This is a genomic window from Aquiflexum lacus, from assembly GCF_015476655.1.
Classification (GTDB): Bacteria; Bacteroidota; Bacteroidia; order Cytophagales; family Cyclobacteriaceae; genus Aquiflexum; species Aquiflexum lacus.
In genome coordinates, this window is record NZ_JABFHF010000013.1 from 115343 (window position 1) to 157678 (window position 42336).

37 protein-coding genes (1 of these 37 running past the window's edge) are annotated in these 42336 nt (G+C 38.6%); 18 read left to right on the forward strand and 19 right to left on the reverse strand.

The window, feature by feature from the left end; translation table 11 throughout:
• The 3 genes from HMJ38_RS13360 to HMJ38_RS13370 form a co-directional block, all read left to right on the forward strand.
• On the forward strand, nucleotides 1-595 hold the 3' portion of the coding sequence (locus tag HMJ38_RS13360; protein ID WP_194974904.1) for a Gfo/Idh/MocA family protein. 755 nt of this gene lie to the left of the window's left edge; only the last 595 of its 1350 coding nucleotides appear in the window; the start codon falls outside the window, past its left edge; it ends in the stop codon at nucleotides 593-595.
• A gap of 317 nt (nucleotides 596-912) precedes the next feature.
• Nucleotides 913-3933: a SusC/RagA family TonB-linked outer membrane protein gene (locus tag HMJ38_RS13365; protein ID WP_194974905.1), complete on the forward strand. Its 3021-nt coding sequence runs from the start codon at nucleotides 913-915 to the stop codon at nucleotides 3931-3933.
• A gap of 20 nt (nucleotides 3934-3953) precedes the next feature.
• Entirely contained in the window at nucleotides 3954-5630 is a 1677-nt protein-coding gene (locus HMJ38_RS13370; RefSeq protein WP_228780047.1) for a RagB/SusD family nutrient uptake outer membrane protein, read from the forward strand.
• Between the two features lie 48 nt (nucleotides 5631-5678).
• On the opposite strand, the gene HMJ38_RS13375 is transcribed toward HMJ38_RS13370, so the two are convergent.
• The gene (locus tag HMJ38_RS13375; protein WP_194974947.1) at nucleotides 5679-6695 is read right to left on the reverse strand and encodes a LacI family DNA-binding transcriptional regulator; all 1017 of its coding nucleotides are present in this window, start codon (nucleotides 6693-6695) and stop codon (nucleotides 5679-5681) included.
• A gap of 191 nt (nucleotides 6696-6886) precedes the next feature.
• On the opposite strand from HMJ38_RS13375, the gene uxaC reads away from it, so the two are divergent.
• From uxaC to uxuA, 3 genes are all read left to right on the forward strand, one after another.
• Nucleotides 6887-8320 (forward strand): glucuronate isomerase, encoded by a 1434-nt coding sequence (gene uxaC / locus HMJ38_RS13380; protein WP_194974906.1) that lies wholly within the window; start codon nucleotides 6887-6889, stop codon nucleotides 8318-8320.
• Nucleotides 8321-8390: 70 nt separating this feature from the next.
• A complete protein-coding gene (locus tag HMJ38_RS13385; RefSeq protein WP_194974907.1) occupies nucleotides 8391-9203 on the forward strand; it encodes an SDR family oxidoreductase in 813 nt (270 codons plus the stop codon).
• 211 nt (nucleotides 9204-9414) lie between these two features.
• Nucleotides 9415-10596: a mannonate dehydratase gene (gene uxuA / locus HMJ38_RS13390; protein ID WP_194974908.1), complete on the forward strand. Its 1182-nt coding sequence runs from the start codon at nucleotides 9415-9417 to the stop codon at nucleotides 10594-10596.
• A 3-nt stretch (nucleotides 10597-10599) separates the two neighbouring features.
• Here the strand turns inward: uxuA and HMJ38_RS13395 are convergent, their stop codons facing one another.
• Together HMJ38_RS13395 and HMJ38_RS13400 are read right to left on the reverse strand one after the other, a co-directional pair.
• Nucleotides 10600-11301, reverse strand: coding sequence for a LytR/AlgR family response regulator transcription factor (locus HMJ38_RS13395; RefSeq protein WP_194974909.1), 702 nt, complete (start codon nucleotides 11299-11301; stop codon nucleotides 10600-10602).
• A complete protein-coding gene (locus HMJ38_RS13400; protein ID WP_194974910.1) occupies nucleotides 11291-12379 on the reverse strand; it encodes a sensor histidine kinase in 1089 nt (362 codons plus the stop codon). The genes HMJ38_RS13395 and HMJ38_RS13400 overlap by 11 nt, the downstream gene beginning before the upstream one ends.
• Nucleotides 12380-12757: 378 nt before the next feature.
• On the opposite strand from HMJ38_RS13400, the gene HMJ38_RS13405 reads away from it, so the two are divergent.
• Entirely contained in the window at nucleotides 12758-13636 is an 879-nt protein-coding gene (locus HMJ38_RS13405) for an alpha/beta fold hydrolase (protein WP_194974911.1), read from the forward strand.
• A 33-nt stretch (nucleotides 13637-13669) separates the two neighbouring features.
• On the opposite strand, the gene HMJ38_RS13410 is transcribed toward HMJ38_RS13405, so the two are convergent.
• From HMJ38_RS13410 to HMJ38_RS13440, 7 genes are all read right to left on the reverse strand, one after another.
• Nucleotides 13670-15679 carry an alpha-amylase family glycosyl hydrolase gene (locus HMJ38_RS13410; protein ID WP_194974912.1) on the reverse strand — a complete coding sequence of 670 codons (2010 nt, stop codon included), beginning with the start codon at nucleotides 15677-15679 and terminating at the stop codon, nucleotides 13670-13672.
• A 490-nt stretch (nucleotides 15680-16169) separates the two neighbouring features.
• Nucleotides 16170-17852: an OmpA family protein gene (locus tag HMJ38_RS13415; RefSeq protein WP_194974913.1), complete on the reverse strand. Its 1683-nt coding sequence runs from the start codon at nucleotides 17850-17852 to the stop codon at nucleotides 16170-16172.
• 1 nt (nucleotide 17853) lies between these two features.
• Nucleotides 17854-18825, reverse strand: coding sequence for a deoxyhypusine synthase family protein (locus tag HMJ38_RS13420; protein ID WP_194974914.1), 972 nt, complete (start codon nucleotides 18823-18825; stop codon nucleotides 17854-17856).
• A 101-nt stretch (nucleotides 18826-18926) separates the two neighbouring features.
• Entirely contained in the window at nucleotides 18927-19532 is a 606-nt protein-coding gene (locus HMJ38_RS13425) for an OmpH family outer membrane protein (protein ID WP_194974915.1), read from the reverse strand.
• A gap of 56 nt (nucleotides 19533-19588) precedes the next feature.
• On the reverse strand, nucleotides 19589-19858 hold the full coding sequence (locus HMJ38_RS13430; RefSeq protein ID WP_194974916.1) for a hypothetical protein: 270 nt from the start codon (nucleotides 19856-19858) through the stop codon (nucleotides 19589-19591).
• Between the two features lie 3 nt (nucleotides 19859-19861).
• Nucleotides 19862-20764, reverse strand: a complete 903-nt coding sequence (locus tag HMJ38_RS13435; protein WP_194974917.1) for a histone deacetylase family protein — start codon at nucleotides 20762-20764, stop codon at nucleotides 19862-19864.
• Nucleotides 20765-20829: 65 nt separating this feature from the next.
• Entirely contained in the window at nucleotides 20830-21393 is a 564-nt protein-coding gene (locus HMJ38_RS13440) for a hypothetical protein (protein WP_194974918.1), read from the reverse strand.
• 131 nt (nucleotides 21394-21524) lie between these two features.
• On the opposite strand from HMJ38_RS13440, the gene HMJ38_RS13445 reads away from it, so the two are divergent.
• A complete protein-coding gene (locus HMJ38_RS13445; RefSeq protein ID WP_194974919.1) occupies nucleotides 21525-21953 on the forward strand; it encodes an AlbA family DNA-binding domain-containing protein in 429 nt (142 codons plus the stop codon).
• Nucleotide 21954: 1 nt separating this feature from the next.
• Here the strand turns inward: HMJ38_RS13445 and HMJ38_RS13450 are convergent, their stop codons facing one another.
• The gene (locus tag HMJ38_RS13450; protein ID WP_194974920.1) at nucleotides 21955-22323 is read right to left on the reverse strand and encodes a phage holin family protein; all 369 of its coding nucleotides are present in this window, start codon (nucleotides 22321-22323) and stop codon (nucleotides 21955-21957) included.
• A gap of 200 nt (nucleotides 22324-22523) precedes the next feature.
• Here HMJ38_RS13450 and HMJ38_RS13455 point away from each other — a divergent pair, with 200 nt between their 5' ends.
• From HMJ38_RS13455 to HMJ38_RS13465, 3 genes are all read left to right on the forward strand, one after another.
• Nucleotides 22524-23273, forward strand: coding sequence for an acyl-CoA desaturase (locus HMJ38_RS13455; protein ID WP_194974921.1), 750 nt, complete (start codon nucleotides 22524-22526; stop codon nucleotides 23271-23273).
• A gap of 359 nt (nucleotides 23274-23632) precedes the next feature.
• Complete coding sequence (locus HMJ38_RS13460) at nucleotides 23633-23998, forward strand: BlaI/MecI/CopY family transcriptional regulator (protein WP_194974922.1); 366 nt, start codon at nucleotides 23633-23635, stop codon at nucleotides 23996-23998.
• 3 nt (nucleotides 23999-24001) lie between these two features.
• The gene (locus HMJ38_RS13465; protein WP_194974923.1) at nucleotides 24002-26566 is read left to right on the forward strand and encodes a TonB family protein; all 2565 of its coding nucleotides are present in this window, start codon (nucleotides 24002-24004) and stop codon (nucleotides 26564-26566) included.
• Nucleotides 26567-26651: 85 nt separating this feature from the next.
• Here HMJ38_RS13465 and HMJ38_RS13470 read toward each other — a convergent pair whose 3' ends face one another.
• Nucleotides 26652-27716: an agmatinase family protein gene (locus tag HMJ38_RS13470; RefSeq protein WP_194974924.1), complete on the reverse strand. Its 1065-nt coding sequence runs from the start codon at nucleotides 27714-27716 to the stop codon at nucleotides 26652-26654.
• Between the two features lie 284 nt (nucleotides 27717-28000).
• Nucleotides 28001-28486: a SixA phosphatase family protein gene (locus tag HMJ38_RS13475; RefSeq protein WP_194974925.1), complete on the reverse strand. Its 486-nt coding sequence runs from the start codon at nucleotides 28484-28486 to the stop codon at nucleotides 28001-28003.
• A gap of 154 nt (nucleotides 28487-28640) precedes the next feature.
• Here HMJ38_RS13475 and topA point away from each other — a divergent pair, with 154 nt between their 5' ends.
• The 3 genes from topA to HMJ38_RS13490 all read left to right on the forward strand — a co-directional run bounded on the left by topA (nucleotide 28641) and on the right by HMJ38_RS13490 (nucleotide 33081).
• Nucleotides 28641-30962 carry a type I DNA topoisomerase gene (gene topA / locus HMJ38_RS13480; protein ID WP_194974926.1) on the forward strand — a complete coding sequence of 774 codons (2322 nt, stop codon included), beginning with the start codon at nucleotides 28641-28643 and terminating at the stop codon, nucleotides 30960-30962.
• A gap of 102 nt (nucleotides 30963-31064) precedes the next feature.
• Nucleotides 31065-31757 carry an SIR2 family NAD-dependent protein deacylase gene (locus tag HMJ38_RS13485; RefSeq protein WP_194974927.1) on the forward strand — a complete coding sequence of 231 codons (693 nt, stop codon included), beginning with the start codon at nucleotides 31065-31067 and terminating at the stop codon, nucleotides 31755-31757.
• A complete protein-coding gene (locus HMJ38_RS13490) occupies nucleotides 31750-33081 on the forward strand; it encodes a flavin-containing monooxygenase (RefSeq protein WP_194974928.1) in 1332 nt (443 codons plus the stop codon). The genes HMJ38_RS13485 and HMJ38_RS13490 overlap by 8 nt, the downstream gene beginning before the upstream one ends.
• A gap of 1 nt (nucleotide 33082) precedes the next feature.
• On the opposite strand, the gene HMJ38_RS13495 is transcribed toward HMJ38_RS13490, so the two are convergent.
• The 3 genes from HMJ38_RS13495 to HMJ38_RS13505 form a co-directional block, all read right to left on the reverse strand.
• The gene (locus tag HMJ38_RS13495; protein ID WP_194974929.1) at nucleotides 33083-33574 is read right to left on the reverse strand and encodes a hypothetical protein; all 492 of its coding nucleotides are present in this window, start codon (nucleotides 33572-33574) and stop codon (nucleotides 33083-33085) included.
• A 10-nt stretch (nucleotides 33575-33584) separates the two neighbouring features.
• Entirely contained in the window at nucleotides 33585-34685 is a 1101-nt protein-coding gene (locus tag HMJ38_RS13500; protein WP_194974930.1) for a 6-bladed beta-propeller, read from the reverse strand.
• Nucleotides 34686-34997: 312 nt separating this feature from the next.
• Nucleotides 34998-35180, reverse strand: coding sequence for a hypothetical protein (locus HMJ38_RS13505; protein ID WP_194974931.1), 183 nt, complete (start codon nucleotides 35178-35180; stop codon nucleotides 34998-35000).
• A 220-nt stretch (nucleotides 35181-35400) separates the two neighbouring features.
• Here HMJ38_RS13505 and HMJ38_RS13510 point away from each other — a divergent pair, with 220 nt between their 5' ends.
• On the forward strand, nucleotides 35401-35886 hold the full coding sequence (locus HMJ38_RS13510; RefSeq protein ID WP_194974932.1) for a nuclear transport factor 2 family protein: 486 nt from the start codon (nucleotides 35401-35403) through the stop codon (nucleotides 35884-35886).
• A 4-nt stretch (nucleotides 35887-35890) separates the two neighbouring features.
• On the opposite strand, the gene HMJ38_RS13515 is transcribed toward HMJ38_RS13510, so the two are convergent.
• Nucleotides 35891-36169 (reverse strand): ATP-binding protein, encoded by a 279-nt coding sequence (locus tag HMJ38_RS13515; RefSeq protein ID WP_194974933.1) that lies wholly within the window; start codon nucleotides 36167-36169, stop codon nucleotides 35891-35893.
• Nucleotides 36170-36312: 143 nt separating this feature from the next.
• On the opposite strand from HMJ38_RS13515, the gene HMJ38_RS13520 reads away from it, so the two are divergent.
• The 3 genes from HMJ38_RS13520 (at nucleotide 36313) to HMJ38_RS13530 (ending at nucleotide 40797) form a co-directional block, all read left to right on the forward strand.
• A complete protein-coding gene (locus HMJ38_RS13520; protein ID WP_194974934.1) occupies nucleotides 36313-37305 on the forward strand; it encodes an SDR family oxidoreductase in 993 nt (330 codons plus the stop codon).
• An 86-nt stretch (nucleotides 37306-37391) separates the two neighbouring features.
• Nucleotides 37392-40628 (forward strand): adenylate/guanylate cyclase domain-containing protein, encoded by a 3237-nt coding sequence (locus HMJ38_RS13525; RefSeq protein ID WP_194974935.1) that lies wholly within the window; start codon nucleotides 37392-37394, stop codon nucleotides 40626-40628.
• The gene (locus HMJ38_RS13530; RefSeq protein WP_194974936.1) at nucleotides 40621-40797 is read left to right on the forward strand and encodes a hypothetical protein; all 177 of its coding nucleotides are present in this window, start codon (nucleotides 40621-40623) and stop codon (nucleotides 40795-40797) included. The genes HMJ38_RS13525 and HMJ38_RS13530 overlap by 8 nt, the downstream gene beginning before the upstream one ends.
• Nucleotides 40798-40971: 174 nt before the next feature.
• Here the strand turns inward: HMJ38_RS13530 and HMJ38_RS13535 are convergent, their stop codons facing one another.
• Both HMJ38_RS13535 and HMJ38_RS13540 read right to left on the reverse strand, forming a co-directional pair.
• Nucleotides 40972-41613 (reverse strand): response regulator, encoded by a 642-nt coding sequence (locus HMJ38_RS13535; RefSeq protein WP_194974937.1) that lies wholly within the window; start codon nucleotides 41611-41613, stop codon nucleotides 40972-40974.
• Nucleotides 41614-42052: 439 nt separating this feature from the next.
• A partial coding sequence (locus HMJ38_RS13540; protein ID WP_228780048.1) for a T9SS type A sorting domain-containing protein occupies nucleotides 42053-42336 on the reverse strand: 284 nt, incomplete at its 5' end.

Here is a 42336-nt window from a genome sequence, read left to right on the forward strand (position 1 = left end):
CGAAACAGGAAATAATGCCACCCATGAATTGGACGTCGCCAGATGGGCGCTTCAGGTAGAATACCCTAAGCATGTCCATGTAGATGCCGAAAAATACCACTTTGTAGATGATGGTTGGACCATGTATGACACTATGTTGGCTACCTTTAAATTTGATGGTGATAAAACGATACAATGGGATGGGAAAAGCAGGAACGGCCACAATACTTATGGCATGGACCGTGGCACCATTATTTATGGCACAGAAGGTTCCGTGATTGTAGATAGGGGTCACTACAAATTATTTGACCGTGGAGGCAAATTAATAAAAGAAGTCAAATCAGGAAGTGTAGAAGGAAGTACCAACCTTGGTGGAGGCGGTGATATGACCACTGTACATGTGAGCAATTTCTTTGCTGCGATCAGGGGTAAAGAAAAGCAAAATTCCACTATTGATGACGGGGCAGTCAGCACATTGCTGTGCCATTTGGCCAATATCTCCTACCGTATCGGTGAGAATTTTGATTGTAATCCTGCCAATGGTCATATCTATAATAGAAAAGGAATGGAATTGTGGTCAAAAGCCTATGAAAAAGGTTGGGAACCTAAAGTCTAAGTAAAAACTTCCTTAACATTTATCAAGCCTTTGGGGACAAAATACCCAAAGGCTTTTTTATTTTTTTTTATCAATATTTAATACAATAAGCTTAGCATTATCTTTTAAAAGTCAAGATTAAAATAGTTAGAATCATTTTTCGCAATCGATTCCGTAACTTAAACAACCTCCCTTAAATTCTTCACCACAATACAGTTAAATTTAATTTCAATCGGCTGGAAATAATACCCAAAGATGCTAAGGGATTTACACCTAGTATTAAATAGTAGAAATAAATAAACTTATTTTCTTTATAATTAACCATAACCCAATCAAACATGAAACAAAAGTTTTACTTGAAATCAGGAATATTTTTATTCCTGCTTGCACTGTCCCTCAATGTATATGGACAGTCAAGAGTAGTGAAAGGACTGGTAACAGACGAATCCAATGAACCCGTTCCAGGAACTACCGTCATTGTCAAAGGGACAACCTCCGGTACAACTACAGATTTGGACGGAAACTACAGTATATCTGTTTCCGACAACGCCGTGCTGGTATTTTCCTTTATAGGTTTTATTTCCAAAGAAATAACTGTAGGGAATAATTCAATTATTAATGTAACCTTAAATACAGATTTATCTGACCTTGAAGAAGTCATTGTAGTGGGTTACGGTACACAAAGAAAAAGTCAATTGACCGGAGCAATCTCATCTGTTGGTGCAAAAGAAATCCAGGAACTCCCCATTTCCAATGCAAGACAGGCTTTGCAGGGTCGTGCTGCAGGGGTGGATGTGACAATTGCAGGAAGTAAACCCGGAGCTGGCCCACAGGTAAGAATTAGAGGCCGCCGCTCATTCAGCGCGGGAAACGATCCGCTCTATGTAGTGGATGGTATACCCTTAGCTGGAAATATTGATGATATCAATCCTCAGGACATCACCTCAATGGAAATCCTGAAAGATGCCTCATCCACTGCCATATATGGTTCTAGGGGCGCAAATGGTGTGGTACTGATCACCACCAACAGAGGAAAAACCGGAAAGACAATTGTTTCTTTTGATATGTTTACCGGAATAAACGAATCTTTGGGAAGAATTGAGGTTTTTGATGGGCCACAATTTGCGGAGTATAAAAGAGAATCCAGAAGAGCGACAGGAAACTATCCAGCTGGACCAGCTACACCAGAAGCGGATGCAGCATTATTTGAGCCTGTTGAATTGGAAGGCATTGCTTTGGGAAGAACCACTGACTATGTGGGTGCATTACTTAGAACTGGGGTTATCCAAAATTACCAGGTTGGGGTTCAGGGAGGAAATGACAAAACTACTTTTTTCATTTCCGGTAACTACTTCAATGAAACCGGGGTGGTAAAAAATCAGGATTTTTCGAGGTATACATTCAGAATCAATCTCGATCATAAAATCACGGACAGAATAACTATTGGAACTTCAACCCTATTGGTCAACAGTCTCAGAAATGGGGAGTTTTTTAACCCTATTGGAGGAGCAATGCAGGAAAACCCTCTCGGTAAACCATTCGACGATGAGGGTAATCTGATATTTCTTCCTACAAACGATGGACTGAGAACGAATCCCTTTGCCGAAATTGTTCCAGGTGCCCAACTTGACGAAATTAGCCGTTACAGGATGTTCAATAGTATCTATGCAAGCATTAAACTGCATAAAAACCTGACTTTTAGAACCAACTTTGGCCCAGATTTCAGTTTCCAGAGAGCTGGCAGATTTATAGGTTCTCAGACCAATAACCGAAGAGGTGCCCCTCCAACGGGAAGTGTTGGAGAAAGATGGGATTTCAACTATACACTGGAAAATTTTCTGACTTATGAAAAAGTGTTTGGCGAAAAACACAGGCTGAATGTAACGGCCCTTCAGGCCATTCAACAAGACAGGTCAGAAAGGACCAACATCTCGGTATTGGGGATTCCTGCACCAAGCCAATTGTACCATCGATTGGGAGATGCCAGTCAAATCACAGGTGTCAATACTGACCTGATTGAATGGGGACTACTTTCCTATATGGGCAGAATTAACTATGGATATATGGACAAGTACTTGCTCACCGCAACCCTTAGGGCGGATGGTTCTTCCCGTTTTGGTTCCAATACCAAATGGGGTTATTTCCCTTCTGTAGCATTTGCATGGAATATCACCAATGAGGCTTTTATGGCCAATGCTAACATTGACCTGTTAAAATTGAGGGTAAGTTACGGTTCTATTGGTAACCAAGGTATCGACCCGTACCAAACTCAGCCTTTATTGGGCAGGACTGTTTATGCATTTGGAAATACAGCCGCCTTTGGCTTTAGACCCAACACCATAGGGAACCCTGACCTCAGATGGGAGTCTTCTGCAACTTTCAATGTGGGACTGGATTTTGGTCTGATCAAGGGCAGGTTGAATGGTTCCATTGAAGTCTATGATACCCGTACGAGTAGCTTATTGGCTCCTCAACCACTTCCCAACTCAACTGGATTTGGCGGATTTACAACCAATATCGGTGAAACGCAAAACACTGGTTTTGAATTGACCGTGACTTCCATCAATATGGACAGGTCCAATTTCAGGTGGTCAACGGACCTGATATTCAACACCAACCGGGAGCAGATAATCAGTCTTGCCGGCGGCAAAGTGGATGACATTGCAGCTGCGAGATTTATCGGGCAGCCGATTACTGTATTCTATGACTTGAAAAAAGTTGGTATTTGGCAGACCAATGAAGCTGACGTTGCCCAATCGTTTGGTGACAGAGTCGGAGAGATCAAAATTGATGACTTCAACGGGGACGGAAGAATCAATGCCGAAGATCGACAAATATTGGGTACAGCAGTGCCCGATTTTATTGCGGGTCTGACCAATAGGTTCAACTACAAAGCCTTCGACTTCTCCTTCTTCATATTCGCAAGGGTAGGTCAGATGGTGAGAAGCCGCTTCCATGATTCCAATAATTCCCTCTTTGGAAGGTATAACAACCTTGCCATTGATTATTGGACACCAAACAATCCAACCAATGATTTTCCAAGACCAAATCAGAATCAGGAAAGTCCTAAATACGCATCTTCCATGTCTTATTTTGATGGCTCATTTCTTAAGATCCGTAACATCAATTTTGGATATACCCTTCCTGCACCATTGGCTTCAAAAATGAAAATGCAGAGCCTTAGGATATATTCCAGCATACAGCAGCCATTTATATTTTCGGAATACAGGTCCCGATATAAGGGAATTGACCCTGAAACATTCATTGACGGTGAACAGGGTGTAGAAGGGGGAAGCGTGAGTGCCAATGTGGCCCCTGCTATTACCACATACACACTTGGTCTTAATGTAAGGTTCTGATACAATCAAAAAATATAGTTATGAAAACAATACAAATGATTTATAAAGACGCTTCACGGATTTTGAAAGGTCTGCTGTTGTCAGTCGTGATAATCTTGGCCTCATGCCAGTCGGTTTTGGAGGAAGATGTCATTTCCAGGATTGGAAATGATTATATGAATACGGCAAGTGGCTTCAATGATGGTGTCAATGCAGCCTACAGTACCTTGAGAATGTGGTACGGTACGGAAAGGGGTAACAATTTTACAGTATTTGGTACTGATACCTATAGACAAGGTTCAGATGGTAGTTGGAAATTCATGAATGAATATACCAATCAATTTGATTCCAGAAACGGTCATGCAAGAGAAGTGTGGGATGAAGCTTATCGGGGCATCAATACCTGCAATGCATTGATAGAGAGGGCTCCTAATGTGATCGGTATTCCCGAGGCCACCAAAAACACCCGATTGGCGGAAGTCAAATTTCTCCGTGCCCACTATTATTTCCTTCTTGTACAGTTGTTCGGAGGTGTGGATCTTAGGTTGACAGAAACTTTGGTACCAACAACTGAAATTACAAGAGCAACAGAAGCGCAGGTATATGAAGCCATTGTCAGAGATTTGACTGAAGCAATTCCAGATTTACCCGCTATGATGAGGTCCAATGATTACGGACGTGCAACCCGGCCTGCAGCAGAGCATCTTCTTGGAAAAGTCTATTTGACCAAAGCCACTTCGACTGCCCAGGCAGGAGATGATTACAGCAAGGCGGAAGTTTTATTGAAAAAAGTCATCAGTGATTATGGTTTTATCCTCCTGCCGGATTATGCCGATGTACATGGATTCGGTAATGAAATCAATAACGAAGTGATCTTTGCGGTTCAATATACTCGGGACCCCTTGACCAATGGTGGAGGAAATAATGGCCACGTATTTTTCCTAATGGAATATGATAATCAACCGGGAATGAGGAGAGATACCCAGAATGGTAGACCATTCAAACGGTATAGACCTACCGATTATACACTAAATGTGATATTTGCCGACAGAGAAAATGATGCCCGATATGATAAATCATTCGTCCATCTTTTTCGAAGCAACAGACCGGGAACCTATAATACCTCCTTTGACCTTTCCAAACCCACTGTAACCTTTGCAGCAGGAGATACTGCTATTTTTCTGCCAGGATTTGAGATGCCGGCCGCCGAAAGGGCTACGAGGCCTTATCAGGTGCTAACCCCCAGTCTCTACACTGACAAGCTTTATCCCGCTTTGAACAAGTTTCTTGACCCAGGAAGAGTTGACTTGACCCAATTTCAAGGAGGAAGGGATTATATCGCTTTTAGATTGGCAGATACTTACCTGATGTTGGGCGAAGCACTCTTTAGACAAGGGAAAAACGCTGAAGCGGCTACTTTTGTTAACAATGTCAGGAGAAGGGCTGCATTTCCAGGAAAAGAAGCAGCCATGGAAGTGACTGCTGCCGATATTAATCTTGAGTTTTTTGTTGAAGAGAGAGCGAGGGAATTATTGGGAGAACAGATGCGCTGGTTTGACCTTAAAAGATGGGGATTGTTGCTCGAAAGGGTCAGACTCCATAATCCTGACGGGTCTGCCAATATTCAAGATTATCATGTACTTAGACCTATTCCACAAAACCAGATTGATAGGGTTTTAGGTGGTGAAGCTAGTTTCCCACAAAATCCGGGATATTAAACAATCCCACCGATTATTAGAAAGGACCTCTCATTTGGGAGGTCTTTTTTATTTTCCGGTAGATTCTCTCATACTGATCTGTGATGGCAGAACGATGATTTTATCTTCCAAAGGAGGCTGATTGGGCTTGGTGAGTTTCTTCATCAGCAGTTGGGCACATTCCATTCCCAACTTCAAAGCAGGCTGAGAAATTGTGGTCAACGTAGGTTGCAATAATCCTGCAATCCGCATATTGGAAAAGCTGATCATTTTAAAATCTTTTGGCATATTCAATTTAGTTTCTCTAGCAGCATAATAGGTCGCTATGGCTAATTTCTCTACGGATGCTACAATACCATCAGGCCTGTCCATACCATACAGAAATTTGGAAATCAGACTGATATTTTCCTCTTCTTTTTGGGAACATTGGATCACCCAACTTTCCTCAAAAGGTAGAGATGATTCTTTCATCGCATCTAGATATCCTCTCAATCTTTCTTTTCCAATAGAAATTTCCTTAGACAATAATAGAAAGTATATTTTTTTGCAATCTTTTTCTATAAGAAGGTTGGTCGCCTTATAACCATTTTCATAATCGTTGGTAATAAATTTTGTGGTCGGGATTTCTTTACATATTCGATCAAAAAATATAATGGGAACTCCTTTGTTATAAACTGTTTCCAAATGATCAATATTTTTTGTTTGGCTAGACACTGACATGACTATGGCATCTACCCTACCATTAAGGAGATAAGAAATGATTTTTCTTTCAGTCTCTACATTTTCATGGGTACTGTAAACCAACAAATGGTATCCGTATTCTTGGGTAATTTCCTCTATTCCATCAATAACCTGGCTAAAATAGTTGTTGATTCTTTCTGGAATAATCACTGCTATGGTTTTGCTTTTTTGCTCCCTTAGACTTCTTGCAAATGGGTTGGGTTGATAATTAAGTGCTTTAGCTAAAGCAACAACCCTATCCTTGGTAGGCTGACTGATTTCATAACTGTCATTCAAGGCCCTGGACACCGTTGATGGCGCTAGACCAAGTTTTTCCGCTAGATATTTGATATTGACCTCTGACATACCCATTATTCCATTTGTAAACAAGCCATTAATTTTAAACCAGTTTATTCAAAAATCAAATTAATTGTTTAAATCTTTGATATATATTCGGTTAAATAAATTACACGAAATCGATTGCACTGATTGTTAGAATTGCCTTACTCTTCTTTGTGCTGAATTACTAAATTACATCAAACAAACCTAAAATAACCATGAATATTCTACCCAAGCGCAGTATTCAAACCTATATCACAGAAGACTTTTTGCTATCAAATGAATTTTCCAAAAAACTGTATCACGGATATGCCAAAAACCAGCCTATCATAGATTATCACAATCATTTATCTCCAGAACAAATTTCCAATAACAAGATATTCGACAATATTACTGAAATATGGCTTAAAGGTGATCATTATAAATGGCGTGCCATGCGGACTTTGGGTATTGACGAACATTTCATTACCGGAGATTCCAATGATTGGGAGAAATTTGAAAAATGGTCTTATACAGTCCCCTATACTTTAAGGAATCCACTATACCATTGGACACAGTTGGAACTGCAAAGATATTTTGATATCCATGAATTGTTGGACCAAAACAATGCAATGGAGATCTATAAAATCACAAATGAAAAAGTCGTGAGTGATGATTTCAGCTCACAAAGCTTGTTGTCGAAAATGAACGTTGAGGTAGTCTGCACCACAGATGATCCAATTGATTCCTTGGAACATCACCGGAATTTCAGAAACTCAGGTACTTCTCTTAAGATGTTTCCCGCTTTTAGACCTGATAGGTCCTATACCATTAATTCTCCAAATGAATATCGGATATACCTCAATAAATTAGGAGAAGCTTCAGGGATCAACATACAGAATTATGATGATTTACTTTTAGCTCTTCAAAATAGGGTTAACTTTTTTCATGAAAATGGAGGGCGATTATCAGACCATGGACTTGAAAATCTCTACCATTTCAAAAGTAGTCTTTTTGACAAGCACAAAATATTCAAAAGTGTTATGGATGGTAAAATCCCCTCCGATAAGGAGGTTGCTTTTTTTAAATTTAAAACTTTACAGGAGTTGTGTAAAATGTACCATGCCAAAGGCTGGACACAGCAGTTTCATTTAGGCGCTTTAAGAAATAATAACAGTAGGATGTTCAGTAAACTTGGAGCTGACACAGGATTTGATTCAATAGGTGATTTCAGTCAAGCCTCTGCCCTATCGGGCTTCCTCAATGAATTGGACAAAACCGATCAATTGACCAAGACTGTCATTTATAACCTAAATCCCAGTGACAATGAGGTCATGGCAACGATGACCGGAAATTTCAATGATGGCAGTGTAAAAGGGAAAATCCAATTTGGATCAGGCTGGTGGTTTTTGGATCAGAAAAATGGAATGGAAGCACAAATGAACACGCTTTCCAACATGGGACTGATTTCCTGTTTTGTTGGTATGTTGACTGACAGTCGGAGTTTTCTTTCATTTCCAAGGCACGAATATTTCAGAAGAATATTGTGTGACCTTTTTGGCAAAGACATGCAAAACGGTGAACTACCTCATGATGAAAAATGGATTGGAAAAATCATTCAGGATATTTGCTACAACAATGCCAAGGCTTTTTTCCAATTCCCCAATAAATAGCTGATTTTAGTTCATTTTCAGCATATGTTGAATTAAATTCAGCATGTGAATTTTAATTAAATCTTAAGTCATGAAATTATTCTCAGTAAAAAATAAAAAAATCATTATTACAGGTGCCACAGGTGTATTGGGTGAAAGTATGGCAAGGCACTTGGCTAAAGAAGGTGCACAGGTCATCATTATAGGGAGAACACCTTCCAAAGTTGAGAAGCTCATTGAACATTTAAGAAAAGAAGGTGGAAAAGCAGATGGTTTTTTGGCAGATGTCACAAATGAAAGTCAAGTTGAAACGGTGGCGCAAAAAATCAAAGATAGATACAAAAGCGTAGACATATTGATCAATCTGGCCGGTGGAAATATGCCTGAGGCACTAGTTAGACCTGATCAGACCTTGTCTGACCTTTCGGCAGATGCTGTTAAAAAAGTGATGGACCTCAATTATCAGGGGACCTTAATCCCTATCCAATATTTTTTCCCTTTAATGCTTTCCAACAAATCAGGTAACATCATCAATATTTCATCCATGGCGGCAAGTAGACCAATGACCCGGGTGGTTGGCTATGCCTCAGCGAAAGCCGCTATTGATAATTTAACCAAATGGCTTGCTGTGGAATTCAATCAAAAACATGGTCCAGGCTATAGGGTAAATGCCATAGCTCCTGGTTTTTTTCTAACAGAACAGAACCGCTCTTTACTCACAGAATCAGATGGAAGCTTGACTCAAAGGGGAAATCAAATTATCGACCACACACCTATGGCAAGGTTTGGCGATCCCAAAGATCTCTTAGGTACTTTGCAATGGCTTTGCTCAGATGCATCAAAGTTCGTAACAGGAATCATTATTCCGGTTGATGGGGGATTTTCAGCCTATTCTGGGGTTTAAAGAGTACGAAGTACGATGTACCAAGTACAAAGTACCGAGACGTTAGGAACCTCGAAGTGATTTCCATAGACCAACAAAATAAAGTGTCAATCGAATTTATATTACCCAAATCGATTTTCAGAATGCCTTGTCCTGTTCGTATGGAGTCACAAGCCTGCCGGAAGTCAGGTCTCTAATCTAAAATCTTAAATCTAAAATCTAATATTTAATAATGGCATATAAAATGGAACAGACCATGCGCTGGTATGGTCCCAAGGACCCGGTAAGTTTAGCAGACATTCGGCAGGCAGGTGCCACCGGTATCGTGTCTGCACTACATCATATTCCCAACGGAGAAGTATGGACAAGGGAGGAAATCCAAAAAAGAAAGGACATCATTGAAGCAGCAGGCCTTACTTGGTCTGTGGTGGAATCCGTTCCTGTCCATGAAAACATCAAAACAAGGAAAGGGAATTATCTTGATCTGATTGAGAATTACAAACAAACCATAAAGAATCTTGCTTCAGAAAGCATCCATATCATTTGCTATAATTTTATGCCGATATTGGATTGGACCAGGACTGTATTGGCATGGCCCTTACCCAATGGTGCCAAAGCATTGCGGTTTGAAAAAAAAGAAGTTGTGGCTTTTGATCTATTTATACTCAAAAGAAAGAATGCCGAAAAGGAATATAGTGATTTCGAAATTAAGAAAGCGAAAGAGTTTTTTGAAAATGCTTCTGAAGAAACCCTCAAAAGGGTAAATGACAATGTTCTTAAAGGACTCCCCGGATCTGAAGAAGGCTATACCATGGAGCAGTTTCAAGCTGCCTTGGATACTTATATCGGCATCGGACACAAGGAACTGGAAACACATCTTCAACTTTTTTTGGATGAAATTATTCCAATTGCTGAAAAGAATGGGGTAAAAATGGCTATCCATCCTGACGATCCACCATTTGATGTTTTCGGGCTACCAAGGGTAATGAGTACTGCCAAGGATATGAAAAGATTGGTTTCTGATAATCCAAGTCCCAACAATGGCTTTACGTTCTGCACGGGTTCTTATGGTGTCAGGGCTGATAATGACCTGCCTGCTATGGTAAAGGAATTTGGAAATCATATACATTTTATCCACCTCAGGGCGACTAGAAGAGATGCCGAGGGCAACTTCTACGAAGATGACCATTTGACGGGAGATGTACCTATGGAAGCTGTTATCCATGAGATATTAAAGGTCCAGCAAAAGCGACAAATCTCTATTCCTATGCGTCCTGACCATGGTCATCAGATGCTGGATGATATTGCCAAACCAATTATCAATCCTGGCTACACAGCAATTGGAAGGCTAAAAGGGTTAGCAGAGATCAGGGGTGTGGAAGCGGGTTTGGTTTGGGCATTGAAAATGGATTGAACCTCAGCCCCCTACCAATGCCTCAATAATCTCATTCCTTCTCGATCTTGAAAAAGGGACTTTCTTCAAACCCATATCAATTTCATTGCCTACAATTCCTTTGACTTTGGGCTTTGAAATGATATAGGTCTTGTGGACCCTCAAAAACTCTTGGCTTGGAAGATTTTCTTCCATGCTTTTCATGGTCATGAGGGTGATGTATCGTCCTTCATTGGTATGTACAGCAACATAATTTTCCATGCCTTCTATATAGAGGATATCTTCAAAATTGATCCTTTTGAGGACATTATCTACTTTCAAAAATATGTGGTCTTTAATGTTTTCCTGATGATGTTTTTGGCCTTTTAATTGGTGGATTTCTCTAGCTTTATTCACCGCTTTCAAAAAACGGTCAAAAGGGTATGGCTTGACCAAATAATCAATGACGTCCAACTCAAATCCCTGTAAGGCATAATTGGGATAAGCGGTGGTGAATATGACCAAAGGTGGCTTTTTCAATGATTTCAAAAAATCAAGCCCTGTTATTTTCGGCATCTGAATATCGAGAAACATCAAGTCCGGATTTTCTGAAGAAATTACATCATTGGCTTCCAAAGCGTTTTCGCAGGTACCTACCAAATCCAGAAAATCAATTTCTCTAATGTAGCTTTTCAGTCCTTCCCTTGCCAAAGGTTCATCTTCTACTATGATGGTTCTAATCTTCATCGATTTTGATTTCAAGTTTTACCTCAAATGAATCAAGCTGATCTGTAATTTCTAAGGTATGCCTTTTTGGATATAAAATTTCTAATCTTCTCCGGATATTTTTGAGACCGATTCCACCTTGTATTGAATCAACTACCTTTTTTTGATCGTCTTTTGTATTGAAAAAATAAGCTGATAATCTACCCTTTCGGAAAGCAATTTTAACTTTCACCATGTTTTCTTGATGAGTATGGGATGAAAGGTGTTTGAAACAATTTTCCAGAAATGGAATCAACAACAATGGAGCTATGGAAAAGTCCTCTAATCCCTCCCCTTTTTCAAAAACCACCTTTAATCGATCACCCTTCCTGATTTTTTCCAATTCAATGTAGTTTTCCAGATATTCCAATTCCTGCTGAATATCAATGCTTTCTGAAGTAAATTCGTAAAGCTGTGATCTCAGGAGGTTGGAAAGTTTGATGAGTGTTTCCGAGGCTTTATCAGGATCTATTCGGATCAAAACATATACACTGTTGATGGCATTGAACAGAAAATGGGGGTTGACTTGGGATTTGAGGAAGTTCAGTTCACTTTCTATTCTTTCTTTTTCCCTCAACTCATTTTGCCGGATGGTTTTTCTGTTTTCCAAATAACCTTTTGAGGCCAATAAAATACCTCCGGTAAATACATTGGAAGAAAAGTAAACAAATAATATCTGTAGCGTACTCGCCTTAAAAAATTCCTCAAGATTCATGGACAGCGCGAATGCAATCCCATATTTCATAAAAAGGGAAAACAATGCTGATAAAACAAAAAATCCAGGGAGGAACAAAATCGCTAATTTAGTCCCTCTGAACTGTGGAATCAGAACATACTGGGAAATGTAATAAACCCCAGCATTTGAAATGGTGTAAAATCCAGTTACCCAAAACAACTGATGGATATCCTTATACATATTTTGATAAACTGATACCCAAAAAACAAAATATGCTGTCCAGAAAAGAATATGGTGGATTTTATATCGTCCAAATACCGATCCCAACCAACTTATGATTTCAAGTGGCTTCTTTACGACCGATTTATTAGCGGGTTTTACCATTTTACGTTTTATCCTTAAATGCACCTACCAAAAATAAAGTCATAAATACTACTCCTACTCCAAATAATGTCCACCAGATCATGTGCTTTTTTTTAAATTTTGTCAATTATGCTATGATTTCAATGATTGAAATTAAGAATTTGGTTTAAACGAGGAGCATAAAGTTGACGATTTGTTCAATTTCTTTGACTAAAAGCAATTACACTTAGATCAAACTTGCCATTTACTTATTTGGGCATAAATGAATACCAATTTCCAATCAATTTTTCATTTTATAAACTTTTAGGCATTTGGTCAACTCTACTTTTCACCTTGTCAATGAAATTATTTTTATATATACCTAATCCTCAATTTTGGATAAACTAAAACAAAAACACCATGAAAACGCAAAAATTAAATTGGCTAGTTGTTTGTCTGCTGTTGGCAGCGATCAAAACTTTTGATGCATCTGCTGCACCTCAACTCATCTCCACAGAAATCATTGGAAAAGGTCAACCCATGATATTACTGCATGGCATGTCCTGTAGTTCCGAGGTTTGGGATGAATTTGTGGGAAAATACAAAGAAAATTATGAACTCCATTTGGTAACCATCAAAGGTTTTGGGAATAAAGAGAATGCTGAAGTAGATCATTATTTGAAAGAAGTAAGGGATGAATTGATTGCTTACACAAAAGACAATAAGTTAAAAGATCCTATTTTGGTCGGGCATAGCATGGGTGGATTTTTAGGTCTATGGGCAGCAGCTGAAGAACCTGACATTTTCGCCAAAGTCATATCTGTGGATGGGGTACCCTATTTTCCGGTTTTACAGATGGCAGGAATTACACCTGAAACAGCAAAGCCGATGGCAGAAAGCATGAAATCTGCCATGGCCAATATGGATGAAGCCACAGCTTTGGCAAACCAAAAAATGATTGTTTCCTCCATGATAGCAACTGAGGAAAAAAGAGAGAAGGTAATCCAGATGGGAATGAACAGCAATCCCTTGGTGGTAGGTCAGGCTTATGGGGAAATGTTTACGACAGATATCAGATCTTTGATGTCCAAGATCGAAGCACCAGTTTTGGTATTCGGTTCATGGGCAGCCTATCAAAACTTTGGTGCCACCAAAGAATCGGTTACCATTGGCTACGAAAGCCAGCTAAAGGATATTCAAAACGTAAAACTATTGCTTGCCGAAAAGGCTTTTCATTTTGTTTTCTATGATGAACCTGACTGGTTTTTCAATGAAGTTGATAAATTTCTTTTAGAATAATGGCAAAGGGGGCCTAGGCCCCCTTTTATGATTTTATGTCAATTTGAAAATCAAACAGGTCCGATTAGGTAGATAAATCTGAATTTTACCTGATTTATCTGTCGGGTGAACAGGGTCGCCCTCAATTCTACCAAATCCCCCATATTTTTTATCATCAGAATTAAGGATGATTTTATATTTTCCTTTTTCAGGGACTTTAAATTCAAAACCAAAAATTGACTCACTGATATTCCAACTGAAAATAAATATTAAACCGGCCCTTTCAAATGCAATGATTTTTTTCTCTGCATCAAGATGGAGTTGTTCTGCGGGTTTTGAAGCCAAAACTTTATAATCACTCACCAACTTGATCATGGCTTTGTCCCATTCAAATAGATCATGATATCTTAAATGGTCTGAATCAACCAATGACCATTGCCTTCTGGCATATTGGTAACTCCAATCATTTCCCAATCTCGGAAAATCAACCCATTCGGGATGGCCAAACTCATTTCCAATAAAATTAAGATAGCCTTCTCCCCCCAAAGAGATGGTTATCATCCTGATCATCTTGTGCAAAGCCACTCCCCTGTCCACAGGCAAACTGCTTTGCAGTTTTGACATACTTGAGTACATCTCTTTGTCCATTAGCCAAAAAGCAATGGATTTATCTCCCACCAATGCCTGATCGTGAGATTCAGCATAGGCTATGGTTTTTTCCAATTGAGGTCTATTGGTAAGTTCATGCCACATTTCAAACATGTCCCAATGTTCGTCGGGTTTGTGTTTGAGGGTTTTGATCCAAAAGTCAGGTATTCCCATGGCCAATCTAAAATCAAAACCAATACCACCATCTTTTGCACTTCTACACAATCCCGGCATTCCACTGACTTCCTCCGCGATGGACATGGCTGTCCGGGAAAAATCATGGATCAATTGATTGGCCAATTGCAGGTAAATGACAGCATCCCAATCCACACCCTCTTTGAAATATTTCTCAAGGTTGTCAAAGGTGATATTTCCATGATGAAGATATATAATGGATGTTACGCCGTCCCACCTATAGCCGTCAAAATGAAACTCATCAAGCCAGTACCTTACGTTGGAAAGTAGGAAGTGCTGTACTTCTCTATTTCCATAATCAAACAGCTTGGAATCCCACCCTTCGTGGTATCCTCTTTCCCCAGGATGAAAATACTGATGATCTGATCCGTCAAATTCATTCAGTCCTTCGAAAACATTTTTGACTGCATGGGAATGGACCATATCCATGATGACCGAAATTCCCATTTCATGTGCTTTATTGATAAGATATTTTAACTCTTCCGGTGTACCAAATCTTGAGGTAGGACAAAAAAAGTTAGAAACATGATAACCAAAGGAGCCATAATAGGGGTGTTCCATGATGGCCATCAACTGAATGGTATTATATCCCGCTGCCTTAATTCTGGGAAGGATATTATCTGCAAATTCAAGATAAGTACCCACACCAAGTTTTTCTTGGGCCATACCAATATGGCATTCATAAATCAAAGGCTGTTCAAGATTAGGCGTAGGATCAAATCTTTGGTCCGTCCAATTAAATGATTCCTCGGGAAACCAAAGCTGACCTGTAAAATCATGCGTTTCTGCATCCTGTATGACCCTTCGGATATATGCTGGTATTCTATCAAGGGCTCCGTTTTTGCCTTCTATATGGACTTTTATTCTACTTCCATGAAGAAATGAATTCTTGTATTCATGATAAGGCAAAAACAATTCCCAATCCCCCCGGTGGTCTTTTTTCATGGGATGGCTGTATCTATCCCACTGATTGAAATCACCCATCAAAAAAAGGTTATAAGCCTGCGGCGCCCATTCTCTGTAGACCCAACCATTTCTAAATGGATCAAAATGAATCCCGTAATATTCATGAGCACGGGCAAATTCCAAGAGGTTACCATAATCACTTTCAATAGATCTTAGTGCAGAGCTGTATCTCTCATATCTCTCATAAATATCCACTGCAAGGTCTTTTAACCAAGGTGAATCCTTCACTATCGGTAAAATATTAGGATTTTTCACAGAAAAGAATTTAAGGTTTTTCTAAATTAAAGAATAATCAAAAGCTAAACCACATCTTAGCGATCAATAAATAAAAAAAGATTGAAAGGTTGTCTTTAAAAGATAAAGAAATAGAGCATGGTGGCCGCAAGTGAATATCCGATTAGAAAGGAAAAAAATATTGGGCCACTCAGGGAAACTTTAGTGTATTCGGGGGATTCTTTGTGGTGAAAAATATGGCTTAATTTTCTGAAATATCTTGAAGGGAAAACGGAAAGAATGAAGAGACCATAAGCACTTGTCAAAAGTAAAAGAGAAAAGAAAGCCTGCATAAATGTATTATATATGGCCAAAAATAAATTATATAAATCATTTTAAAAACTTTTATTAAAAAATCTTTAACCCAAAGTTATGGTATTGTTAATCGTTTTTTAGGTACATGCGAAAAGAGACTTCTAAACAACTTTTTTTGCAATTCACCCTCAAAAAAAATTATTTTGAATAATGTATATTAATTCTCTATGAGCATTTCCACTCTTCTGTTCAACACTCTTCCTTCCTCGGTCTGATTATCAGCAATTGGCCTACTTCCACCCCATCCTGATATCCTGACCCTTTCAAAATCAACCCCATTAATGGTAAGATAAGCTCTTATCTTGGAAGCCCTTTTCATGGAAAGGTCCTTGTTCAAGGTTGGGTCTCCGGCATTATCAGTATGTCCCTCCAAACGGATTTTTATATGCTCGTTTACTTTCATAAAAATAACAAGGTTGTCCAACACCTGTATGGACTTTGAATCTGCAAAATCTGAAGTTCCGCGGTTGAACTGAATATTATCCAAAACAATAGCTGTCCCTGATATTGCAGGCTGAAGCAATAAGTCTTTGCCTTCAAGCTCGTACCAATCAGAACTGTCCAACATTTTTGGTAGAAACCCTTGAGAGATGATGTTGATGGTATTCCATTGAGGTTCCTGAAGCATTTCCCAAATTTCATCTTGAGTTTCAACTACTCTTTTCAAGCCGCGTTCATTTCCGATTTCGATCTGATAAGGGACTTCCTCTAAAGTCTGACCATTGATGATTCTGACCAACTTTCTTGCAATAGATGAAGCTGATATATTTTCCTCATCGGATAGTGTTTCTTCCTGTATGATTACCGCTTCATTTACAATGGGTACAGTTTCTTGAATGGTATTGTTTTCAGATTCGGCAATCAACATCAAGGAGTCTTCTTTTATGACTGACTTTTCTTCAGCCAATGATTCTGGAATAGTCTCTATTATCTCCAAACTTGCTAATGGCGCTTTTGGCTCGAACTGTATCATCATAAAATCACCAAAACCTTCACTATTTTGTGTGGTTGTAAAAATCGCCATTTTATCGCTTTGATCAATGAGGGTATAGCTCAATTCCGAACCAGTGGAATTGGCTAAATCTATTTTTTGTGGCGGCGTCCAATCTTCCCATGATTGTGACTGCCGTTGTGAAAAATAAATATCCTTGCCCCTACCATTGCCATGTACATTCGATGAGAAATAAATGGTCATCAAATCATTTGAAAGATATGGGGTTTGTTCCTGGGCAAAAGAATTGACTTGAGGACCTAGATTCAAGGGTGAAGTCCAAACAGATTCTGATTGTTTGAAACTAATATATATGTCCTCATTTCCAAAAGTCCCATAAGAATTCATGGACATGACGATTACATTACCTTGAGGCACCAATCTTCCACTGAAATGCATCGCATTATTTTTGAAGCTACCCATTTCAAGAGGGCGAAGGTAATTCCAAGAATTCCCAAACCGGGAATATTGATGAATTCCCTGTCTTTTATTGTTATTGCCACTATGGTATACCAATGCTGTGAGCGCATCCAAAAACCCTATAATTACATCATTACCAGAGGTTGAAAGACTTGGGACGTGTTGAGGTATTTGCCATTCTCCGGTAGGATCTTTTTTACTCATCCATATATCTCCATAATCTGTTGGTCCACCAATATTCATTGGATTGAAGCCTACCGTGAAAAACAATTCCTCGTTGGGGGAAATTACAGGGCTCTGTTCATCATAGGGTGAATTCAAAATTGATAATGGGATCAATTCCTGTGCTCTCGCGGTGAAGAAAAAGGAAAAAGCAAGCAGGAAAAGCCTGCTTGCTTTTGATAAATAGAAATACGAAGGTTTACACATTTTATTGATCTAATACTATAGCGAAAATCAATGGGGCGACAATCGTCGCATCTGATTCTATAATGAATTTAGGTGTATCAAGCCCAAGTTTGCCCCAAGTGATTTTTTCGTTGGGAACAGCACCTGAGTATGATCCATATGAAGTGGTTGAATCGGAAATCTGACAGAAATATCCCCAAAGCGGAACACCGTTTCTCTGGAGATCCTGATGCAACATGGGGACCACACAAATAGGAAAATCTCCTGCAATGCCTCCTCCAATTTGGAAGAAACCTACGGTACTGTTCTCCTGAGCATTTTGTGTATACCATTCTGCCAAAAACATCATGTATTCAATTCCGCTCCTCACCGTATGCACATCTTTGACATCTCCGGCAATGACATGTCCGGCATACATATTTCCCAAGGTAGAATCTTCCCATCCTGGAACGATGATCGGAAGGTTTTTCTTTGCAGCTTCCAATAACCAGGAGTTTTTTGGGTCTATTTGGAAACTTTTATCCAATTTACCGGAAAGTAGAATTTTGTAGAAAAACTCATGCGGGAAGTAATGTTCGCCTGCCTTGTCAGCTTTTATCCATTCTTCCAAAATGACATTCTCTATACGTCTCATTGCTTCCATTTCCGGAATACAAGTATCCGTTACTCGGTTCATGTGTCGATCAAGCAAATCCTGTTCCGCTTCAGGAGACAATTCCCTATAATTTGGAATTCTTTCGTAATAATCATGTGCAACCAAATTGAAGACATCTTCTTCAAGATTTGCTCCTGTGCAGGATATGATATGGACTTTATCCTGACGGATCATCTCTGCCAAAGAGATACCCAATTCTGCTGTGGACATCGCACCTGCAAGGGTTACCATCATTTTGCCATTATTGTCTAGGTGCGTTTTGTAACCTTCTGCGGCGTCGATCAATGCCGCAGCGTTGAAATGCCTGAAGTTATGCTTTAAAAATTCTGTTATTTTCATATGTATATTTTGGAAATTTTCAGCTGCAAAAGTACCAATTAATAAAGCATAAAAAAAGCCCGGTTGTAAAACCGGACTCCATGATAACATGAAAGTAAACCTTATTTTGTTGCCGGTATTTTCGATTCAGCATATTTCTTGTTTAATCCTTCTACCACTTTATCAGTTATATCAAAGGATTTTTTGGAATACCATACCGCACCGCCTCTCGTATATGATAAAACGAGTTCTAAGTCATTTTCTTCGGCATAACCTGCCATGAATTCCTGTACTTGATCATAAACGTCACTATATAGCTTGGATTCATCTCCAGATAACTCCTGCATCAAATTATCCCTGTATGTCACTAAGTTTCTTTCCTTTTTCATCAGGTCTTCTTGCTTAGCCCTTGCCTGGTTTTGGGTCATAGTACCCGCAGTTTGTTCAAAATTAGCAACTTCCTGTTCGAATCCTCTTGCTCTATTACTCAACTCACTTTCAAATTGTTTCCCTTTTTCGGTGATTTCAAGTGATTTTTCTTTGAAAAACTCAAACCTTGAAATTACGCTATCGGTAAGAACATAAGCTATTTTTAAATCTGTAATACTTTCTTCATGAGCGTTGTTTTCTGTGATGTCTCCTTCAGTGGTATTACCTGCTTTGTCGCATGAGGAAAATGTAATTGCTGCTATTCCCAACAAGCCGAACACTTTTGCTATTTTTTTCACGTCTATATAATTTTCTATTTGGCGCAAATATAAACAAAGTATCTTTTTTGCAAATTTTATTTACTATCCCAATTGTTAAAATCAGTTAAATCGGTATTATTTCTATCCATAAAGGATTTATAGATAACACCTTGACCAAAAATAGATAAACCTGAAAAAATAAGAACAAGCCCTCCTGTTCCTGTTAAAAACCAGTAAAAGAATGGTTCGCCTGAATATTTTGTTATGGTGGATTCACCCAACACACTCAAACCAAAGCCCATCAACAATATCCCTGACACTGAGTAAATGAGCCACTTTTTTTTCAATGATTTTTTATTTTTCATGATTCAGAAATATAGATCCTGCGCTAATCTGAAAGTATTGGCATGTGCTTCAATGATATGAGATAGTCTTTCAGAGTAACCTCCGCCCATACAGCACATCACGGGAATTCTATTGATTTTGGCAATGTCCAGGACCATCTTATCTCTTTTTTTACAGCCTTCCAAACTCAAACCCAATCTTCCTAATTTGTCTGAGGCCAAAACATCCACACCACTTTGATAAATAATAAACTCCGGCTGAAAAGTATCGATAATTTCAGGAAGATTTTCCCCTAAAAGATGTAAGTATTCCTGATCTTTGATCTTATCTGGTAAACCTATATCCAAATCAGATTTTTCTTTGTGCATAGGATAATTGGCTGCCCCATGCATACTAAAAGTAAAAACATTTTTATTGTCCTTGAAAATTTCAGCAGTGCCATTTCCCTGATGGACATCTAGATCTACGACCAAAACTTTTTGAACCAATTGATTTTCCAACAAATAATTGGCACTAATGGCTATATCATTCAATAGGCAGAATCCTTCTCCCCTATTGGAAAATGCATGATGTGTACCGCCTGCGATATTCATAGCAATCCCATATTCAAGCGCGTACAAGGCAGCTTGTACGGATCCGTGCATGATATGGACTTCTCTATTGATGAGTTCCATACTCAATGGAAATCCCGTTTTCCTGATTTCTGACTTGCTCAGTGATAGGGAAGTCAACTTTTGAAAATACTTTGGATCATGCGTATTTAAAATCCATTCATCATCAAGTGCCGTAGGTTCGAAAAAATTGGCTTCAGAAACTGTTCCTTCATAAATTAATTGTTCGGGCAATAGATTATATTTTTCCATTGGAAATCTATGTCCTTGCGGAAGGGAATGACAATATATCGGTGACCAGGCTATTTTTAACATATTACAAAAAAACGCTCATTAATTAACAAGCGAAAATAAAATAAGTTTAACCTTGATTTCCTGTTTCAATCATCCACATCCTCTTCCTCAGATTGGAATGCAAATAAAGTATCATCCAATACCAAGGTGTCCTCATTAAATTCCTTGACGAATTTTGAAATCGTTTTTTCACTGATGTATTCTACATTTAAGGCCACATCCAATCCAATTCCATAATCGTGATTGGTATCAATATCTACGAACTCCTGTACTTTGACAGTTTCTTCCTCTTCCATTTCCATGATGATCTCGGTAATAAACCATCCGATTTCCTCCTCTTCACTACTCAAGGGTTTTAGGTTACCATTTTCATCTTCTTCATAATGAATACCCTTGAAATTTGGAAATTTTTTGGCAGCTTCATGTTCTGCCAATTCGTACACTTCTGAAGCATGGTGAAGCCGTAAAGTATAAAGTGCGGCGTCATAGATGGTTTCTTTTCCCTCGTACATACCAATAAAGTAAAAATTAACAAATTCATCTGAATTTTCTTGTCCTTCTACCACTTTATGGTTTTTATTAGAGTCTTTTAATTCTTGCTTCAAGGATTCGATAGTTTCCGGTAAGAAGCCTTCATTTTGATAGTTCATATATTAAGTTGATATAATAAAAGACAACATACGATTCATTACGTTAACTTAAAAGAACGAATCTTAAATATTGCCTTGAGTTTTCTTTTAATTAATTAAAATACAAGCTTTTAAGTTAAAAAAAAATGTTAATGCCAAAAAAAAATGAGGAAAGAATAAAAGACCTAGTCAGGAGACCTGAAAGCCAGAATTTGGACTTTAAACTGCATGTCAATAATCCGATGAAACTGGCCAAAACCTTGACTGCTTTTGCAAACACTGAAGGTGGTACACTTGTAATCGGCGTGTCTGACAATAAAAACTTGGTGGGAATTGATCCTGAAGAAGAGGTTTTTATAGTGGAAAAGTCAGCCAAAGATTATTGTAGTCCTCCTGTAACAGTTGATTATGAAATTCTGGAACATGACATTTCAAAAGATCTGAAAATAAAAAATGAAATAATGATCCTTCTGGTCCATGTTGCCAAATCTGAAAACCTTCATTATTTAATCGATGATAATGGGGATATGAGTTTATACAAAAGGATTTATGATAGAACCTTACCGGCCAATAAACGATAAATCACCTCTTTGTTCCCCCTAGTGAAACACCGAGCAAAGAATTAATGATACTCAAGACAAAACTGAATATTAATGCCCACCAAAACCCATCTATCTCAAAACCAGGAACAATTTCCGCTGCAAGCAGTATCAAAAGCGCATTAATGGCCAAGAGAAATAGTCCCAAAGTCAAGACGGTAATAGGAATAGTTAAAATTATTAAAATTGGTTTGACCGTAATATTCAATAAAGCTATCAATGCTGCAATCACAACTGCCGTGAAAAAATCTGAAACATGTACACCTGGCAAAATATATTGAGCAATCAATACAGCAATTCCCCCAAGCAATAACTGAAGAACAATATGTAAAGCATCATTGGATTTTCCCATTTACAAAGAATTTTTGGTGTGAATTTTTCAAATTTAACTGAAAGCGCTAATCTAACCAAAACAAGTCGTTCAAGAATTTAAACCATTGATACCTTATAACATGATTTTTATCACATTCCAAACTTAAATTAATTTTTACTGTTAAATGAATTAAGATTAAGGATATATCTTTGTCCTTATAACATTAAATAATAAGTATAGTGATCTTAATAGTTTTCTTCCTGCTCCATTGGTACTTCTCATTGTTCTGCCAAAGTTTCTTCCTGCATAGGTATGCTGCCCATCAAATGTTCTCTATGAATAAGTATTGGGAAAAATTCTTTTATTTCTTCACATGGCTTTGTCAGGGAAGTTCCTACCTATCACCCAGGGCTTATGCTATATTACATAGAATGCACCACGCCTACAGTGATACCCCAAAGGACCCGCATAGTCCGCATCACACAGAAAATCTTTTCACGATGATGTGGAAAACTAAAAATATTTATAATGACTATTTCAGTTTCAAATTAAAGCCGGAAGAAAGATTTTCCAAAGATGTTCCAGATTGGAATAAGTTTGATCTTTTTGCCGATTCAATGTTGATCAGAGTAGGATGGGCTTTGTTTTATATTATGGTGTATGTATTGAGTATCTCGGTTTTTGAACTATCAGGAACACATTGGTGGATGTACTTTTTGCTTCCTATACACTTAATGATGGGGCCTGTTCATGGAGCCATTGTTAATTGGAGCGGGCACAAATATGGATATGCAAATTTTGACAATAACGACAAATCAAAAAACAGCTTGTTGCTAGACCTGTTGATGTTGGGAGAGTTGTTTCAAAACAACCACCATAAACTACCAAACAGACCGAATTTTGCGGTCAAGTGGTATGAATTTGATCCTACCTACCCTATCGTAAAATTGCTCCATGCAACTGGAATAATAAAATTGAAAACTGCATAAGAGCAAATAGGCTTTTTCTATTTTATTTTAAACTTTTAAGGTTTATTCTGAGCTATAAATAGGGACTGTTTTTGAGTTGACTTATGAGTCAATACCAACTTAAGTGAATTTATAATTTTATTAAAAAAATCTTTCGTTACGAAAGATTTTTTCTTTTACATGTAGATTTCTTCCATACCGATATTTAAAATTGTTTTACAAGAAAAAAAACTACTTAAAGTTTAATTTAAACTAATAAAATTTTTTTTTAACTAAAATTTTTTATTTAATTTTACAGTTACCAATAGAAAGATTTATTCCTTTACTTGTTTTTTAAAAACTAAATGGATAAGTTGTAATCGTATTTAAACTTAAACAATATGAGATCACTAACCCGAGCAGAAGAGCAGATCATGCAGATTCTATGGGATATCGAGAAAGGCTTCGTCAAAGATATCCTGGAAAAAATGACCGAACCAAAACCGGCCTACAACACAGTTTCCACCATTGTCCGTATCCTCGAGAGGAAAGGATTCGTCAACCACAAGGCTTATGGAAAATCACATGAGTATTTTCCTATAGTCACCAAAGACGAATATCGCAGCTTCACCATCAAAAACCTTTTATCAGGTTATTTCAGTGGATCCTTCTCCAAAATGGCTTCATTCTTTGCAAAAGACAAAAATCTAAACATCAAAGAACTGGAAAAAATTATGGATGAAGTAAAAGAAGATGTAAAGAAATAGCCAATGGCTGTTTTGATTGATTATATCTGGCAAAGCACCTTTTGTCTTTTATTTTTCTTCGGAGTCTATTTTGTATTCCTTAGAAATGAAAAAGCTTTTACAGTAACAAGGTGTTTTATTCTAATTACGCCAATTTTGGCAATGCTTTTTCCTTTGTTAAGCATTCCAGTAAGTTTTGATAAGCCAGGTATTTCATTGGAACAAACGGAGTTTTTTCGGGCGTTGACTGAACAGTCAGCGCCCGATGATTTCGTGGCCACTTTTGGACTTCCGGAAGTCACCGTTCAAAGTTCAAAATTACCAATATTGTGGGAAATACAGGATTATCTCATCTTTATCTATCTGACCACCATTTTTTTATTAAGCTTCAGACTTTTCTGGAATTTTGTTCAATTAAGAATGATTTGGGAAAGAGGATGGTATCAGACCAAATTCAACCTTAAGCAAAATTATTTTTTGATACCAACATTTGGTTTAACACCCATATTTTCCTACTTCAACAAACTCTTTTGGGATGATACCCAAGAATTGAAACCGGAGGAGGCAGAACAAATCATCAAACACGAAATTGAACACATCCAGCAAGGACATTCTTGGGATGTGATGTATTATCAAATATTATGTATCCTTTTTTGGTTTAACCCAGCCATTCATTTGATGCGGACTGCATTGATTGATGTGCATGAATATTTAGCAGATGAAAACGTAATCAAGAAGTCACAAAACAGCGAAAACTATCCAAAACTGATCGTCAAAATGGCATTTAAGGGAATTGATCTTCCTATTGGTAATTACTTCATTAGATCTACAACCCTTAAAAGAATTATGATGATGAAAAATCCTAAAAAAATCAATTGGTTGAAAACCATAATGGTTATACCACTTTCATTGATGCTATTGGCATTGGTATCTATGAAAACAGAGAGAGGTAAGCATTTACTTCCTTTAAGCATAACTGAAAATATTGAGGAAATTAAGAAAATGCTCCTCGTATCGCAGGATTCCCTTGAAATAGGAATCAAAGTTAAGAAAATCAAAAACCCGCTTCATTATGAATACATCAGTCCAAGAGAAAATGAAAAATTGACGGCACAGATAGGTGAACTGCAATACGAATTTTCCGGAATCAATTCAGACGAAGAATATATCAAAGTCCGTGGACTTATCAACAACCTGAGAAACACATCCAAAATCAACAAGTCTTATCCTAATGCCAGACTGAAGCATCAAGTCGAAACACCGGCAATGCCCTTACAGGGAATGGATGAATGGAACAAAAGCATTATCCAGCAAATCAACGTTCCAAAAGAAGAATTGGATCTAGGACTCGGAGGAGTGATTGAAATTGAATTTGTGGTTTCAAAAGAAGGGGAAATTCAAAATCCTATTGTCAAAAGGAGTTATGGAGGTGGTTTGGACAAACAGTTGTTAGAAGCTGTTCAAAAAGAATCACAAATCAAATGGAGAGCCGCAAAGTCCGATGAAAAACCTGTTGATATGGTCATGACTGCTTCCTTTGCGTTTTATGGAAGCGCGATGGCTGCTAGGGATTCACATCAATTTTTCGAACCCTCTCCCACTCCGGCTTTAAACAGCAATTTCGTTGTCACAGAAAATACGGTGTTTGATGTGGTCGAGAAGGCTCCCGAATTTGAGGGAGGAATAGAGGCTTGGAATGAATGGATCAAATCCAATATACAATATCCCAAGACTGCCAAACAGATGGGTGTGGAAGGTACGGTTTATGTGGTATTTGTCATAAACAAAGATGGGACAATCGGGCAACCTGAAATTCTCAGAGGAATTGGGGCAGGATGTGACGAGGAAGTGCTAAGGCTTATCGCAGAGTCTCCAAATTGGATCCCAGGGCAACAAAAAGGGCAAAAAGTTAACGTGAGGATGAGGTTACCTGTAAGGTTTAAGCTTCCAAGTGACCAATTTGTCTCAGATTCTAAAATTGATGAAAGTTCTGAAAATTCAGCAGATAATGCTAAGGCATCAGATGCCTTTAACCAACACATGTCAAAGAACCTTAAATTTCCCACTGAAGCACGGAATTATGGGGTCTTCGGTACGGTATTTACAAGAATTCACCTGGATGAAAACGGCAAAATAAATTCATACGCCATTACAAAGGGCGTTGCGCCAGCATTGGATGATGAAGTCCTTAGAGTGCTAGCAAATGCACCCAATTGGATCGTAGACGGAAAAGAAAACACTTATATGGTAAATTTTCCCGTTACATTTAGAATCGCCGGAGCTCAAAATACGATGGGGCAAATATTGGGGATTAAAAATGAAATTGTGGTGACAGGATATGGTGCCCAGGATTCAAGCCCCTTCTCTAAGATTAAAATGTATGAAACCGAAAAAACACAGTTTTCGGATCCTTTGTTTGTTATCGATGGTGTTGCCTACCCGGAATTGGGCAGAAAATTAGATAATGTGATCAAGCCTGAACAAATCAAATCGGTTGAGGTTTTGAAAGGAGAAAAAGCATACAAAATGATTAACCTTTATGGAAGCAGGGTCGAAAATGGAGTTATTTTGATTACAACCAAAAAATAAAACATCCCTTCAAACGAAAGAAAAAAAGCCATTGCAGGATTAATCTTGCAATGGCTTTCTTTTTGGAATTTCATTATCTCAATTTTTATTTCAAATTCAATTTTCCTTGAGAAGCCGCATATAGATTTGCCATTCTATACAAAATCCTTGCGCCAACATTGCCATCCCACTCATCTCCTTCAAGTCCGGGGGCTACTTCTACCAAGTCAAATCCAATGATCTTTTTCCCAGACTTCACTACCTGCTTCATCAAATACAGAATCTGTTCCATCTCAAATCCTCCTGCCACAGGGGTTCCGGTATTTGGACACAGCTTAGGATCAAAACCATCAATATCAATGGTGATGTATACATCTTCGGGCAATTGTTCAACAATGTCATCACAAATGACTTTCCAGGCCTTACCCTCGTATAGGTCTTCTTTAATATCCTTATCGTAAAATGTATGAATCCGATTGTTATCCTTTGATAAAATGGCCTCTGATTGACAATAATCTCTTATTCCCACCTGAACCAGTTTGCTTAATTGAGGCAATTTTAAAGCATTGTAACTGATGGAGGCGTGAGAATATTCAAAGTCCTCATATGCTTTTCTCAGATCAGCATGGGCATCGATTTGTAAAACCCCGAAACTTTCATAGTCTTCTGAAAGTGCTTTGATCATTCCCAGCGGTGTGCTGTGATCACCTCCCAATAATGCTACCATTTTGCCTTGTGATCGATATTTTTTCACTTGTTCATAGACCCATTCATTCATTTCAGAACAGGCCTTATTGATGATATCAGGAACAGCCGCAAATCTCTCAGTAGCGTCCAACGGTGCACCGGACTCTAGCCATGCAATATAATTTCTAGCCAATATTCGATAGCTATTACTTTTATTTATCAATTCATCAGGTATCGGGAGCATATAGATACCCATTTTCCAGGCATCATGAATATCATTTTGATAAAGATCTACTTGATATGAAGCATTTAAAACAGCTTCGGGTCCTTCGACGGTACCCGGGGAATAAGAAACAGTAACCTCCCAAGGAACAGGAATGATGATGAGTTCGGCTGTATTTTCATCAAATGGTAATCCAAAAATCCCAGCGTTCACTGTGACCCCATTCGGATCAAAATTTTCAATTTGTGTATGTTTCAACATTTTAAATGGTTTTAAATTTTGGGTTCAAAGAGAAATAAAGGTATTAAAACTTAAAAATCTCCTTAGATACAAAACTACAAAACTTAACGTGGTGAGCCCAAAAATTCCTCAACTGTATTTTTTGATTAAGTCTGTGTGTATATCTTCCTGTGATTTTGACAAACGAACGAATTGCATGATTTTATATGAGTTCCCTGATACATATATTTTTTAAAAACTTCCAATATCAATTTATATCCAAATACGGAGTATCCGCTATTATTGTGATAACTAAGATATTATCATTATTGCAATATCTCTTTTAATACACCTGTATTGGCACCGAGAGATCTCCAATCATCCACCAAAATTTCCAGGACTGCCATCATACCCGGTTTCATGCTGATATAATTTTGACCGGAAACAAATGACACCAGAGAACTGATTCCAGGATTATGTCCTACCAATAAAATATTATTACTCGGTTGATTGATATTATTTATTATATCCAAAAGTGTCTGTGGTTCTGCATCAAAAATCTCATCGTGAGTGATCTGATTATTTTTAATGGCCAATGTAGTAGTCAGTATCTCGAGGGATTGTTGGGTTCGTTTGGCAGGACTTACCAAAATCAGATCAGTTTTAAAATCAATTGATTTTAGGTATTCTGCGAGTCTTTTCAACTGTTGTCTGCCATCTACCGTCAGTTCTCTTAAAAAGTCCCCTTTAATACCAATACCAGGCCTTGCCTCGCCATGTCTCAAAACATATAAAATTTTAGGTTCAGCCATTTTTAGAAACATTTTCTTAAATGTGAATTTCGTAATTATACTTACAATAAAAAAACATGATTTCAAGTATTATTTGGATAGGAATATATAGAAGTCTATTTTTAGGATTTTATGTGGGTTGCAAAAGCAAACCATTCTTTTAAAAAACTGAAATATGTCAAAAAATTTAGTGATAGTGGAGTCGCCAGCCAAAGCGAAAACAATAGAAGGGTACTTGGGAAAGGATTTTAAGGTAGCCTCCAGTTATGGACATGTTCGGGATCTTCCCAAAGGTGATAATGCTATAGATGTAAAGAACCGATTCAAACCGACTTATGAAGTTACTCCCGATAAAAAGGAGGTCATCAAACAGCTAAAAAGCTTGGTGAAAGATTCAGAAATGGTGTATCTGGCAAGTGATGATGACCGTGAAGGAGAGGCTATTTCTTGGCATTTAAAAGAGGTATTAAATCTAAAAGATGACCAGACAAAAAGGATTGTTTTCAGGGAGATTACCAAAAATGCTATTCTAAAAGCAATTGATAACCCGAGACAGATTGATATTGATTTGGTCAATGCACAGCAGGCCAGAAGGATTTTGGACAGATTGGTTGGTTTTGAGCTGTCACCTATCCTGTGGAAAAAAATAAAAGCAGGTTTATCAGCAGGAAGAGTACAATCAGTCGCTGTAAGGTTGATAGTGGAAAGGGAGCGGGAAATTGAAAAATTCAATACCAAATCTTCTTTCAGAATTACAGCACTGTTTGATGTAAAAGGTAAAACCCTAGCAGCTGAATTGCCAAAGAAGTTTGACAGTCAGCAAGAGGCGGAAGATTTCCTGAAAAAATGTATCGGAGCGGATTTTACGATTGAAAATCTCGAAAAGAAGCCCGGGAAAAAATCACCCGCAGCACCTTTTACCACTTCTACCTTACAGCAGGAAGCCAGTAGAAAATTGGGCTTTTCAGTAGCCCAAACCATGTCTGTGGCCCAAAAGCTTTACGAAGCAGGAAAGATCACCTATATGAGAACTGACAGTGTCAACCTTTCTGAGGATGCAATGTCCGCGGCGAAAAACGAGATCCATTCTGCATACGGCACTGAATTTCATCAATCCAGAAAATATACCACCAAATCAGAAGGTGCACAGGAAGCCCACGAAGCCATCAGGCCCACAGATTTTTCCAAGCATGACACTTCCGGTGAAAGAAACGAACAAAGACTCTATGAACTGATCTGGAAAAGAGCGATAGCTTCCCAAATGTCCGATGCACAATTGGAAAAAACAGTCGCTACCATTAAAATATCAACTACTTCCGAAAAGCTTATCGCTTCAGGAGAAGTTATCAAATTTGAAGGGTTTTTGAAAGTATATCTCGAAGACACAGATGATGAACCGGATGATGAGGAAAATGCCAATAAAGGTTTATTGCCACCATTGAGTATTGGCGAATTGCTGAACTTATTGGAACTGAAAGGAAAGGAAACTTTCACCAGAGCTGCACCAAGATACACTGAAGCTTCTCTTGTAAAAAAACTGGAAGAAATGGGTATTGGACGTCCATCCACTTACGCACCTACTATCTCTACCATTCAAAAAAGAGAATATGTCATCAAAGAATCACGTGATGGAACGGAGCGAGAGTTTGTGGAAATGAAAGTTGCCCAAGGACAATTTACCAAACAGACCAAAAAAGAAATTGCCGGGGCAGATAAAAACAAACTCTTCCCAACCAATATAGCCATGGTAGTCAATGACTTTTTGGTGGAACATTTCCCCAATGTGATTGACTTCTCATTTACTGCCAAAGTGGAAAAAGAGTTTGATGATATCGCCCATGGAGGACAGAATTGGGAGGATATGATTGAGAATTTCTACAGTAAATTTCACATAAGGGTAGAACTGACTGCAAATGTTGCAAGGGCTGATATCAACAGTTCAAGAGAATTGGGAACCGATCCTAAAACAGGAAAGAAAGTCATCGCCAGATTAGGCAAATTTGGGCCTTTGGTACAGATAGGTGAACAGGATGATGAAGAAAAGCAGTTCGCCAGCATGAAGAAAGGGCAGTTTATCGAAAACATCACTTTGGATGATGCCATGGAACTGTTTAAACTTCCCAGGGATGTGGGTAATTTTGAGGAAAAAAAGATTGTTGCAGCCATCGGTAGATTTGGACCTTACTTGAGACATGATAATAAATTCGTTTCCTTGGGCAAAGAACAGGACCCTTTGAGTATCACAGAAGAAGAAGCCATCCAACTGATCAAAGACAAAAGGGAAGCGGATGAAAAGAAACATATCAAATCCTTTACTGAAAATCCTGAAATCGAAATCCTAAACGGAAGATGGGGTCCTTATATCAAAATGGGAAAAAACAATTTCAAGATTCCTAAAGGAAAAGAAGCTGAAAGTCTTTCTTACGCTGAGACGGTAGAAATTATTGAAAATCAACCGGTAAAGAAAGGTGGAAAGTTCACGAAGAAGAAAGCTTAAATCACAAAGCGGGTCTGAAAAGTCCCGCTTTTTTTATGTCCTAATTAATTGGAGAAATGTGATTTGACAATTACTAGTTTATGAATTACATTGAATTGGAATATGAAAAAACTAGTCGTATTAACAGGTGCAGGAATATCTGCCGAAAGTGGCATAAGTACTTTTAGAGATAGTGGGGGATTATGGGAAGGTCATGATGTGATGGAAGTGGCTTCTCCGGAAGGATGGAGAAAAAACAGGGAGCTTGTGCTTGATTTTTACAACCAAAGAAGGAAACAGGCACTGACTGTAGAACCCAATGAAGCCCACAAGGAACTGGCAAGGTTGGAAAAACACTTTGATGTCACCATCGTCACCCAAAACGTGGACCATCTCCATGAAAAAGCCGGATCCTCCAAAATCATCCATCTGCATGGAGAACTGTTCAAATCCCAAAGTACTGTCGACCCCTCTTTGGTTTATGATATGGATGGCTGGGAAATCAAGCTTGGTGACAAATGTGAAAAAGGAAGTCAATTGAGACCATTTATTGTTTGGTTTGGGGAAATGGTTCCTATGATGGAACCTGCCATTGATGCCGCTATTGAAGCGGATATTTTTGCGGTGATCGGCACTTCCATGTTGGTGTACCCTGCAGCCGGCCTAATCCAATATGCACCTAAGAAAAGTTTGAAATATATTATTGATGTTAAAGTTCCTGAAACCGGATTTTTTGATAATTTGAAGCCGATTGAAGCAAAGGCATCTATAGGTACAGCCATAATGTCCAAAGAACTGATAGAAAAATATGCATAAAAGAGTAGCAGTCATCGGCACAGGTCCTTCTGGTATCACCGCATTGAAAAATTTATTGGATCAGGGAATTGAGGCAGTCGCCTTCGACCGAAATGCCGAGGTGGGTGGCAATTGGATCTATTCGGAAAAAGAATCCCATTCCAGTGTTTTTGAAACCACCCATATCATCAGTTCCAAAACACTTTCCCAATACGAGGATTTCACATTTGATGATTTTGATCCCGAGGCGGCAGATTATCCCTCTCATGATGAACTGAGGAGGTATTTTCAGGCCTATGCCGGACACTTTGGATTGTATGAGCATATTCGGTTCGAAACCATGGTTATCCATTGCAGATGGCTTAATCAGGACTCCTGGGAAATCACCACTGAGAGGGCTGGGATTCGACAAACAGAAACTTTTACCGACTTGGTAGTCTGCAACGGTCATCATTGGAATCCAAGATGGCCCAAATATCCCGGGGAATTTACAGGAGAATATCTCCATTCCCATTCCTTCAAAAAAGCAGCCCCTTTCCAAGACAAAAAGGTTTTGGTCATAGGCGGGGGAAATTCCGCCTGTGATGTCGCTGTAGAAACAAGCCGGGTCAGTGAAATGACAGCCATTTCCTGGAGACGTGGCTACCGGATCATTCCAAAATTTTTCTTTGGCAAACCTTCGGATAAAATCGGAGAAACGAGTTCCTGGATTCCATTAAAAGTGCGGAGCTTCTTTTTTGACATCCTATTGAATATCATGGTTGGCAAAAACGAACTCTATGGGCTACGGAAAGTAGAAGCCAAATTCGGAGAAATCCACCCGACCATCAATGATGAGTTACTTTACAAAATCCGTCATGGCAAAGTAAAACCAAGATTGGATATCAAAAGATTTGATGGCAAAAAAGTCGTATTTGAAAATGGCCTGGAGGAAGAATATGATGCCATTATTGCCTGTACAGGCTACTACCTCTCCCACCCTTTCTTTGACAAAAGCTTTATTGACTATAGTTCAGGCCCCGTTCCACTCTACCTGAAGATGTTCCATCCCGAATACAGGAATCTCTATTTTGTGGGTATGTTCCAACCTTTGGGCTGTATCTGGCCCGGTGCGGAATTGCAGGCTAAAATTATGGCACGGGAATTGGCCGGAAAATGGAAAAGACCCGATAATATCAAAGCCCTCTGTGAGAAAGAAGTCACCCACCCCCACTACAAACAAATCAATACCCCAAGGCATACCATAACCGTTGATTTTCATATTTTTAAGAAGCAGCTGTTAAAGTATCTTCCCAAGGATTATGTGTCTAAAGATAGGGTAGTCAAGGAAGTTGTTGAAAAGTAAACTATTTGTTGGTGAATTCCTCCACCTGTTCTTTCAATAAGTGCCGCATTCCAATCTGTGCAGGCTCCGAAATTTCATTTCCTTCTACAAAAAGTGACACCACTGTGTTTTCAGGATCCATTTTCATCCTTTCAAGAATATTGTTCCCTTTAAAAAATTCACCTTTTGGGTCATGGATAAAAGGGTATTTGAAATCATGCTTTTGCAGATGTGTGATAATTTCATCCTTGTCTTCCACAGAAATATAAATCAAAACCGGCAAGTCATAGGGCTCTATGATATCCATAAAAGGAAGAGAAAACATAAATAGGGATTTGGAAGCAACTATCAGTTTTTTGTCCGCATCAAACCACGATGGGTCAAACTGTACTGTGTCGACAACATTGTAAGTGGTCAAATCAGGATAAAATTCAATTGTTTGTTGATTATTTATACATGAGGCTGTCAGTAAAAGTGTGACTGAAATCAATAAAGAGGTGAATGCGCTTTTCATTGAATGAGATTTAAAATTCCACAAATAATAACACAGGATTGTCATCCTTATTCAGTTTAATTTCAGACTTAGGTAGACTATTGCGGTCCAAATTCAATACATCTGCTGCCTGGGCCACAAATAACAAATGACCATCCATCAATCCCACTAACTGGGAAAAGGCAGGGTGATCATTCTGTCCTGTTATTCTTTTTGTGATTTTGGAGGTACGCTTATCCAAAATTATCTGATGATTTTTGATCTGTTGATCTGCCTGAATATTTACCCCGATAAATGCTTTTTCTTCATTTTCAAAGAAATGTGAAGGAAAACCGAATCCATTTTGATTGATGAGTTCAAAACCCTGCATCCAATCCAATTCCCAATACTGTTCCGGAATGGCATATTTCCCTAAGTCAAGTTCAGACTTTTGAACTAACTCACTTTCTCTGATTTCAAATAACTCAGGATTATAAAATTCATGGAAAAATATTCCTTGCTCCGTTAGATTGAAATTTCGCTCTCCTACAGGTAGCACATCATTTTTATAATCATTGGGTAGGTACTCTTCCAATTTATTCCCCGAGAGATCAAAAATAGCCAATCGTTGCATCACAATAGGTTTGTTATAGCCCCCATACAAGGCATAGTATCCGTTGGGAAGTTTTGCAAAAGTATCAGCCGCATAGACAAACTCCTTTTTTTCCAGCAATCTCAACTCATGGTCATACACCCAAATTTCTGACTTTTCACCCTTACCAATCAATACTTCTAGGCCTTGATCTGTGGCTGTAAAATCATGGATATTCGGAAGCATATCGGGACCTTCTCCTACTCCCAGAATTTTTCCTATATATTTTCCATTCCGGTCAAAATGGTAGATAGCATCCTCTTTTTCCTTATCCATGATAAAAAACCCTTTTTCATTGGAGCGGATAAGCAGGTACTCTTTGAGAAGGTTATCCTCTCTAGTTTCCAAAGGAATGACTTTTTCTATATTGTAAGGTGCTTCTGCCAAAGGGACTTTTTCTAGAATGATCTTTCCTTCCACTGATTTTTCTAAGGATTCATTGCCACAAGAGAGCATCAAAAGGAATAGCAAAAATGAGGGTAAATTTCTATATAGGTTCATCCTTTATTGTATTGAATAAACAAGCTCAATAAAACTAATAAATTAAACCATAATCTTCAAGAAAAGGGAATGACAAAGTTTTAATTTCTATTTGTTCAAATTCCCTAAGTAATTGATTATCCATGTGATCTAATTGTCTATGTGGTGATAAACACATTTTTTTGTAACACCCTAGTCATTAAAGTAGTGATCCTCTAAACGCTATCCCATAACAGACTTTAATAAAAAAAATGGCTCCGGAAAAAGTCAATGCTCCCGGAACCATGGATTTTTGATTTGAATTTTAAAAAGTCGCTTACCTTATTTTGATCGTTATTTTTTAATATCCGGATTGATGAAAGCTTGATCAGCGATAGGCTTCATGAAGGCTTTCGGAACTGATACCTCAAGTCCATGTTTGGACAGCATTACAGCCGCAGCAAGCAATTCTCCGTTTTTGCCTTGTATGGTTACAATGTTGTTTTTTGGATTGGCATTCATTGGAATATTCATCATACCTTTAATTGAACGATTGGAAATTTGCAGAACCTTGTTCCTGACCTCTATTTCTGTAAAACTCAAAAAAAATAGTCTCTGGAAAAATACACCAAAAGGGGTATTGTCAACTAAAAGTACCTTGAAGAAATACTACTTAAGCAGTATTTTATTTTAGAATGGATTGAAATAGCTTTCTGAAAAAAACAAAAGCTATAAAAAACTAATTTTTATTCCGACAATGCTGCTGATATTGTTTTCTATGACAATTCAGGCACAAGGTAATTTTGTTCTCAATCCCAACGGGGAAAAAGACCAAGCTGTAGTCAGGGCCTATATCCAAGCCATGACATCCAGAAATGCAGCTCAGCTGGGACAGACACATGCCCCAGATTATCTTGGCTATGGTCCCAGGTGGGATTCTCCCCAATCCCGGGAGAAAATGTTACAAAACGTCCAAGATATCTGGGATAACTACGACAATATCCGATATGATCGGATCAGAATGATCAGCGTAAATTTATCTAAGGATGAAATCCCAGAATACAATGGAAACTGGGTATTTGTTTGGGGAGTCTTTTTGGGAAAAGAGAAAAGTACAGGCAAGGAAGTATCCTTAGATGTGCATGAAACATTGAAAATTGAAAATGGGAAGATCATAGGAAAAGTCACCTATTACAATGAATTGGACGGAATGATCCAAGCGGGTCAGTACAATCCCAATTAAATTATCAAATGATCCCCTCCTTTTCAGCTTCCAAAGGTAAAGGTACCCAGATACTTATCCGGGTACCCAATCCGCTGCTTTGGATTTCCAATCTGCCATTGAGGTAATTCACCCGGCTTTTTAAATTCCCCAAACCCATTCCGTTCACTTTCCCATCCAAAACATCCTTGGGGATTCCATTCCCATTGTCCCCTACAATCAATTTAAGTTCTTTATTGTTTTCGGCTAAAAGCAATTGGATTTTTGCCTCAGTGGCTTGGGTCAACTGAATAAGTGAAAACAACTCAAAAACAAGGTTTTAAAATATTCTGAAATTTGAATATAGGAATAAATCCAACTAACATACCGAGGACGAAATACCCCTTTGGGGGTATTTTTACAATATTGACTTTAGAGTATATTTAAAAATTCTTAAAAACTATTTCGATGAATATTTTAATTATTGGTGCAACCGGTCAATTGGGATTTACGATTGTCCGAAAACTTTCTGAACACAAAACCAGTCATTCCATTTTTGCTGGTCACAGAAGAACATCTAATATAAAACCATTAGAGAAGCTTCCAAATGTAAATTTTCGTCTTGTGGATCTTCTTGATTCCAAAACATTTGGAACTGGATTGGAGGAAATTGATATCATTGTCACTACCGCAACCACAGCTACACCAAGTCAGAAAGGTGATAATTTAAATAAAACAGATGAATCAGGAACCATGGCATTAATTGATGCCGCTAAAGCATCCGGGATAAAGCAATTCATTTATGTTTCTGCCCTGCCCTTTTCCAAATGGGAAAATACAGTCCCATTAAGTCGGGCAAAAAGGCGGGTGGAAAATCACCTCAAACGATCAGGCTTGCCATATACCATTATACAGCCGACTGCTTTTATGGAGGTATATTTTCCTTTCTTTGGCACCACCGTCCCGCTTCGGGGTGCTGAGGTCAATACGGTTTCCAGACCCTTCAAATTTTCAAATGATTTTTTTGCAGGAATCAAAAATGATATTGAACAGAAGGAAACTTTCAACGTCATTGGAAAGGGAGACAGAAAAAACGCATTCGTCAGCATAGAGAATGTAGCAGACTTTTGTATTGCTTCCATGGATAATCCCAAAGCAATCAATCGGGTAATTGAAATAGGTGGTCCAGAAGGACTTTCGCCTTTAGATATCAAGAAAATATTCGAGCAACTCTATGGTAAACCCCTGAAAGTAAAGTCCACTCCGCCTTTTGTGATCCGACTGATGTCCAAAATACTTCCCCTATTCAATCCTGCTGCCGGTAATATCATGGCATTGAACTATGCTGTTGCAAACAATGATGCTATTCCCAAAGACATGCAGAAGACTGCGAAGGAGTTTAACATTAAACTGATTCATCCTGAAGAATTTTTGAGGCAAAAATTCGAGCTAGAAGCATAAGAAAAGCAATCTGTCCGGAATTCTCCATTCCACTTTTTACAAGGTCCTTTTTAAGATTAAATACAATTGCTAAAGAAATAAATCAGATGAACGAAATTCAGCAATTGGAACAAGCAATCAAATCCCTAGAGGCCCAAAGGGGTATATTGGGAAATGCTGTCATAGATGTGGCCTTGGAACCGCTGAAGCAAAAGCTTGAAACTTTAAAAAACTCCTCCCGCGACCAAACAAAACCAGACGAACGAAAACTAGTGACAGTTATGTTCGCTGACCTTTCCGGGTTTACAGCCCTTTCTGAAAAACTGGATCCAGAACAGGTCAGAGAAATCATGAATGGCTGTTTTAATGCTTTGGTTCCGATTATCGAAAGGTATGGCGGCACAATTGACAAATTTATCGGAGATGAAATCATGGCTCTTTTCGGTGCACCCATCGCAAAAGAAAATGATGCTGAAATGGCCTTGAGGGCTTCCCTGGAAATGATGGAAGCTTTGAAGCAATTCAACCAAGACCATGGTTTAAGCCTTGGGATGCATTTTGGCATCAATACAGGCGTGGTCGTTGCGGGAGGATTAGGTTCAGAAAATCGGCAACAATATTCGGTCATGGGAGATGCCGTAAATCTTGCTGCAAGACTTGAGGGTGCTTCTGAATCCGGACAGATTTTTATTGGACCAACCACTTATAAACTCACGGAACCCTACTTCGAATTTGAGACACTGAAGCCAATGTCTCTCAAAGGAAAATCCCAACCTGTCCAAATCTATTTGCTCAAGGGAATTAAAAAAAATATAACCAGGGAAAGAGGTATTGATGGACTTTTTTCTCCCATTATTGGACGGGAAAAGGATTTTAATAGAATTGAAGTTGGTTTGAAAAAGTTGGGAAATGGAAAAGGTGGTGTCTTTTTCCTGTTGGGGGAAGCAGGAATGGGAAAAAGCAGGCTTGTTGCAGAGTTACGTTCCAAGTTCTCCGGTAGTATCCAATGGTTTGAGGGGCGTGCTTTTGCCCACACGCAATTGGACAGTTATAAACTTATCAATTCTCTCTTGGATGATATTTTCAAAATAGAGAAGGACACTCCGCCTAAAGCTGTTTCAAATATTTTGGATAATTACCTGAAAAATACTTTTAAAAGGGATTCAACTCAACTAATGGCTTATCTATCCAGGCTTCGAGGGCTTCCTAACATACCGGAATTTGAAGAAATTTTCAAGGATGTCCTACCCTCTGCCATCCAAGCCAGAATGCAGCAAGCTTTTGGGCAATTAATTTCCCATCTTGCCCAAGAGCGTCCATTGGTTTTGGTATGGGAAGATCTCCATTGGTCAGACACCTCCTCCATCCAACTCCTTCAGCACATACTTCCCATATCAAAAAAACTCCCCATTTTCTTTTTGATCGTGAGTAGGCTCCAAGAAAATGTCACAGAATTGTTTGAAACCCTCATTCAACAGGATCTAAGTCCTGAAAAATTAGAACTCAGTCCATTGACATCGGAGCAAAGTGCCGAGTTATTGGAAAACCTTTTGAAAATAGACAACCTACCATCACAAACCTTGGAAATGATTCTTTCGAAATCAGAAGGCAACCCCTTCTTTTTGGAGGAATTGCTTCGTTCATTAATTGAAACCGGAATGGTGATATTGGAATCCGGCAAAATTACCGTAAGTGATAAAATTCAAGATTTTCAGGTACCGGATACCCTTCAGGGAGTAATTGCAGCGAGAATTGACCGCCTTCCTGCCGAAAGCAAGCATACACTTCAAAATGCTTCTGTAATTGGTAGGATATTTCAGGACTCGGTATTGAAACTGGTTATAGACCAAGATGCTGCAAAACTCGATGTCGACCAATCTCTAAATGAATTGCAAAAGAAGACACTCATCCGAAACAAAGAAAGTGCTGAATATATATTTAAGCATGCTATTACTCATGACGTCACCTATCAGAGTTTATTGATTTCCAGAAGAAAGGCTCTTCATTTGCTGACCGCTAGATCAATAGAAGACATTTTCTCAGCGCAACGCGATGAATTGTCACCAAGTTTGGCTATCCATTTTTCCTTGGGAGGGGAACCTTCGAAATCCTCCTATTATTTCCAAAAAGCAGCGGAAAGAGCCGAACATAATTATTCCAACAGGGAGGCATTGAATTTTTACCTCAAAGCTGTTGAGGAAATCAAAAAAACAGATGATAGAGACCAAATAAAGGAATTGGACTCCTGTTTTGAAAAAATTGGAGGAATTTACAGCTTATTGGGAGAAACTTCTGAGGCACTTCAGGCATTGGACCATGCACTTGCTAATCTCGAACCAAAAGACATCATCAAAAAAGCCCAGATTATCAGGAAAAAGGGACTTGCATTCAATGCCGCACGTAATTTCCCGAAGATGATAGAAAATTACCATGAAGCGGAACAAATGTTAGGAGAATTCACCGAAGCAAATGGCCAAGCGTGGATAGAAGAATGGATTAACCTACAATTGGATTTGGCTTGGGCTTATTATTTTGGAAATAAAGTGCCGGAATTGGATGCAACCATTAAGCAGGTAAATCCCATTATTGAAAAATTTGGCAATCTTATCCAAAGGAACCGTTTGTACGGAACACTTTTTCTCTCAGATCTTAGGCGGTTTAGATATTTCCAACTTCCTGATTTTATGGTTGAAAGGCTGGATCTGCAATTGGATACAGCAAAGCAAATAGGTAACAAAGCATTAATTGGAAGAGCACTGGCTAAATCCGGATTTGCCCGAATGTGGAGAAATGAACATGATTTGGCAGAAGAAATTTTTCTCGAAAGTTTCAAAGACATCGAGCATGTCGGAGATATGGATTCTCTCCTTATCAGCAAAACCTATATCGCTCTCGCCATGCGAAAGAAGGAAGATTTATCAAAAACCATTGCTTATGCGGAAGCATCTTTGGATTTGGCAAAATCAGTCAATAGTCATTACTATATCGGTGCTTCTTATAGCAACTTAGGCTGGGCATCTTGGAAGTTGGGAAACCGGGAGAAAGCTGACCTATTCCTGAGATCTGCCATTGAAGCGTACAAGCAATTTCCCGGATCCAATCCCATAGAGTTCCTTTACAAGGGACCCTTGATGGGAATTGCTGTAGAAGAGGAGAATTGGAAAAAAGCCGTGGAATACTCCATGAGTTTCTTGGATCCCATTCAGCAAAGAATGCCTGATGGAGCCTATGAGCTCATTGAAAATGGGATGCAAAGCTGGAAAAAAAAGGACCTTCCTGCTACCAAAGACGCTTTTATTGAACTTCTTTTTCTTTTGAGAAAAGAACAAACCGGCTATGTCTAAAGTAACTAGTGAAAACAGGATTCAGGAGCGTCATGTTAAACCCGGATGCTATCACCGAGAAGCATCCCCTGAGGTATTGGAGATTTCCTGTAATTCTGAAGGACAGTCATTTGCTCGTACTTCGCAACCCATGACAGAATTGGAAATTGGTGGTTTAATAACAAAATAGCCTTTGAATTAATTAAGACTTTGGCTTGTCACTCCGATCCCGACAACAGTACAGGAGAGGAGTCTATAAATCCCAAGGCTGAACAGATTTCTCCTGCTGTCGAAAATGACAAGGAGAGGCTTTTGACTCTAACTATCCATAAAGGCATTCAAACGTGATTGAATCTTTGCCTTATTACCCCTTCATCTCCTTCAACAAATTCATCAGCCCCACTACATTATTGATTTTGAGTTTTCTGAAAATGTTTTTACGGTGGGTTTTTACCGTTAAGGGACTTAAGTTTAGTCTTTCGGCTATGGTGTTGGTTTCCTGTTGATGCAGGATCATTTGGATGATTTCCATTTCCCTGGAGGACAATTGATAAGTCTCTCTGAGTTTTTCGTAAGTACCGTCAATAGAGTGAACCCTGTTTTCTATACCTGTACTTACAGGCTGAAAGTATTCCCTTCCTTCTGATACTTCTTGCAGGGCTTCTTTGAAAATGGCAAGACTGGCATCTTTTCCCACAAATCCTTTTGCACCCAGGTTCCTGCACAATTCCATGGTGGCGGTGGTATGTTGGCCGGTGACCACCAATACATTTTTAGATGGGAAATTCCGCTGTATATAGGGCAAAGCCTGCATACCATCCATCAAAGGCATACTTAAATCCAGGGCCAGCAAATCAACATCGTCATGGTTTTCCAAAAATTCTATCAGTTCTTTTCCATTGGATACCTTGCCGATCATTTCAAAACCGGGCATGGTTTCCAATATAAGTTTCAAACCGCCTGCAAAGAGGTCATGGTCATCTGCGATCAGTATCGTTTTCTTCATAAGCCATTTGATTGGATTCCAAGGGTATTTCTACTCCTGATAGTAAAAAGTTCATCAATCGAAAAATAAGGTAGAAAATCATAATGACGTTTAAATTTGTTAATCGATTAATTTCTATGACAAAATATAGTTTGAAACCTCTGAATATCAAAAAAATGGGTTTCATTTTTGGGGATTAAATAATGAACAGGAAAAAAAACCTTGAGAAGTAGTGATTAAGGTTAAAGTGCTGAATTTGAATCCCTACAAATCTAAATTTGGAATAATACCTACCTGTCGGCTGACAAAAACATCGAATAGTGAAATTGCCCTCCTGACCTTAGACTGAAGTTTCAATTGTACAATAAACTTCGACCAATTTTTCAATTTTTCAATTAAAAAAAACAACCCCCTCCAGATCTCTCCGGAAGGGGTTGTCCAATTAAAAAGCCATAAATTGTTATTCTTCTTTTACCAGTCTGCCCGTCATCACCTCGTTACCGGAATTTACGATTACCTGGTACATGCCCGCACTCAGGCCTCTCAGATCCAGGTTGCGGACAAAGCTGCCCTCCTGCTTTTCTTTTTCTTCATACACCAGCCTGCCCGTTGCATCAAAGATTCTGATTTCCACTTTGCCGGGGCCTGACAGTTGCACCAGGATATTGGATTCCTCCCTGCCCGGGTTAGGATAGATCAGAATTTCTCCGGGAGGAAGTTCTCTGTACATGGTAATCTCTCTGC

Excerpts from the sequence above, each read along its gene's own strand:
- HMJ38_RS13395 (WP_194974909.1), bottom strand. The coding sequence starts at position 11,301 with ATGAAGATTAGAACCATCATAGTAGAAGATGAACCTTTGGCAAGGGAA.
- HMJ38_RS13520 (WP_194974934.1), top strand. The coding sequence starts at position 36,313 with ATGAATATTTTAATTATTGGTGCAACCGGTCAATTGGGATTTACGATT.
- HMJ38_RS13530 (WP_194974936.1), top strand. The coding sequence starts at position 40,621 with ATGTCTAAAGTAACTAGTGAAAACAGGATTCAGGAGCGTCATGTTAAA.
- HMJ38_RS13370 (WP_228780047.1), top strand. The coding sequence starts at position 3,954 with ATGAAAACAATACAAATGATTTATAAAGACGCTTCACGGATTTTGAAA.
- HMJ38_RS13440 (WP_194974918.1), bottom strand. The coding sequence starts at position 21,393 with ATGAACTATCAAAATGAAGGCTTCTTACCGGAAACTATCGAATCCTTG.
- HMJ38_RS13525 (WP_194974935.1), top strand. The coding sequence starts at position 37,392 with ATGAACGAAATTCAGCAATTGGAACAAGCAATCAAATCCCTAGAGGCC.
- topA (WP_194974926.1), top strand. The coding sequence starts at position 28,641 with ATGTCAAAAAATTTAGTGATAGTGGAGTCGCCAGCCAAAGCGAAAACA.
- HMJ38_RS13420 (WP_194974914.1), bottom strand. The coding sequence starts at position 18,825 with ATGAAAATAACAGAATTTTTAAAGCATAACTTCAGGCATTTCAACGCT.
- HMJ38_RS13505 (WP_194974931.1), bottom strand. The coding sequence starts at position 35,180 with ATGATGAATATTCCAATGAATGCCAATCCAAAAAACAACATTGTAACC.
- HMJ38_RS13365 (WP_194974905.1), top strand. The coding sequence starts at position 913 with ATGAAACAAAAGTTTTACTTGAAATCAGGAATATTTTTATTCCTGCTT.
- HMJ38_RS13465 (WP_194974923.1), top strand. The coding sequence starts at position 24,002 with ATGGCTGTTTTGATTGATTATATCTGGCAAAGCACCTTTTGTCTTTTA.
- HMJ38_RS13460 (WP_194974922.1), top strand. The coding sequence starts at position 23,633 with ATGAGATCACTAACCCGAGCAGAAGAGCAGATCATGCAGATTCTATGG.
- HMJ38_RS13415 (WP_194974913.1), bottom strand. The coding sequence starts at position 17,852 with ATGTGTAAACCTTCGTATTTCTATTTATCAAAAGCAAGCAGGCTTTTC.
- HMJ38_RS13385 (WP_194974907.1), top strand. The coding sequence starts at position 8,391 with ATGAAATTATTCTCAGTAAAAAATAAAAAAATCATTATTACAGGTGCC.
- HMJ38_RS13400 (WP_194974910.1), bottom strand. The coding sequence starts at position 12,379 with ATGGTAAAACCCGCTAATAAATCGGTCGTAAAGAAGCCACTTGAAATC.
- HMJ38_RS13485 (WP_194974927.1), top strand. The coding sequence starts at position 31,065 with ATGAAAAAACTAGTCGTATTAACAGGTGCAGGAATATCTGCCGAAAGT.
- HMJ38_RS13430 (WP_194974916.1), bottom strand. The coding sequence starts at position 19,858 with ATGAAAAATAAAAAATCATTGAAAAAAAAGTGGCTCATTTACTCAGTG.
- HMJ38_RS13510 (WP_194974932.1), top strand. The coding sequence starts at position 35,401 with ATGCTGCTGATATTGTTTTCTATGACAATTCAGGCACAAGGTAATTTT.
- uxuA (WP_194974908.1), top strand. The coding sequence starts at position 9,415 with ATGGCATATAAAATGGAACAGACCATGCGCTGGTATGGTCCCAAGGAC.
- HMJ38_RS13375 (WP_194974947.1), bottom strand. The coding sequence starts at position 6,695 with ATGTCAGAGGTCAATATCAAATATCTAGCGGAAAAACTTGGTCTAGCG.
- HMJ38_RS13495 (WP_194974929.1), bottom strand. The coding sequence starts at position 33,574 with ATGAAAAGCGCATTCACCTCTTTATTGATTTCAGTCACACTTTTACTG.
- HMJ38_RS13435 (WP_194974917.1), bottom strand. The coding sequence starts at position 20,764 with ATGTTAAAAATAGCCTGGTCACCGATATATTGTCATTCCCTTCCGCAA.
- HMJ38_RS13445 (WP_194974919.1), top strand. The coding sequence starts at position 21,525 with ATGCCAAAAAAAAATGAGGAAAGAATAAAAGACCTAGTCAGGAGACCT.
- uxaC (WP_194974906.1), top strand. The coding sequence starts at position 6,887 with ATGAATATTCTACCCAAGCGCAGTATTCAAACCTATATCACAGAAGAC.
- HMJ38_RS13500 (WP_194974930.1), bottom strand. The coding sequence starts at position 34,685 with ATGAACCTATATAGAAATTTACCCTCATTTTTGCTATTCCTTTTGATG.
- HMJ38_RS13535 (WP_194974937.1), bottom strand. The coding sequence starts at position 41,613 with ATGAAGAAAACGATACTGATCGCAGATGACCATGACCTCTTTGCAGGC.
- HMJ38_RS13475 (WP_194974925.1), bottom strand. The coding sequence starts at position 28,486 with ATGGCTGAACCTAAAATTTTATATGTTTTGAGACATGGCGAGGCAAGG.
- HMJ38_RS13490 (WP_194974928.1), top strand. The coding sequence starts at position 31,750 with ATGCATAAAAGAGTAGCAGTCATCGGCACAGGTCCTTCTGGTATCACC.
- HMJ38_RS13470 (WP_194974924.1), bottom strand. The coding sequence starts at position 27,716 with ATGTTGAAACATACACAAATTGAAAATTTTGATCCGAATGGGGTCACA.
- HMJ38_RS13405 (WP_194974911.1), top strand. The coding sequence starts at position 12,758 with ATGAAAACGCAAAAATTAAATTGGCTAGTTGTTTGTCTGCTGTTGGCA.
- HMJ38_RS13450 (WP_194974920.1), bottom strand. The coding sequence starts at position 22,323 with ATGGGAAAATCCAATGATGCTTTACATATTGTTCTTCAGTTATTGCTT.